General features: G+C 71.2%; 47 protein-coding genes and 1 pseudogene (1 of these 48 cut by a window edge). 13 read left to right on the top strand and 35 right to left on the bottom strand.

Going from position 1 to position 57,280, the window contains the following annotated elements; all coding sequences use genetic code 11:
- The 16 genes from IG54_RS0112025 to IG54_RS0111950 all read right to left on the bottom strand — a co-directional run.
- Positions 1-248, bottom strand: the start of a protein-coding gene (locus IG54_RS0112025) for an aspartate aminotransferase family protein (protein ID WP_051819448.1). The gene continues 1,210 nt to the left of window position 1, outside the view; only the first 248 of its 1,458 coding nucleotides appear in the window; its start codon is at positions 246-248; the stop codon falls past the left edge of the window.
- Positions 245-2,155, bottom strand: a complete 1,911-nt coding sequence (dxs, locus tag IG54_RS0112020; RefSeq protein WP_030781281.1) for a 1-deoxy-D-xylulose-5-phosphate synthase — start codon at positions 2,153-2,155, stop codon at positions 245-247. Before dxs ends, IG54_RS0112025 begins: the two co-directional genes overlap by 4 nt.
- A 26-nt stretch (positions 2,156-2,181) precedes the next feature.
- Positions 2,182-3,204, bottom strand: coding sequence for an adenosyl-hopene transferase HpnH (gene hpnH, locus IG54_RS0112015; RefSeq protein WP_030781279.1), 1,023 nt, complete (start codon positions 3,202-3,204; stop codon positions 2,182-2,184).
- Positions 3,205-3,209: 5 nt separating this feature from the next.
- Positions 3,210-3,863: a hypothetical protein gene (locus IG54_RS0112010; RefSeq protein WP_030781277.1), complete on the bottom strand. Its 654-nt coding sequence runs from the start codon at positions 3,861-3,863 to the stop codon at positions 3,210-3,212.
- Positions 3,863-5,866 carry a squalene--hopene cyclase gene (gene shc / locus IG54_RS0112005; RefSeq protein ID WP_030781274.1) on the bottom strand — a complete coding sequence of 668 codons (2,004 nt, stop codon included), beginning with the start codon at positions 5,864-5,866 and terminating at the stop codon, positions 3,863-3,865. Before shc ends, IG54_RS0112010 begins: the two co-directional genes overlap by 1 nt.
- 101 nt (positions 5,867-5,967) lie before the next feature.
- Positions 5,968-7,098, bottom strand: coding sequence for a polyprenyl synthetase family protein (locus tag IG54_RS0112000; protein ID WP_078594008.1), 1,131 nt, complete (start codon positions 7,096-7,098; stop codon positions 5,968-5,970).
- Positions 7,095-8,504: a hydroxysqualene dehydroxylase HpnE gene (gene hpnE / locus IG54_RS0111995; RefSeq protein ID WP_030781270.1), complete on the bottom strand. Its 1,410-nt coding sequence runs from the start codon at positions 8,502-8,504 to the stop codon at positions 7,095-7,097. The genes IG54_RS0112000 and hpnE overlap by 4 nt, the downstream gene beginning before the upstream one ends.
- A 124-nt stretch (positions 8,505-8,628) precedes the next feature.
- Entirely contained in the window at positions 8,629-9,579 is a 951-nt protein-coding gene (gene hpnD, locus IG54_RS0111990; RefSeq protein ID WP_030781267.1) for a presqualene diphosphate synthase HpnD, read from the bottom strand.
- A complete protein-coding gene (hpnC, locus tag IG54_RS0111985) occupies positions 9,576-10,475 on the bottom strand; it encodes a squalene synthase HpnC (RefSeq protein ID WP_030781262.1) in 900 nt (299 codons plus the stop codon). The genes hpnD and hpnC overlap by 4 nt, the downstream gene beginning before the upstream one ends.
- A gap of 347 nt (positions 10,476-10,822) precedes the next feature.
- Complete coding sequence (locus tag IG54_RS0111980) at positions 10,823-11,632, bottom strand: ABC transporter ATP-binding protein (protein WP_051819447.1); 810 nt, start codon at positions 11,630-11,632, stop codon at positions 10,823-10,825.
- A complete protein-coding gene (locus IG54_RS0111975; RefSeq protein WP_030781257.1) occupies positions 11,625-12,563 on the bottom strand; it encodes an ABC transporter permease in 939 nt (312 codons plus the stop codon). Before IG54_RS0111975 ends, IG54_RS0111980 begins: the two co-directional genes overlap by 8 nt.
- A 95-nt stretch (positions 12,564-12,658) precedes the next feature.
- The gene (locus IG54_RS0111970) at positions 12,659-13,531 is read right to left on the bottom strand and encodes a glycosyltransferase family 2 protein (RefSeq protein WP_030781254.1); all 873 of its coding nucleotides are present in this window, start codon (positions 13,529-13,531) and stop codon (positions 12,659-12,661) included.
- 26 nt (positions 13,532-13,557) lie between these two features.
- Complete coding sequence (locus IG54_RS0111965; protein ID WP_078594012.1) at positions 13,558-14,337, bottom strand: CDP-alcohol phosphatidyltransferase family protein; 780 nt, start codon at positions 14,335-14,337, stop codon at positions 13,558-13,560.
- Positions 14,315-15,379 carry an iron-containing alcohol dehydrogenase family protein gene (locus tag IG54_RS0111960; protein WP_030781251.1) on the bottom strand — a complete coding sequence of 355 codons (1,065 nt, stop codon included), beginning with the start codon at positions 15,377-15,379 and terminating at the stop codon, positions 14,315-14,317. Before IG54_RS0111960 ends, IG54_RS0111965 begins: the two co-directional genes overlap by 23 nt.
- Positions 15,367-16,104 (bottom strand): sugar phosphate nucleotidyltransferase, encoded by a 738-nt coding sequence (locus IG54_RS0111955; RefSeq protein ID WP_030781248.1) that lies wholly within the window; start codon positions 16,102-16,104, stop codon positions 15,367-15,369. Before IG54_RS0111955 ends, IG54_RS0111960 begins: the two co-directional genes overlap by 13 nt.
- Positions 16,101-17,906, bottom strand: coding sequence for a DUF5941 domain-containing protein (locus IG54_RS0111950; RefSeq protein ID WP_030781245.1), 1,806 nt, complete (start codon positions 17,904-17,906; stop codon positions 16,101-16,103). The genes IG54_RS0111955 and IG54_RS0111950 overlap by 4 nt, the downstream gene beginning before the upstream one ends.
- A 267-nt stretch (positions 17,907-18,173) precedes the next feature.
- Between IG54_RS0111950 and galE the strand changes: the two genes are divergently transcribed.
- From galE to IG54_RS41270, 5 genes are all read left to right on the top strand, one after another.
- Entirely contained in the window at positions 18,174-19,157 is a 984-nt protein-coding gene (gene galE, locus IG54_RS0111945; protein WP_030781243.1) for a UDP-glucose 4-epimerase GalE, read from the top strand.
- Between the two features lie 179 nt (positions 19,158-19,336).
- Positions 19,337-20,275, top strand: a complete 939-nt coding sequence (locus IG54_RS0111940; protein ID WP_030781241.1) for a cation diffusion facilitator family transporter — start codon at positions 19,337-19,339, stop codon at positions 20,273-20,275.
- Between the two features lie 164 nt (positions 20,276-20,439).
- Positions 20,440-21,702, top strand: a complete 1,263-nt coding sequence (locus tag IG54_RS0111935) for a bifunctional class I SAM-dependent methyltransferase/N-acetyltransferase (RefSeq protein WP_030781238.1) — start codon at positions 20,440-20,442, stop codon at positions 21,700-21,702.
- 144 nt (positions 21,703-21,846) lie between these two features.
- On the top strand, positions 21,847-22,440 hold the full coding sequence (gene idi, locus IG54_RS0111930) for an isopentenyl-diphosphate Delta-isomerase (RefSeq protein WP_030781231.1): 594 nt from the start codon (positions 21,847-21,849) through the stop codon (positions 22,438-22,440).
- Positions 22,441-22,617: 177 nt separating this feature from the next.
- Positions 22,618-23,226: a hypothetical protein gene (locus IG54_RS41270; RefSeq protein ID WP_051819446.1), complete on the top strand. Its 609-nt coding sequence runs from the start codon at positions 22,618-22,620 to the stop codon at positions 23,224-23,226.
- 78 nt (positions 23,227-23,304) lie between these two features.
- On the opposite strand, the gene IG54_RS0111920 is transcribed toward IG54_RS41270, so the two are convergent.
- Positions 23,305-23,781: an ATP-binding protein gene (locus IG54_RS0111920; RefSeq protein ID WP_051819456.1), complete on the bottom strand. Its 477-nt coding sequence runs from the start codon at positions 23,779-23,781 to the stop codon at positions 23,305-23,307.
- A gap of 129 nt (positions 23,782-23,910) precedes the next feature.
- The gene (locus tag IG54_RS0111915) at positions 23,911-24,558 is read right to left on the bottom strand and encodes an HdeD family acid-resistance protein (RefSeq protein WP_030781222.1); all 648 of its coding nucleotides are present in this window, start codon (positions 24,556-24,558) and stop codon (positions 23,911-23,913) included.
- Positions 24,559-24,668: 110 nt separating this feature from the next.
- On the opposite strand from IG54_RS0111915, the gene IG54_RS0111910 reads away from it, so the two are divergent.
- Positions 24,669-25,421 carry an enoyl-CoA hydratase/isomerase family protein gene (locus IG54_RS0111910; RefSeq protein ID WP_030781220.1) on the top strand — a complete coding sequence of 251 codons (753 nt, stop codon included), beginning with the start codon at positions 24,669-24,671 and terminating at the stop codon, positions 25,419-25,421.
- 45 nt (positions 25,422-25,466) lie between these two features.
- Here the strand turns inward: IG54_RS0111910 and IG54_RS0111905 are convergent, their stop codons facing one another.
- Both IG54_RS0111905 and IG54_RS0111900 read right to left on the bottom strand, forming a co-directional pair.
- On the bottom strand, positions 25,467-26,099 hold the full coding sequence (locus IG54_RS0111905) for a DJ-1/PfpI family protein (protein WP_030781218.1): 633 nt from the start codon (positions 26,097-26,099) through the stop codon (positions 25,467-25,469).
- Positions 26,100-26,130: 31 nt separating this feature from the next.
- Positions 26,131-27,138, bottom strand: a complete 1,008-nt coding sequence (locus IG54_RS0111900) for a GlxA family transcriptional regulator (protein ID WP_037896923.1) — start codon at positions 27,136-27,138, stop codon at positions 26,131-26,133.
- A 157-nt stretch (positions 27,139-27,295) separates the two neighbouring features.
- Here IG54_RS0111900 and IG54_RS0111895 point away from each other — a divergent pair, with 157 nt between their 5' ends.
- The 3 genes and pseudogenes from IG54_RS0111895 (at position 27,296) to IG54_RS0111885 (ending at position 31,002) form a co-directional block, all read left to right on the top strand.
- Entirely contained in the window at positions 27,296-28,186 is an 891-nt protein-coding gene (locus IG54_RS0111895; protein ID WP_030781208.1) for an SCO6745 family protein, read from the top strand.
- A gap of 104 nt (positions 28,187-28,290) precedes the next feature.
- Positions 28,291-28,419: pseudogene (locus IG54_RS42505) on the top strand (LPFR motif small protein); the annotation flags it as partial.
- A 123-nt stretch (positions 28,420-28,542) separates the two neighbouring features.
- Entirely contained in the window at positions 28,543-31,002 is a 2,460-nt protein-coding gene (locus tag IG54_RS0111885; protein WP_030781203.1) for a Tex family protein, read from the top strand.
- Between the two features lie 31 nt (positions 31,003-31,033).
- On the opposite strand, the gene IG54_RS0111880 is transcribed toward IG54_RS0111885, so the two are convergent.
- The 5 genes from IG54_RS0111880 to IG54_RS0111860 all read right to left on the bottom strand — a co-directional run bounded on the left by IG54_RS0111880 (position 31,034) and on the right by IG54_RS0111860 (position 39,052).
- The gene (locus IG54_RS0111880) at positions 31,034-32,686 is read right to left on the bottom strand and encodes an ABC-F family ATP-binding cassette domain-containing protein (RefSeq protein ID WP_030781198.1); all 1,653 of its coding nucleotides are present in this window, start codon (positions 32,684-32,686) and stop codon (positions 31,034-31,036) included.
- A gap of 62 nt (positions 32,687-32,748) precedes the next feature.
- Positions 32,749-33,792: a hypothetical protein gene (locus IG54_RS0111875; RefSeq protein WP_030781196.1), complete on the bottom strand. Its 1,044-nt coding sequence runs from the start codon at positions 33,790-33,792 to the stop codon at positions 32,749-32,751.
- Between the two features lie 204 nt (positions 33,793-33,996).
- Positions 33,997-35,676: a BCCT family transporter gene (locus IG54_RS0111870; protein ID WP_106976989.1), complete on the bottom strand. Its 1,680-nt coding sequence runs from the start codon at positions 35,674-35,676 to the stop codon at positions 33,997-33,999.
- Positions 35,677-35,810: 134 nt separating this feature from the next.
- Positions 35,811-37,091, bottom strand: a complete 1,281-nt coding sequence (locus IG54_RS0111865; protein WP_030781191.1) for a M14 family metallopeptidase — start codon at positions 37,089-37,091, stop codon at positions 35,811-35,813.
- Positions 37,088-39,052, bottom strand: a complete 1,965-nt coding sequence (locus IG54_RS0111860) for a Xaa-Pro dipeptidyl-peptidase (RefSeq protein ID WP_030781190.1) — start codon at positions 39,050-39,052, stop codon at positions 37,088-37,090. Before IG54_RS0111860 ends, IG54_RS0111865 begins: the two co-directional genes overlap by 4 nt.
- A gap of 203 nt (positions 39,053-39,255) precedes the next feature.
- On the opposite strand from IG54_RS0111860, the gene IG54_RS0111855 reads away from it, so the two are divergent.
- A complete protein-coding gene (locus tag IG54_RS0111855) occupies positions 39,256-40,770 on the top strand; it encodes a M1 family metallopeptidase (protein ID WP_030781189.1) in 1,515 nt (504 codons plus the stop codon).
- 127 nt (positions 40,771-40,897) lie between these two features.
- Here IG54_RS0111855 and IG54_RS0111850 read toward each other — a convergent pair whose 3' ends face one another.
- The 4 genes from IG54_RS0111850 to IG54_RS0111835 all read right to left on the bottom strand — a co-directional run bounded on the left by IG54_RS0111850 (position 40,898) and on the right by IG54_RS0111835 (position 45,953).
- The gene (locus IG54_RS0111850) at positions 40,898-41,449 is read right to left on the bottom strand and encodes a GNAT family N-acetyltransferase (RefSeq protein WP_030781188.1); all 552 of its coding nucleotides are present in this window, start codon (positions 41,447-41,449) and stop codon (positions 40,898-40,900) included.
- Between the two features lie 83 nt (positions 41,450-41,532).
- Positions 41,533-42,333 carry an alpha/beta fold hydrolase gene (locus tag IG54_RS0111845; protein WP_030781183.1) on the bottom strand — a complete coding sequence of 267 codons (801 nt, stop codon included), beginning with the start codon at positions 42,331-42,333 and terminating at the stop codon, positions 41,533-41,535.
- Between the two features lie 181 nt (positions 42,334-42,514).
- Entirely contained in the window at positions 42,515-43,972 is a 1,458-nt protein-coding gene (locus tag IG54_RS0111840; RefSeq protein ID WP_030781181.1) for an amino acid permease, read from the bottom strand.
- 160 nt (positions 43,973-44,132) lie between these two features.
- Positions 44,133-45,953 carry an AMP-dependent synthetase/ligase gene (locus tag IG54_RS0111835; RefSeq protein ID WP_030781180.1) on the bottom strand — a complete coding sequence of 607 codons (1,821 nt, stop codon included), beginning with the start codon at positions 45,951-45,953 and terminating at the stop codon, positions 44,133-44,135.
- Positions 45,954-46,101: 148 nt separating this feature from the next.
- On the opposite strand from IG54_RS0111835, the gene IG54_RS0111830 reads away from it, so the two are divergent.
- Positions 46,102-46,851: a MerR family transcriptional regulator gene (locus IG54_RS0111830; RefSeq protein ID WP_051819444.1), complete on the top strand. Its 750-nt coding sequence runs from the start codon at positions 46,102-46,104 to the stop codon at positions 46,849-46,851.
- A 37-nt stretch (positions 46,852-46,888) separates the two neighbouring features.
- Here the strand turns inward: IG54_RS0111830 and IG54_RS0111825 are convergent, their stop codons facing one another.
- From IG54_RS0111825 to IG54_RS0111810, 4 genes are all read right to left on the bottom strand, one after another.
- The gene (locus IG54_RS0111825) at positions 46,889-49,072 is read right to left on the bottom strand and encodes a 3-hydroxyacyl-CoA dehydrogenase NAD-binding domain-containing protein (RefSeq protein ID WP_030781178.1); all 2,184 of its coding nucleotides are present in this window, start codon (positions 49,070-49,072) and stop codon (positions 46,889-46,891) included.
- Positions 49,073-49,375: 303 nt separating this feature from the next.
- Entirely contained in the window at positions 49,376-50,590 is a 1,215-nt protein-coding gene (locus tag IG54_RS0111820; RefSeq protein WP_030781177.1) for an acetyl-CoA C-acetyltransferase, read from the bottom strand.
- A 48-nt stretch (positions 50,591-50,638) separates the two neighbouring features.
- Positions 50,639-51,781, bottom strand: a complete 1,143-nt coding sequence (locus IG54_RS0111815; RefSeq protein WP_030781174.1) for an acyl-CoA dehydrogenase family protein — start codon at positions 51,779-51,781, stop codon at positions 50,639-50,641.
- Positions 51,782-51,843: 62 nt separating this feature from the next.
- Positions 51,844-52,986 carry a CaiB/BaiF CoA transferase family protein gene (locus IG54_RS0111810; RefSeq protein WP_199809529.1) on the bottom strand — a complete coding sequence of 381 codons (1,143 nt, stop codon included), beginning with the start codon at positions 52,984-52,986 and terminating at the stop codon, positions 51,844-51,846.
- Between the two features lie 167 nt (positions 52,987-53,153).
- On the opposite strand from IG54_RS0111810, the gene IG54_RS0111805 reads away from it, so the two are divergent.
- Positions 53,154-53,603 carry a DUF523 domain-containing protein gene (locus tag IG54_RS0111805; RefSeq protein WP_030781170.1) on the top strand — a complete coding sequence of 150 codons (450 nt, stop codon included), beginning with the start codon at positions 53,154-53,156 and terminating at the stop codon, positions 53,601-53,603.
- Between the two features lie 82 nt (positions 53,604-53,685).
- Entirely contained in the window at positions 53,686-54,909 is a 1,224-nt protein-coding gene (locus IG54_RS0111800) for a saccharopine dehydrogenase family protein (RefSeq protein ID WP_051819443.1), read from the top strand.
- A gap of 57 nt (positions 54,910-54,966) precedes the next feature.
- On the opposite strand, the gene IG54_RS0111795 is transcribed toward IG54_RS0111800, so the two are convergent.
- Together IG54_RS0111795 and IG54_RS0111790 are read right to left on the bottom strand one after the other, a co-directional pair.
- On the bottom strand, positions 54,967-56,421 hold the full coding sequence (locus IG54_RS0111795; protein WP_030781164.1) for a glyceraldehyde-3-phosphate dehydrogenase: 1,455 nt from the start codon (positions 56,419-56,421) through the stop codon (positions 54,967-54,969).
- A 58-nt stretch (positions 56,422-56,479) separates the two neighbouring features.
- Entirely contained in the window at positions 56,480-57,169 is a 690-nt protein-coding gene (locus tag IG54_RS0111790; protein ID WP_030781161.1) for an endonuclease V, read from the bottom strand.
- Positions 57,170-57,280 lie beyond the last annotated feature (111 nt).

The raw sequence follows: 57,280 nt of genomic DNA, 5'->3' as shown, positions 1-57,280 counted from the left end.
TAGTCGTTGCCGTCGGCGTCCCAGAAGTACGCGCCCTCGGCACGCTCGTAGACCTTGTCGAAGCCGAGGGTGTGCAGCATGCGCGGCAGCTGGTGATTGAGGTGCCGGGCGTGCAGGTCGTACCGCTCGGCGCCCCGCTCGGCGAGCAGCCTGCCGAGATCGAACCCCTCGGCCGGGGCGGGCTCCTCGGCCGGGGCGGGCTCCTTGGCCGTGGCGGGGTCTTCGGCCGGGGCGGACTCCGTGGTCATACGTTGCACTCCTTGCCTGGATCCTGCTCACCCACGCGCTCCTTCACCGCCGGCGTGGCGCTGATCCGTCCCGCGATCTCGACCGGCGTGAGCCCGAGATCGGCGAGGACCTCACTGCGCTTGGCGTGCGGGAGGAACTGCTCGGGAATCCCGAACCGCCGTACCGGTACGTCCACTTCGGCATCCCCGAGGGCGAGCGCGACGGCGGATCCGACCCCGGCGGAGCGGCTGTTGTCCTCGACGACGGCGACGACGCGGTGCCGGGCCGCGAGAGCGGGCAGCTCCTCGTCGACGGGCTTGACCCAGCGAGGGTCGACGACGGTGCACCGCAGACCGCGCGCCCGGAGCAGCTCGGCGGCCTGTAGACAGACCGGCGCCATCACCCCGACCGCGACGAGCAGCACGTCGGGCTCGGGGTCCCCGAGCAGTACGTCCATGCCGCCGACGCGGCCCACCGCGGGGATCGCGGGCCCCACCGACTCCTTGGGGAAGCGGATGAGCGTCGGCGCGTCGTCCACGGCGACCGCCTCCCGCAACTGCGCCCGCAGCTGGTCGGCGTCGCGCGGCGCGGCGATCCGCAGGCCGGGCACCACCTGGAGGATCGACAGGTCCCACATGCCGTTGTGCGAGGCCCCGTCCACACCGGTGATCCCGGCGCGGTCCAGGACGAACGTCACCCCGCAGCGGTGCAGCGCCACATCCATCAGGAGCTGGTCGAAGGCGCGGTTGAGGAACGTGGCGTACACGGCCACGACCGGGTGGAGGCCGCCGGTGGCGAGCCCGGCGGCCGAGACCGCGGCGTGCTGCTCGGCGATGCCGACGTCCCACACGCGGTCCGGGTAGGCGTCGGCGAACTTCTTCAGCCCGACCGGCCCCAGCATGGCGGCGGTGATGGCGACGACGTCCTCGCGCTCGGCGCCGACGCGGACCATCTCGTCGCCGAACACCGAGGTCCAGGAGGGGCCGTTGGCGGGTGCGAGGGGTTCGCAGGTGAGCGGGTCCATGACGCCGACCGTGTGGAAGCGGTCGGCCTCGTCCGCGAGCGCGGGCTCGTAGCCGCGGCCCTTCTCGGTCAGGCAGTGGATCAGGACGGGCCCGTGGAAGCGTTTCGCGCGCCGCAGGGCCGACTCGACGGCGCCGATGTCGTGCCCGTCGATCGGCCCCACGTACTTGAGCCCCAGGTCCTCGAACATGCCCTGCGGCGCGAAGGCGTCCTTGAACCCCTTCTTGGCGCCGTGCAAGGACTCGTAGAGGGTCCGTCCGACGACAGGGGTGCGCTGGAGTATGTCCTTGCCCCAGGCGAGCACCCGTTCGTAGCTGTCGGTGGTCCGCAGCGTGGCGAGGTGGTCGGCGAGGCCGCCGATGGTCGGGGCGTAGGACCGCTCGTTGTCGTTGACGACGATGATCAGCGGCCGGTCCTTCGCGGCGGCGATGTTGTTCAGCGCCTCCCACGCCATGCCGCCGGTGAGCGCGCCGTCCCCGATGACGGCGACCACATGCCCTCGCCCGCCGAGCACCTCGCGCGCCTTGGCGAGGCCGTCCGCCCAGCCGAGCGCGGTCGAGGCGTGGCTGTTCTCGACGATGTCGTGCTCGGACTCCGCGCGCGAGGGGTAGCCCGAGAGGCCGCCCTTGCCGCGCAGCTTGGAGAAATCCTGACGTCCAGTCAGCAACTTGTGTACGTAACTCTGGTGCCCGGTGTCCCACACGATGCGGTCCACGGGCGACGCGAAGACCCGGTGGAGGGCGATGGAGAGTTCCACCACCCCCAGGTTGGGCCCGAGGTGACCACCCGTTCTGGCGACCGCCTGTACCAAGAACTCCCGGATCTCCTCGGACAGTTCCCCCAGCTCGGCGCCGGTCAGCGCCGTCAGGTCGCGCGGCCCCCGGATGGTGTCGAGAATGGTCATGCTCGGGCCCCCTCTCTGATTGGCCGTCAGCCGCGGCTTCCCGTGGCCGTCTCGCGGGCGGCGCGGATGGACTCCTTGAGGGAGCCCATGGTGGCGAGGACGGCGGTCGGCTCGTAGCCGCAGTGCGCCATGCAGTTGGCGCAGCGCGGGTCCTTGCCGCGGCCGTACTTGTCCCAGTCGGTCTCCTCGATCAGCTCCCGGTATGTGGGGACGTAGCCGTCGCTCATGAGGTAGCAGGGGCGCTGCCAGCCGAAGAGCGAGTAGTTCGGGATCGCCCACGCGGTGCACGGGAAGTCCGCCTTGCCCTCCAGGAAGTCCAGGAAGAGCGGCGAGTGGTTCAGCCGCCAGCGCCGCCGGTTGCCGCCCGCGAAGGCCTTCTTGAACAGCTCACGGGTCTGCTCGACGCCCAGGAAGTGCTCCTGGTCGGGTGCCTTCTCATAGGCGTAGGCGGGCGAGAGCATCATCTCGTCGACGTGCAGCTCGTCATTGAGGAAGTTCAGCACCTCGATGATGGTCTGCGGGGTGTCGGTGTTGAAGAACGTCGAATTGGTGGTGACACGGAACCCGCACCGCTTGGCCTCCTTGATGGCCGCCACCGCTTCGTCGAACACTCCCTCCTTGGCGACGGACTCGTCGTGCCGCTCCCGCATCCCGTCGATGTGCACGGCGAACGCGAAGTACGGCGAGGGGGTGAACTTCTCCAGCTTCTTGCGCAGCAGCATGGCGTTGGTGCAGAGGAAGACGTACTTCTTCTTGGCCACCAACTGCCGGACGATCTCGTCGATCTGAGGGTGCATCAGCGGTTCGCCACCGGCGATGGACACCATCGGCGCCCCGGACTCCAGGACGGCGCCCACGGCCTGGGCCACCGGCATGCGCTGCTTGAGCACACCGGCGGGGTGCTGGATCTTCCCGCACCCCTCGCATTTGAGATTGCAGGCGAAGAGGGGTTCCAACTCGACGATCAGGGGGAACTTGTCGCGCTTGCGGAGCTTCTGTCCAAAGAGATACGTAGCGACCTTGACGGTCTGGCGCAGCGGCATGGCCATCTGGCTCACCTCCAGGGGAGCAAAGAAGAACGGTGCCATTCGAAGAATGCGGGGAGCACGGCACGAAGGACGCGGAAGGCTGATATTCCACCGCGTACCGTGCCGATGCGGACCAGTTCATGCTGCGGGGCGTCCACGACCACCCGGACGGCCGCAACGGGCCGCCGTCCCGCTCGTACCGCGCCTCGCAGGGTGGCGGCGGATTCCATGTCGACGGCGATCGCGCCGGTGGCGAGCAGGGCGCCGCGCTCGGTGCCCCGGACGACGTGGTCGGAGCCGGTGAGCGGGCCGGTGTGCACGGTGCGTCCGGGCAGGGCCCGCGCCAGCTCCTCGACCAGCAGCCCCGCCCCGTCGCACGGGGTGCTGCCGTGCGCGTCCCTGGTCTCCTCGGCGACGACCAGGTCACCGGGGTGCATACCGGGGGCGAGGCCCGCGCAGAAGCCGGTGGCGAGGACGGCCGCGGCCCGCAGCGGCTCGGTACCGAGCGCCCTGCCGATGGCGCGCTCGGCGTTCTCGGGGCCCATGCCGGTGCGCAGCACGGTCATGTCCCCCGGGGCTCCCCCGCGATCGCCGGTGCGCAGGGCGAGGCGCTCGATGCCAAGCGCGCAGGCGATCAGTAGCGGTGCGGCGCCGGGCCGCCGGGCCGGGGCCTCGTCCATCAGTCCCCCTTGGGCACGCGGCCGGGGCCGTCGGCGAACGGCTCGCCGTTGACGTATCTGCCGAGCGCGGTGAGCGGGAACACCTGACGGTAGAGGTGGTAGTTGATGGAGAAGTCCCAGGGGAAGCCGGTGCCGGTGAAGTACGGCTCGTCCCAGGAGCCGTCCGCGCGCTGCGTCCGGGCCAGCCAGGTCACGGCCCGCTCCACGGACGTGGCATCGCGCTCCCCCGCCGAGAGCAGGGCGAGCAGCGCCCAGGCGGTCTGCGAGGCGGTCGAGGTGCCGCGTCCGGCCCAGCCCCGGTCACGGTAGGAGCGCAGGTCCTCGCCCCAGCCGCCGTCGTCGTTCTGCACCGACTCCAGCCAGCTCACGGCGCGGCGGATCGCGGGGTGCGCGGCGGGCAGCCCGGCCGTGATCAGCGCGGGCACCACCGACCCGGTGCCGTATACGTAGTTGACTCCCCAGCGCCCGAACCACGCGCCGGTCGGCTCCTGTTCGGCGAGCAGCCACGCGATGCCCCGCCGGGTGCGCGGATCGTGGGACCTGCCCTCGACGGCGAGCATCTCCACGACGTGCGCGGTGACGTCGGCGGACGGCGGGTCGATGACCTCGCCGAAGTCGCAGAACGGCAGCCGGTTGGGGAAGGGGCTGGTGTTGTCGACGTCGAAGGCGGCCCAGGCGCCGTTCTTCGATTGCATCCCTAGGGTCCAGCGCACCCCGCGCTCGATGGCGTTGTTCACCCGCTCCTTGTCCGGGTGCGCGACCCGGCGCAGCGCGAGGGCGACCTCGGCGGTGTCGTCGATGTCGGGGTAGTTGTCGTTGTGGAACTCGAACGCCCAGCCGCCCGGGGTCAGTTCGGGCCTGCGCACCGACCAGTCGCCGGGCCGTACGACCTGCTCGCCCAGCATCCAGTCCGCGGCCTTGACCAACTGCGGGTGGTCGGCGGGCAGTCCGGCGTCGGCGAGCGCGATGGTCGCGAGGCAGGTGTCCCACACGGGCGACTGGCAGGCCTCGATCATCCGGGCGCCGTCCTCGCGCCACACCGCGAACCGGTCGAGCGAGGCGAGCCCGGCCTTGAGGACGGGGTGCTCCAGGTCGTAGCCGAGCAGGTGCAGCGCGATGATCGAGTAGACCGCGGGCGGCTGGATCCCGCCCCAGCAGCCGTCGTTCTCCTGCCGCTCGATGATCCAGCGGGCGGCGCTGTTCATCGCGGCCTCGCGCAGCCGCCGCGGCGCGACCTTGTGGTAGACGTGCAGCACCTTGTCGAGCCGCTGGAAGACACCGTCCCAACTGGCCACGGGTGCCAGTGGTGCGGCCGGACTGGGGTCGCTCGCGTCGAGGTGCAGCTCGTCCAGCGCGAAGGGCGCGGGGCGCACGGGCCGCTTGGCCGAGACGATCGTCAGCGGCACTATGGTCTGCCGGGCCCAGCAGCCGAAGTCGTAGATGTTGAGCGGGACCCACGAGGGGAAGTAGATGAGTTCCGGCGGGAGTTCGGGCAGGTCGTCCCACTTCCACCAGCCGAACAGGGCGAGCCAGATGCGGGTGAAGACCCGGCTCGCGGCGATGCCGCCCTGGCCCCGGATCCAGGCGGAGGCCCGCGCCATGTGCGCGTCCTCGGGCCGGTCGCCGGCCAGGCGCAGCGCGACGTACGCCTCGATGGTGGTGGAGAGTTCGCCGGGTCCGCCGTAGAAGGTGGCCCAGGCGCCGTCCTCGCGCTGTTCGCCGCGGATGAAGAGCGCCGCGGCGCGTGTGGTGTGCTCGTCCCTGATGCCGAGGAACTGCCGCAGGAGGAGGTCCTCGGCGTCCATCGTCACATTGGTCTCGAGGTCGCCCTTCCACCAACCCTGGGTGTCCTGCCGGGAGAGCAGGTATTCGGTCGAGCGCTGTAGGGCGCGCGCGGCGGCGTCCCGTGCGTCCGTCGGCGCGGCGGTCGTGTCGATGGGCTGGCTGGCCGAGGCCGCGCGGGGCGTCACCGCTCCGGTGCTTCCGTCGGTCGTCGCTGTCATGGCTTCCCCTTCGTGCAGTCGGTTCCTCTGCTCTGGGTCCGCCGTCGGCCGACGCGCTGGGCGCCGGCCGGCGACTGCGAGTCATATCTGGCCGATAGTGATCATCTCTTTCGTACGACGACGAAGTCGGCGAGCGCGACGAGCTGCGCCCGCACCCGGTCCGGCATCCGGACGGTGTCCAGTGCCTCGATGGCGATGGTGTGCTGACGCCTGGCCTCCTCGGCGGTCCACTCGCGCCCCCCGGCCTCCTCGATCAGGGCGGCGCGCGCGGCGAACTCCTCCTCGGAGAAGCTGTCGAAGTCACTGCTCTTGGCGTCGGCGGCGAGCAGGTCACCGAGGCGCTCGGAGGCGGATCCGCCCGCGGCGAGCGCGGCGACGACCGGCAGGGACTTCTTGCGCTGGCGCAGATCGCTCCACGTCTGCTTCCCGGTGGCCTCCGGGTCGCCCCAGATGCCGAGCAGGTCGTCCACGGCCTGGAAGGCGAGGCCGAGGTGGTAGCCGTACTTCTCCAGGATGTCGGCGGTGCGGTCGTCGGCGCCGCCGAGTACGGCGCCGATGGAGACGGCGCAGGCGAGCAGGGCGCCGGTCTTGTTGCCCTCCATCTCCAGGCACTCCTCGACGGTGACCCGCTCGCGGTGCTCGTAGGAGATGTCCTGGGCCTGGCCGTCGATGAGGGCGCGCGTGGCGGTGGTGAGGCGGCGCGTGGCGCGGCCCGCCTCGACGGTGCCGATCTCCAGGAGGATCTCGTTGGCGAGCGCGAAGAGGGCGTCGCCGACGAGGATGGCCTGCGCGGGGCCGTGCACCTTCCACACGGTGTCGCGGTGGCGGCGCTGTTCGTCGCCGTCCATCAGATCGTCGTGCAGCAGCGAGAAGTTGTGTACGAGTTCGACGGCGACCGCGCCGGGGACGCCGACCTCGGGTGCGGCGCCGGCGGCTTCGGCGGAGAGCAGGGCGAGCGCGGGGCGCACGGCCTTGCCGCCGTCGCCGTCGGAGGGGTTGCCGGCGGCGTCGATCCACCCGAAGTGGTAGGCGGCGACGGTGTCCATGGGCGGCGCGAGGCGGTCCACCGCGGCCCGCAGCACCGGGGTGGCCAGCGTCCTTCCGCGCTCGAGCAGTGAGGTCACGTCCACCGTGTCGGCAGCCGTTTCGGCCGAGGGCACAGTCGGCACAGTTTCTCCTCTTGTTCCGGTGCTGGTTCGCTGGGGACCTGACCCCAGGTTGTCGAGCTTCACGCCGTCGCCTCCTCGAATGCGAAGAGGTGGTCACGCGGTCGGTCGAGTACGGAGAGCGCGGCCTCGGCCGCGCTGATGCCACTGCGTACGGCGCTCTCCATGGTCGCGGGCCAGCCGGTGGCGGTCCACGCGCCCGCGAGGTAGAGGCCGCGGGCCTTGGTGCGGGCCCCGGGCCTGAGCCTGCCGACGCCGGGCGTGGGGGCGAAGGTCGCCGTGCGCTCGCGGGTGACGAAGAAGTCCCGTACCTCCGCGCCGTGCGCGGCGGGCAGCAGCCGCTCCAGCTCGGGCAGATAGCGCTCGCGCAGCGCGGCGACCGGGGCGTCGATCTCGTCCTGCGCGGCGGACTGCGAGAGCGCGAGGTACTGCCCCTCGGCGAGGCCGGACGCCTCGGTCCGGTCGAAGACCCACTGCACGGGCGTGCCGAGGGCGGCGAAGAACGGCCGCTTCAGCACCTTCCTGTCGTACACGACGTGGACGTTGAGGATCGGCGCGTTGTCGATGTCCAGGAGCCGGTCGGGCTGGTCGAGCGCGCCGTCGGGGAGCAGGTCGTGCGCCTCGTGCTGCGGCACGGCGAGCACCACGGTGTCGGCCTCGATGGCCTCGCCGGGCACCTCGACCCGCCAACCTCCGTCGTCCGTACGGGAGACGGAGGTGACGCGCGCCCTCAGTTCGGTACGGACCCCCGCGGCGTCGAGCGCCTTGCGGGCCAGCGTGTCGTGCAGGTCTCCGAGGGGCACCCGGGACCAGCCGATGTCCGCGGCGCCCGGCTCCGAGAGCAGTCCGGTCTTGAACACCATCGCGGCGAGCCCGAGCGAGGCGTCGCCCGCGACGGCGTTGAGCGTGGCGACGCCCACGAGGTCCCACAGGGCCTCGATGGCGCGCGGCGTCTGACCGTGCCTGGCCAGCCAGCTGCCGAAGTCCTGGCCGTCGAGCACGGGGTCGGCGAGGTCGAGCCCCTTGAGGGCGAGCGCGGCGCGCCCCACGTTGGCGCGCTCGGCGAGCGAGAGGTGCGGATACGTGGCGAGGCTCGCCGCCAGATGGAGCGGCACGGGCAGCGCGGCCCGGCGCAGCCGTCCGAGGCGGTTGCGGTCGGCGTCGAGGACGGGCACGTCGAGGCGTTCCTGCAAGGGTGCGAGGTGCGCGCCCTCGACGCGGTCGAGGAACCAGCGGTAGGCGGTGCAGCAGCGGAGGTAGACGTGCTGGCCGTTGTCGACGGTCAGTTCGCCGCGCCGGAAGGAGAACGCGAGCCCGCCGAGCCGCGGCCGTCCCTCCAGGAGCGTCACGCGCAGTCCCGCGTCGGCCAGCGAGAGGGCGGCGGTGATGCCGGCGAGTCCACCGCCGATCACTACGGCGGCCGCCCCACCGGGGCGGCCCTCGGCATCCGCGGTCAGCCCTTCGGGCCGCATGTCCTCGCTCCTCATGCACCCTCCCTTTCGGCTGTCGCAGTCTGGGACGCGACCTTCGAGCGGAGGGTTGCCCACCACTTGGCGGGTGCCGCGCCGGCCGCCGCTCGGTCTCCCCGAACGCGCGTCACACGCGCCTCCTGACGGTCTGGCGCGAGACGGTCCGCGCGTCGAACCCGGACAGTCCGCGCACGGCGACGTACGCCTTCTCGTGGCCCGGCAGCGAGACGCGCCCGCGCAGCACGGCCTCGGGCTCCCGCTCGATGCGGTCGAGGAGGCGGCGGTAGATGCCGGCCATGGCCGCGACGCAGGCGCCGCTGCGCCGGTCCAGCATGGGCAGCAGGCGGTAGCCCTCGGCGAACAGGGCGCGGGCGCGGCGCACCTCGAAGTGGACGAGGCCCGCGAAGTCGGATCCGGCGGGCGGTGTGGGGCCCGAGAACCCGGCGGAGCAGCCGAACTTGGCGAGGTCCTCGGCGGGCAGATAGGTCCGCCCGCCCTCGGCGTCCTCGCGAACGTCCCGCAGGATGTTGGTCAGTTGGAGTGCGAGGCCGAGCGTGTCGGCATACTCCGGCGCGCGCTCGGCGTGGAGCGCCCCCCGTTCCGTACCGAACACGCCGAGCGAGAGCCGCCCGATGGCCCCGGCGACGCAGCGGCAGTAGCCCTTGAGGTCCTCCCAGGTCTCGTACGTCTCACCGCGTACGTCCATCAGAACGCCGTCGATGAGTTCGTCGAGGCCCTCCATGGGGATGGGGAAGTGGGCGGCGGCGTGCGCGAGGGCGACCGCCACGGGGTCGGTGTCGTCCTGTGCGACCTCCCCCGCGCGGATCCGGGCGAGGAGCCGACGGGTCTCGTCGAGCCGGTCCGCCTTGACGTCCGGCGCGAGCGCGCCGTCGCCGATGTCGTCCACGCGCCGCGACAGGGCGTAGAGCGCGGACATGGCACGGCGCTTCGGCGTCGGCAGCAGCCTGATGCCGTACGCGAAGTTGCGCGCCTGCTGTCCGGTGACGGTCTCGCAGTAGCTGTACGCGGCGAGCACCGGCGCGGACACCTGCGGATCTGACTCCAAGGTCCGGCTCACCCCTCTCCTCGCAGAACCGCCCCCGCCTCGCGCAACAGGCGGGGCTTGGTGGGCTTGGGTGGACCAGGCAGTACGTCGTATCCGGCGGCGGCGATGGCGTGGGCCGCCGCCTTTCCCCCCGCCACGAACCCGGCGAGCAGCAGCTTCAGCCTGCCGTGGACGCTACCCACCAGGGGGGTGCCTTCATTCAGGAGGCAGCGGGCGCGTTCTGTTTCGTATGCGACCAGTGCGCGCACCGATGCGCCTGCTGTGGGCGCGGCCAGGTCGGCCTCGCTGACGTGGAAGCGGGACATGTCCTCGGTCGGCAGGTAGATACGGCCGCGCCGCAGGTCCTCGGCGATGTCCTGGAGGTGCTCGACGATCTGGAGGCCGGTGCAGACGGCGTCGGACAGGCGCAGGCGTTCGGGGGTGGCGGTGCCGGTGATGGCGAGGACGAGGCGGCCGATGGGGTTGGCCGAGAGCGCGCAGTACGCCACGAGGTCGTCGAAGGTGTCGTAGCGCGTGACGTGCTGGTCCTGGCGGTTGGCCGCGATCAGGTCGAGGAAGGGGGTGATCGTCACGGCCCCGCGGTCGGCCGTGGGCCGCAGCGCCCGCACCAGCGGGTGACCGGGGGCGCCGCCGTCGAAGAGCTTGCCGAGGTCGGCCTCGACGGCGTCGAGGAGCCGCGCCGCGTCGGCGGGCTCGGCGGGGTCGAGGCCGAGATAGCGGGCGTGTCCGGCTTCGGGTGCGAGGTCGTCGTCGCCGATGTCGTCGATGAGCCGTACGACGCCGTAGACGGCCATGAGGTCGTCGCGCCAGGCCCGGGGCAGGAAGAAGGGGGCCACGGGGAAGTTCTCGGCCGCGGCCTTGTCGAGGACGGCGGATGCATCGCGGAGCCGGAGATCATCCGTAGCCATTGCCGTCACATCTCCCGTTCTACACTGCTGACCCAATACATCCTATTTCGGACACGCCGCCCAGCCCTGTCCGAGGTGGACCGTGGCCCGGCCGGGGTACCGCGCCATATCGCCCTACTTGCCGCGAATCAGCACCGGTACAGCTTACGTTGTACAACCCCTTACGCCTCGTCGGGGTGTTCGGCACATCACAACAACACACCGATTGGCGTCAACCCTCCCTGTGCGCGGGGGAGTTGGGAGACCGGTGGGGCGTGGCGGGCCCGGACGGACGGCAGGGCCCCACCGGGAAGATCCCCGGCGGGGCCCTGTCGTCGAACGAGCGGGTCCGCGATGGCGCAAACGGACTACTTGCCCGTGAACTTCTCGTACTCCTTGATGACCTCGTCGGTCGGCCCGTCCATGCGCAGCTCGCCGCGCTCCAGCCACAGCACGCGGTCGCAGGTGTCGCGGATGGACTTGTTGTTGTGGCTGACGAGGAAGACCGTGCCGGCCTCCTTGCGCAGCTCGCGGATGCGGGCCTCGGAGCGCTTTTGGAACTTGCGGTCGCCCGTGGCCAGGGCCTCGTCGATCATCAGGACGTCGTGGTCCTTGGCGGCCGCGATGGAGAACCGCAGGCGGGCCGCCATGCCGGAGGAGTAGGTGCGCATCGGCAGGGTGATGAAGTCACCCTTCTCGTTGATCCCGGAGAAGTCGACGATCTCCTGGTAGCGCTCCCTGACCTGCTCGCGGGACATGCCCATCGCGAGCCCGCCGAGGATGACGTTGCGCTCACCCGTCAGGTCGTTCATCAGGGCCGCGTTGACGCCGAGCAGCGAGGGCTGGCCGTCGGTGTAGACCTTGCCCTTCTCGGCGGGGAGCAGGCCCGCGATGGCGCGCAGCAGGGTGGACTTGCCCGAGCCGTTGGAGCCGATGAGGCCGATGGCCTCGCCGCGGTAGGCGGTGAAGCTGACACCGCGCACGGCGTGCACCTTGCGCACGCCGCGCTCCTCGCCGCGCCGCAGGATGCGGCTCAGCGCGGAGGTGGCGCTGCCCTTGCCCGTCTTCGCGCCGTTGACGCGGTAGACGATGTGCAGCTCGTCGGCGATGACGGTGGGGATGTGCGCCTTGGAGGCGTCGCCGCCCTTGTCGAGGTCGAGGGTCTTGTCATCAGCCACGGCCGTACCGCTCCTCAGCCTTCCAGAAGTACACGAAGCCGCCGACGGCGAGCAGAACGGCCCAGCCGCCCGCGACCGCCCAGACGTGCGGCGGCAGGTTCTCGGAGCCGTAGCCGTCGATGAGCGCGAAGCGCATCAGGTCCATGTAGATGGCGGCCGGGTTCCACTGGAGGATGTCCGCGATCCAGTCGGGGTGGTCGTCCAGCATGACCGGGATGGAGAACATCACGCCGGACGCGTACATCCACGTACGCATCACGAACGGCATCAGCTGCGCGAGGTCGGGGGTCTTGCTGCCCAGCCTTGCCATGATCATCGCGAGGCCGGTGTTGAAGAGGAACTGGAGCACCAGCACCGGGACGATCAAGAGCCACGACAGCCTGGGGTAGCTGCCGAAGCCGATCGTGATGACGAACAGCACGATCATCGAGAACAGCAGTTGCTGGAGCTGCTGGAGCGAGAAGGAGACCGGCAGGGAGGCGCGCGGGAAGTGCAGCGCGCGCACCAGGCCGAGGTTGCCCGAGATCGACCGGACGCCCGCCATCACCGAACTCTGCGTGAAGGTGAAGACGAAGACGCCCGTGACCAGGAACGGAATGTAGACCTCACGCTCGAAGCCCCGGTCGGCCTCCAGGATCAGGCCGAAGATGAGGAAGTAGACGAGCGCGTTCAGGAGCGGCGTCGCGACCTGCCACAGCTGGCCGAGCTTCGCCTGGCTGTACTGCGCGGTCAGCTTCGCCTGGGAGAAGGCGAGGATGAAGTGGCGCCGTCCCCAGAGCTGGCGGACGTACTCGAAAAGTCCGGGCCGTGCGCCGCTGACGGTCAGACCGTACTTGGCGGCGAGTTCGGCGCGGGAGAGCCCGTCATCGGGCGGCGGTGTCGACGGGGATGCTGTCACCGCGACTCCGCCGTCATGCGTTGTCTCACTCACGAGTGGAAACTTTCGTCTTCAGATGCGCAGCCGGTCGGGCGTAGGCGTGGGCCAGGGACCGGGGTACGGCCCAGATGCTCTCAGATCCGAGCTTGTCAGATGACAGGAGGGCGGCCCAGTCGCGTCAGCCGCCACACCGTACGCCACTTCATGGGCGTGCGCGGTCCGCACGGCGTGGTCCAGCCCTCCTTGAAGCCGCCGAACCAGGCCTTCAGGGCCGGGGCCGAGGGGCGCCGGGCGAGGGTGAGGAGCATCCAGACGCCGAGGTAGACCGGGACGAGGAGCGCCGGCAGGTTGCGGCGGGCGAGCCAGACGCGGTTGCGGGCCACCATGCGGTGGTAGACCGCGTGCCGGGAGGGGGCGGTCGTCGGGTGCAGCAGCACCATGTCGGACCGGTAGTCGATCATCCAGCCGGCGTTCAGCGCGCGCCAGGCGAGGTCGGTCTCCTCATGGGCGTAGAAGAACTCGCCGGGCAGGGGGCCGACCTCGGCGATGACCTTCGTACGGACGGCGTTGGCGCCGCCGAGGAAGGTGGTCACGCGCGAGGAGCGCATCGGGTCGGAGGCCCGCAGCCGCGGCACGTGGCGCCGCTGGGTCTCGCCCGTGTCCGGGTCGGCGATGCGGAAGCTGATGATGCCCAGCTCCGGGTCGGCGGCGAAGGCGTCGCGGCACAGCTGGGCCGTGTCGGTGTTGGCCAGCAGCCCGTCGTCGTCGAGGAAGAGCAGGATGTCGACGTCGGTGCCGCCGGGGCCGAAGGCCTCGATGCCGACGTTGCGGCCACCGGGGATGCCGAGGTTCTCGGGCAGTTCGATCGTGCGTACGCCGTCGGGGACGTCCGGCACGGGGGCGCCGTTGCCGACCACGACCACCTCGACCGGGTCGCCGTCCTGCTTGGCGACCGAGTCGAGGAGGGCGCGCAGCTCCTGCGGCCGGTTGCCCATCGTGATGATGACGGCGCCGACCGACAGCTTCTGCGCCGAGGTGTGCGAGGTGCTCACTTCAACCTGCTCGATACGAGGATGGACACGAGGTGGAGCAGGGTCTGGAGCATCGCGACGCCCGCCAGGACCGCGACACCGACGCGCGAGAAGAAGAGGTCGCCCCGGGCCTGGTCCACGATCGCGAGGACCAGGATCAGCAGGGACGCCTCGACGCCGAGGATGAGGCGGTGGAACTTCAGCGCGGCGGCCGCCCTGCGGGCCAGCGCCATCCCGGAGGAGCGCGGCTCGGACGCCGACTCCTTGACCGGCTCCTTGCCCGTCTGGTGGCGGGCGACTCCGACCAGGTCGGTCTCGGCCTTGATCAGGATCGCGCCGAGGGCGGCCAGGGTGCCGAGGAACGCCCACAGCCAGTCGATGCGCCCCGAGCCCCACAGGTCGGCGGCGCGCAGGCCGAAGCCGACCAGGACCGCGGCGTCGCACAGGTAGGCGGCGACCCGGTCGAGGTAGACGCCGGCCATCGAGTACTGCTTCTTCCAGCGGGCGATCTCACCGTCGACGCAGTCGAGCAGCAGATAGAGCTGGACCGCGAGCACGCCGAGCACGGCGCCCGTGATCCCCGGCACCAGCAGGGCCGGGGCGGCGAGGGCGCCGGCGACGGTCATCACGTAGGTCAGCTGGTTGGGCGTGACCCGCGTGTTCACCAGGTGCCGGTCGATGCGCAGGGAGACCTCGCGCATGTAGAGCCGGCCGGCCCAGTGTTCGCCGCTGCGCCGGTCCTTCACTCCCGGGGGGTGAACGACCGGGCGCAGCTCAGCTACCGATGGCTTTTGCATAGTCGGCGTATGCGTCCCTGATCTGGTCGGTGGACAGGTCGAGGTGTTCCAGGATCGTGTAGCGGCCCGGGCGGGTCTGCGGAGCGAACTCCACGACCTTCACGAACTCCTCCACGGTGAAGCCGATCTCCTCCGGCAGCACGGGCAGGCCGTGGCGGCGCAGCACCGAGGCCATGTACGCCGACTCCTCGCGGGCACCGCGCAGGTGCATCGCGAAGGCCGCGCCGAGGCCGCACTGCTCGCCGTGGCTCGCGGCGCGCTTGGGGTGGAGGAGGTCGAAGGCGTGGTTGATCTCGTGGCAGGCGCCGGACGCCGGGCGGGAGTCGCCCGACACGGACATCGCGATACCGGTGAGGACCAGACCTTCGGCGAGGACCTGGAGGAAACCGTCGTCGCCCACCCCGCCGGGGTGGCGCAGGACGGCCTCGCCCGCCTGGCGGGCCATGGCGGCCGCGAGGCCGTCTATGTCCTCGCCGCGCTCGCGGGCGGCCAGCTCCCAGTCCCGGATCGCCGAGATGTTGGAGAGGGCGTCGCCGATGCCGGAGCGGACGAACCGGGCGGGCGCCTCACGGATCACATCGAGGTCGATGACGACCGCGATGGGGTTGGGCACGCCGTACGAGCCGCGGCCCGCGTCGTTGTCGAGAGTCGCGACGGGCGAGCACAGGCCGTCGTGCGACAGGTTCGTCGCGACGGCGACCAGCGGCAGGCCGACGCGCGCCGCGGCGAACTTGGCGCAGTCGATGATCTTGCCGCCGCCGAGGCCCACGACCGCGTCGTAGCGGCCCTTCTTCATGGCGTCGGCGAGCTTGATGGCGTCGTCGAGGGTGCCGCCGCCCACCTCGAACCACTCGGCACCGGGCAGCGACGGCATGAGCCGGTCCCGCAGCACCGCGCCGGAGCCACCGCTGATGGCGATGGCGAGCTTGCCGGTCGACGAGCAGATCCGCTGGTCGGCGAGGACACCGGCCAGGTCGTTCAACGCCCCCGGCCGGATGTCGACGACGACCGGCGAGGGGATGAGCCTCGTCAGTACTGGCACGCGATCTCCCGGCCCTTGGCGAGGTCGTCGTGGTTGTCGATCTCGACCCACTTGACGTCGCCGATCGGGGCCACGTCGACCTTGAAGCCGCGGTTGACCAGCTCCTGGTAGCCGTCCTCGTAGTAGAGGTCGGGGTCCCGCTCGAAGGTGGTCTTCAGGGCGTCGGCCAGCTCGTCGGCGGCGGAGCCCTCGATGAGGGTGACGCCGATGTACTCACCGGTGGCCTCGGCCGGGTCCATGAGCTTGGTGATGCGCTCGACGCCCTTGTCGGCGTCGACGATGACCTTCATCTCCTCGTCGGCGAGCTGCTTCACCGTGTCGAGGGCGAGGATGATCTTCTGGCCGTTGCCGCGGGCGGCGAGCAGCGTCTTCTCGACGGAGACCGGGTGCACGGTGTCGCCGTTGGCGAGGATCACGTCGTGCTTGATGGCATCACGGCCGCACCACAGGGAGTAGGCGTTGTTCCACTCCTCGGCCTTGTCGTTGTCGATCAGCGTCAGCTTGAGGCCGTACTTCGCCTCCAGGGCCGCCTTGCGCTCGTAGACGGCCTCCTTCTTGTAGCCGACGATGATCGCGACCTCGGTGAGACCGATCTCGGCGAAGTTGCCGAGCGTCAGGTCGAGGATGGTGGTGTCGCCGTCGACGGGCACCAGGGCCTTGGGCAGGGTGTCCGTGTAAGGGCGAAGACGCCGTCCGGCGCCGGCCGCCAGCACGAGGCCGATCATGCGGGTTCTCCTTCATCGTGTACGGCGGGTGCGCCCTTTTTCTCGGCGGCGACCCAGAAGCGGATGCTCTCGACGAGCACCACGAGTGCCACGGCCACGGCGAGTGCCGTGAGCGCGACGGTGAAATCTGCGGGTGACAGCAGGGCTGCGGCCAGGGTGACCAGGAGAGTCCTGCCCTCCTGGCCGCCGATCGCGCGCACCAGCCAGGACGGCGGCGCGCCGGTGCCCCCCTTGATGCGGTACACCGTGTCGTAGTGATGGTAGGCGACCGCGGCCACCAGCCCGAAAGCCGCGGGAAGCGCCCCGTTCACATCGGCTTTGGCCGCCAGTACCAGGACCGTGCCGTATTCGGCGGCGCGGAAGAACGGCGGGACCAGCCAGTCCAGGGGGGCCTTGAGGGGCATGATCAGGGCGAGGCCCGACAGGGCGATGTACAGCGCGGCGGCGGCCACGACCACGGGGCTGCCGTAGGGGTTGGCCAGCGCCGTGCCGACGAGCCCGGCGCCGCCGACGAAGGCGAGCACCGGGGCGGGGCGCAGCCAGGTCACCCGCGGCCGGAGAGCGGCGAAGGCCGAGGCGAGGGGGCCGTTGTCGGCGAGGTCGGCGAGGGCCACGGCGGCGCGGTCGGTGCGGGTGGCCTTGCGGGTCAGCGAGCGCAGGACGCGGCCGGCGGTGGTGTAGCAGGCGGCGAGCGCGCAGCCGATGAGCAGGACGACGAGGGTGATGCGCGGGGTGGTGACCGCGGTGAGCACGGCGATCATCGCCCAGCGCTCGCCGATGGGCAGCACGATCATCCGGCGGACCCAGACCGTCCATCCGACGCTGTCGAGCTTGTCGGAGAGGGCGGCGGTGGGGCTGGTGTTGGCGGTCGCGTCGTGATTCGCCTCGTTGAAGGAGAAGTCCACGACGTGCCGGCAGGTCTGGAGCACCATCGCGCCGAGCGCCAGTGCCCATACGTCGTCACCGCCGCGGGCCGCTCCGAGCGCGAGGCCCGCGTAGTACGCGTACTCCTTGGCGCGGTCGAACGTGGCGTCGAGCCAGGCGCCGAGCGTCGAGTACCGCAGGGAGTAGCGGGCGAGCTGCCCGTCCGTGCAGTCCAGGACGAAGGAGAGGATCAGCAGCAGCCCGGCGGCCACGAAGCCGCCGCGCGTGCCGGTCGCCGCGCAGCCCGCCGCGATCAGCGCGGTGAGCAGCGAGGCGGTGGTGACCTGGTTCGGGGTCAGGCCCCGGCGGGCGCACCAGCGGGCGATGTAGCGCGAGTACGGGCTGATGGCGTACGTCGTGAAGAAGCCGTCCCGGGACTTGACCGCGGTGCGCAGGCGGACGGCCTCGTCGTCGACGGCGGCGACGGCCTGCCGCGCTTCGTTGCGCGTCTGGGGGTCGGTGGGGACGGTGGCGACGAGGGTGCCCAGCTCGGGGCGGTGCACGTCCGTCGCGTCGGATTCCATGGCCGCGGCGATGTCGTCCGGGAGCGCGTCGGAGGCCGTGGCGGCACCGGGCACGGCGGCGGTCGTCCGCAGCGCGCGCGTCAGGGCCGTGCGGGCCTCCGGCTTGGCGGTGACGGCGCCGGGCACCGCCGAGGCGGCGAAGCGGGGGTCGGTGAGACCGAGGCGCAGGGCGTGGACGTGACCGACGAAGCGCGCGTCGACGACGGCGACCCGCTGGTCACCCGGCACGGCGGCGAGCAGCGTCTCGGCGTCCGCCGCGTCGGAGGCGACCCGCACGTCGAAGCCGAGGGACCGCAGATCGCCTTCGAGTGGCGACCCGGGGACCGGCTGACCGGTGAGGATGGCGGTCGACAGACGAACTCACTCCTTGATTCCCGGCGCGGCTCGCGCCGGGCACGTGCGTAAGGGGGGCGCCCCTGGCCATGGCGGCCGGGCGGCACGTCGGCAGAGGCTATCGGATGATGAGAAGCGGGCGTTCACCACCCGTTCACGCCTTGATAAGAGCGGCCTGCGAGGGCCTCGGCCTTCGCGATCATCATGGTGGATGGGGGCCCGCCCCTCCAAACCGCGCCCGTATCGTGCCCGGCTTGCCCCCATAGCGTTCGCTTAGGGTGGGCGCCCATGACATGGCTGATCACCGGCGGGGCCGGATACATCGGGGCACACGTGGCGCGGGTCATGGCCGGCGCCGGGGAGGACGTCGTCGTACTGGACGACATCTCCTCGGGAGTGCCGCGGCGGCTGCCCGCGGACATACCTCTCATCAAGGGCTCGGCGCTCGACGGCGACCTGGTGCGCCGGGTCCTCGCCGAGCACGAGGTGACGGGCGTGGTGCACCTCGCGGCGCGCAAGCAGGTCGGCGAGTCCGTGGAGCAGCCGTTGCGCTACTACCGGGAGAACGTGGGCGGCCTGACGACACTGCTCGAAGCGGTGGCCGAGGCGCAGGTGCGGCGGTTCGTGTTCTCGTCGTCGGCGGCGGTGTACGGCAATCCGCCGGACGTGGACCTCGTGGCGGAGGACACTCCTTGCGCGCCGGTCAGCCCCTATGGCGAGACGAAGCTCGCCGGGGAGTGGCTGGTGCGGGCGGCCGGGCGGGCGCACGGCATCGCGACGGTGTGCCTGCGCTACTTCAACGTGGCGGGCGCGGCGGCCCCCGAGCTGGCGGACACCGGCGTCTTCAACGTGATCCCCATGGTCTTCGACCGCCTCACCCGCGACGAGGCGCCCCGCATCTTCGGCGACACCTACCCCACGGCGGACGGCACCTGCGTACGGGACTACATCCACGTCTCCGACCTGGCGGAGGCACACCTGGCGGCGGCCCGGCGGCTCGCGGGCGGCGCCGAGGGTGATCTGACCGTGAACATCGGCCGGGGCGAGGGCGTTTCCGTGCGCGAACTGGTCGATCTGATCGGCGAGGTGAGCGGTGACCACCGCCCGGCGCTGGTCGAGTCCGCGCGCGCCGGTGACGCGCCGCGCGCGGTGGCCGACGCGCGGCTGGCCGCCGAGGAGCTGGGCTGGACGGCTCGGCGCGGGGTGCGCGAGATGGTCGAGTCGGCGTGGGCGGGATGGTGTCTGCACCACCCCGAGGCGGGGCGCCGGTGATCGTCGCGAGGCCCTGACCTGCACCCCTTCCCCAGTCGGCAATCGTTGCCATTTTCGCAGGTCAGAGCAGATGACAACGGTGTTCAGTGCCGCGTTGCCAGGTACCCCCCACCCGTAGTTCACTGTGCTCGCGCGACGACCGAACAGCAGAACGACGACCGACGCGGGAGGCGGGCTCCATGGGGGCTGGGCACGATCACGGACACACGCACGGGGCACCGGCCACAGGCACGGCGGCCCACGCCTACAAGGGGCGGCTGCGGGTGGCGCTCGGCATCACCATCACCGTGATGATCGCCCAGATCGTGGGCGGCATCATGGCGGACTCGCTCGCGCTCATCGCGGACGCGACGCACATGGCGACGGACGCGCTGGGGCTCGGCATGGCGCTGCTCGCCATCCACTTCGCGAACAGGCCGCCCACCGAGAGCCGCACGTTCGGTTACGCCCGCGCCGAGATACTCGCGGCGCTCGCCAACTGCCTGCTGCTGCTCGGGGTGGGCGGCTATGTGCTGTACGAGGCGGTCGAGCGGTTCATCACGCCCGCCGACACCCAGGGCGGCCTGGCCGTCTTCTTCGGTGTCTTCGGACTGGTAGCGAACATGATCTCGCTGTCGCTGCTGATGCGCGGCCAGAAGGACAGCCTCAATGTGCGCGGCGCGTTCCTGGAGGTCGTGGCGGACACCCTCGGCTCCGTGGCGGTCATCGTCTCGGCGGCCGTCATCATGCTCACCGGCTGGCAGGCGGCGGACCCGATCGCCTCGCTCGTGATCGGCCTCATGATCGTTCCGCGTACGGTCAAGCTCCTGAAGGAGACCCTGAACGTCCTGCTGGAGTCGGCACCCAAGGGCGTCGACATGGCCGAGGTGCGGGCCCACATACTCGGCCTGCCGGGTGTCGAGGAGGTCCACGACCTGCACGCCTGGACGATCACCTCGGGCATGCCCGTCCTCTCCGCCCATGTCGTCGTCAGCTCCGAAACGCTCGACTCGATCGGCCACGAGAAGATGCTGCACGAACTCCAGGGCTGCCTGGGCGATCACTTCGACGTGGAGCACTGCACGTTCCAGCTGGAGCCGAGCGGGCACGCGGCGCACGAGGCCAAGCTCTGCCACTGACGGTGCTAGCCTGGGCCCGAGTTCTTGGGATCCGAGGAGGTGGGTTGATGACTGTCGCGGCTGACGCTGCCGTGCGCGGCGACACGTGCATCCCCACTTCCCGGGCTCGCGCCTGACGGCTGATTCGGCACGTCCGCGGGCCCCTCACGCAAGGGTTTCCCACGTTGACCGACAACACCTCGATCACCGACGCCTTCTTCGCCCTGCACCACGGACTTCCGCGGCAGAGCCCCGGCTCCGACGACACCACCCGCCTGCTGCTGCGCCTCGCGGGTGAGCTGCCCGAGCGGCCGCGCGTCCTCGACCTGGGCTGCGGACCCGGCCGGGCCGCGCTCCTGCTCGCCGCGGAGGCGGGCGCCGAAGTGAACGCCGTGGATCTGCACGAACCGTTCCTCGACGAACTCCGCGCGGCCGCCGCCGAGCGCGGGCTCACCGGTTCGATCACCACCGTCCATGCCGACATGGCCCAACTCCCCTATCCGGGTGGTTCGTTCGACCTCGTCTGGGCCGAGGGTTCGGCCTACGCCATCGGCTTCGACAACGCCCTGCGCGACTGGCGCCGGCTGCTCGCGCCCGGCGGGGCGCTCGTCGTCACCGAGTGCGAGTGGACGACCGCCGAGCCGTCCACAGCGGCGCGCGCCTTCTGGGACCGGCACTACCCGCTGCGTACGGGCGAGGAGAACGCCCGGGCCGCCACCGCCGCCGGCTACTGCGTGCTCGGCGCGCACCCGCAGCCGGAGACCGACTGGGACGAGTACTACGGCCCGCTGGCCGCCCGCGCGGACGCGGCGGACCCGGACGCGCCCGGGATGGCCGAGGCCCTCGCCGCCACGCGCGAGGAGATCGCGATGCGGCGCGCGCACGGGTCGGAGTTCGGATACACGGGTTACGTCCTGCGCCCCGTCGGCTCCGACTCCTGGCCGACCCGCCCGGAGAGCGCCGCGGACATCGCCTCGGTGCACGCGCTGAACACCGCCGCGTTCGCCACGGATGCGGAGGCCGACCTGGTCGAGGCCCTGCGCGCCGACCCGGAGGCCTGGCTGCCCGGGATGTCGTACGTCGCCGAGGCGCCGGACGGGTCGGTCGCGGCGCACGCGCTGATCACCCGCTGCCGGGTGGGCGGGGCGCCCGCGCTCGCCCTCGCGCCCGTCGCCGTGCTGCCGCGCTACCAGCGGGCGGGGGCCGGTTCGGCGGTCATCCGCGCGGTGCTGGACGCGGCACGGGCACGTGGGGAGCGGCTCGTCCTCGTGCTCGGGCATCCGGCGTACTACCCGAGGTTCGGTTTTGAGCCCGCGTCCGGGTACGGGATTCGGCCAGGGTTCGAGGTTCCGGACGAGGCCATGATGGCGCTCGTCCTGAACGAGGCCGACGGTGTCGCGCCGCTGCCCCGGGGCACGATCCAGTACCCGGCCGCTTTCGGGGTCTGAGACCCGCCCGGGCGCGTTCCACCCGGGCGGCCACCTCGCATGTCCCGGAGTGCTTCCGCACGCCGGGACATGCGGTCCTCGGAGTGCCTGGAGAGTGCGGGACGTACGGCAGACTTGAGGCTCGAACCGAAGCGAAGGATGGGTATGCCGATCACACCTGCCACCGCGGCGAACAGCTCGTCGAACGGCACCGGAGAAGCGATCTTGCTGGAACTCGTCGACGAGGACGGCAGGACGATCGGCACAGCGGAGAAACTCTCCGCGCATGAGGCGCCCGGGCAGCTGCACCGGGCGTTCTCCGTTTTCCTCTTCGACGAGCAGGGGCGGCTGCTGCTCCAGCAGCGCGCGGCCGGCAAGTACCACTCCCCCGGCGTCTGGTCGAACACCTGCTGCGGCCACCCCTATCCGGGCGAGGCGCCGTTCGCCGCGGCCGCCCGGCGTACGTACGAGGAGCTGGGCGTCTCGCCCTCGCTGCTCGCCGAGGCGGGCACCGTGCGCTACAACCACCCGGACCCGGAGTCGGGCCTGGTGGAGCAGGAGTTCAACCACCTCTTCGTCGGGATGGTCCAGTCGCCGCTGCGCCCGGACCCCTCCGAGGTCGGCGAGACCGCGTTCGTGACGGCCGATGAGCTGAAGGCCCGGCACGAGGAGGGGCCGTTCTCCGCCTGGTTCATGACCGTGCTCGACGCGGCACGCCCCGCGATCAAGGAGCTGACCGGGTCCTCGGCGGGCTGGTAGCCCCCTTTTTTACTTCGGGCGAGTGGCGCCAAAATGGGAATTTGCAGCCAAAGTTTGATGGTTCCGTCTATTTAAAGACATTTGATCATCCTTCGGAGTGCGCCGTGCGCCGCGCTTCCCTACGTTGAGGGTTGTCAGGCGGAGAATCTCTCCGCCTGCAAACCGAAGGAAATCCTCATGCGCACCATGCGCACAACGGGCACAGCCCGGACCTTCCTGATCGCCGCGATCGCCGTAGCCGGCCTCACTCTCACTCCCGCACTCGCCTCCGCACAGCCCGGTACGGGCAGCGACCGCACGGCCGCTGCCGGGGCCCCCGGCAGCAACGGCGCCAACGGCGTCGGGACCCTCGGAGGTATCGGCGGCCTCGGCGGCACCGGTGGCGCCGCGGGTGCCAACGGCAACGGCGGCAATGGCGGCAACGGCGGCAACGCCACCGGCGTCGCGAGCGTCGGCGGCCTCGGCGGCACGGGCGGAGCCGGCGGCGCCAACGGCAACGGCGGCAACGGCGGAGCCGGCGGCGAGGCCAAGCTCGGCGGCACCGGAGGCAAGGGCGGCGTCGGCGGCGTCGGCAACGCCGGTGCCGGTATCGCCGGCGGCAAGGGCGGCAACGGCGGCGCCTCCATCATCGCGGGCGGCCACACGGGCGGGACGGGTGGCGCGGGTGGCGCGGCCAGTCCGGTGTGCCCGGGCAAGCCCGGTGGCAACGGCACCGCCGCCACGGCGTTCGCGGACGGCACCACCGGCGCCACCGGTGCGGCCGGCAGGACCACTCTCCCCTGCTGAACATCTCCGGTGCTGAACATCTCCGGTGCAGGGCTGACGAGCAGTCAGCGAAACACGCGGCCCGGTGCCGGCGAGACCTCAGCCGTCGCCGGGCTTCAGGGGCAGGGCCGCCCAGATGACCTTGCCCCCGCTCGCGGTGTGCTCGACGTCGCAGGCGCCGCCCGCCTCCTGCGTGATCTCGCGGACGATGAGCAGCCCGCGGCCGCCCGTCTGCCCGTGGTCCGCCACGAGCGCCGTCGGTCGGTACGGATGGTCGTCCTCGACGGAGACCCGCACCCATTCGGCGCCGACCGCCACCTCCACGGCGAGCATCGGCGAGAGCAGGGCGGCATGGCGCACCGCGTTGGTCACCAGCTCGGAGACGATGAGCAGCAGGCCCTCGATGAGGTCGTCCGACGCCGGTACGCCCTGCCGGGCCAGCAGGTCGCGCACCGCGTGCCGTGCCTGGGGCACGGAGGCGTCGACGGCGGGGGCGGTGAAGCGCCACACCCCTTCGTACGGCGCCTGTCCGTCACCCCTGGGGAGCGGGCCGGAGCCCCTCCCGTCGTTCGCCATCGTCCGGTCGCCGCCCTCGCGCTCGATTGTCACCACACATCGAGTGTTGGGAACACACGTGTCCGGACCGCGCTACTGACCAGAAGTCAGCGATTATCGACGGGATTTGATCGTAGGCGTATGACAGCGTCAGATGTGCGACTGGTCCTGCCCGCCGTGTGCTGTTTCCGAGGCTTCTTCAGGTTGTACGAGGCTCACGATGCGACGGCCGCCGATACCGGTGGCGATGAGGCCGAGGCCGTCGAAGAGCAGCGCCAGGGAGAAGAAGCAACCGATGACGTACTGACTGCTGCTGGGCCACTCGGCGAGGACCAGGACGCCGATGAGCAGGCCGAAGGCGCCCTGCAAGAGCGTCAGGGCGAACTGCGGGCCGCGTACGACCAGGCTGCCGACCAGGCGGAACACTCCGCCGGTGAGGAAGAGCAGCGCCGCGAACATGGTCAGCGCCTCCGCCGCCACGTCGGGCCTTCGGATGATCACGACGCCCGCCGCGAGGTTCAGCGCGGCGACCACCACGCCCAGCCAGAAGAAGCTGCTGCCCCGCGACTGGACGGCGTGCAGCAGGCCGACGATGCCGCCGACCAGCAGGAGCCAGCCGAAGAGCAGCATCGAGGTCAGCGTGGCGACGCCGGTGTAGACGAGGCCGACGATCCCGGCGACCGCCAGAATCACGCCCAGCACCGCGAGCCAGCCGAAGCCGCGGCTGAGGCGGGCGCCCTGAGGTCCGGGGGTGTCGCTCGCGGGCCCCGGGAACTTGGCTTCCTTGGATCTGGCCATCAGCGCCTCCGTATCACTCGGCGAGCTGTCCGGGCCCTCGGGTCGCGCGAACCGTGCGGGCCGCCCCCTTCTTGATCGTACGTTCGAGGGGTGCGGATAGCATCCGGCGCATGGAACCGCAGCTGAGGCACACCGTCACGGACGGCGTCGCCACCGTCGTCATCGACCATCCGGCCAAGCGCAACGCCATGACCGCGGACATGTGGCGCCGGGTGCCGCCCCTGTTCGCGGGGCTCGCCGCCGACCCGGCCGTACGCGTCGTCGTGCTCACCGGAGAGGGCGAGACCTTCTGCGCGGGCGCGGACATCTCCTCGCTGCGGGAGGCCCCCGAGGCGGCGCAGGAGCTGGCGGTGCGGGCCGAGGACGCGATAGCGGCCTTCCCCAAGCCGACGCTCGCCGCGGTGCGCGGCTACTGCGTGGGGGGCGGCAGCCAGTTGGCCGGCGTGTGCGACCTGCGCTTCACGGAGGAGGGCGCCATGTTCGGCATCACGCCCGCGAAGCTCGGCATCGTCTATCCGGCCTCCTCCACCCGGCGCCTGGTGTCGCTGGTGGGGCCCGCCACCGCCAAGTACCTCCTGTTCTCGGGTGAGTTGATCGACGCGCAGCGGGCACTGCGGACCGGTCTGGTGGACGAGGTGCTGCCCGCGGGCGGCCTCGACAAGCGCGTCGCGGAGTTCGCCGGCATCCTCGCCTCCCGCTCGCAGCTGACGCAGGCGGCGGCCAAGGAGTTCGCCGCGGGGCGCACCGACCGGGACGCGTACTGGGCGGCCGAGCAGGCGCGCGACGGCGACATCGCCGAGGGTGTCGCCGCCTTCCTGGAGCGCAGGCCGCCGCGTTTCACGTGGAGCGCGCGGGCGGACTGAGCGTTCCGCGGCCGTTCCCCGCCGCCGCCCGGCAGCGGTCCGCGTCTACCGGCCGAGGGGGCTGTGCTCGCGGAATCTCGCCACGATGTGCGCGGGCGCCTTCTCCGGCGACCCGGCGTCGTAGGGCGGCTGCGGGTCGTACTCCGCCATGAGCTGCACGGACTGCGCGTACTCATCACCTGCGATCCTGCCGCCCAGCGTGAGCCCCATGTCGATCCCCGCGGAGACGCCGGCCGCGGTGACGTACTTGCCGTCGAAGACGACCCGCTCCCCCGTCGACCGGGCGCCGAGGCGGTCCAGCTCGGTCAGGGCGAGCCAGTGCGAGGTGGCGCGGCGGCCTGTAAGGAGACCCGCGGCGGCGAGCGCCAGCGAACCGGTGCATACGGAGGTCGTCCAGGTCGTGGTGGGGTCGACGGCGCGGAGCCAGCCGAGGAGCGCCTCGTTCTCCATCTGGTCGCGCTGGTCGGGGCCGCCGGGAACGACGACGATGTCGGGGCGCCGCACCTCGTCGAAGGACTTCCCGGCGACGAGCGCGAGAAAGTTCCCGTCGTCGCGCACGGGGCCCGCCTTCTCGGCCACGAAGACGGTCTCGGCGCCGGGCAGGCTGTACAGCATCTGGTACGGCCCTATCGCGTCCAGGACGGTGAAGCGCTCGTACAGGGCGATGGCGATCTGCATGGGGTCATCCCTATCGGTTGTCGGTTGCCGGTTACCGGCGTGTGGGCGTGACGGGCGTGCCGGTCCTCCGGGCGGGTGCCGGGACCGGATGGAAGCGGCGGCGGTACTCCGCCGGTGCCGCGCCGAGCGCTTTGACGAAGGCGCGGCGCATGGCCTCCGGTGTGCCGTAGCCGCAGGCGCGTGAGATCTCCTCCACGCCGTCGGAGGTGTCCTCCAGGAGGCGGCGCGCGTGTTCGATACGGACGCGCTCGACGTACTTGCCCGGTGTCAGGCCGGTCTCGGCCTGGAAGGCGCGGGCGAAGTGGCGGGGCGAGAGGCGCGCGCGGACGGCGAGCGCGTCGACCGACAGGTCGTCGGCCGGGTGCTCGGTGATCCACTGCTGGACCTCGCGCAGCGGCTCGCGGCGTGCCGTCTGCGCGGCGAGCTGGACGCTGAACTGCGCCTGGTTTCCCGGGCGGCGCAGAAAGACGACCAGGTGGCGGGCGACGGTCAGCGCCACCTCACGGCCCAGGTCCTCCTCGACGAGCGCCAGGGCGAGGTCGATTCCGGCGGTCACCCCGGCGGACGTCGCGACGTGGCCGTCGCGTACGTAGATCGGGTCCGGGTCGACCTCGACGCCCGGGTGGTCCTTGGCGAGCTTGGCGCAGTGCGCCCAGTGCGTCGTGGCCCGGCGGCCCTCCAGGAGGCCCGCCTCGGCGAGGCGGAGGGCGCCGGTGCAGACGGACACCAGGCGCCGCGCCCGCGGGCCGTGGGCGCGCAGCCAGTCGATCAGCTCGGGGTCCGGCGGGCGGGTGCCGGTGCCGCCGGGGACGAGCAGTGTGTGCGGGGCGGGTACGTCGGTCAGGGCGTGGTCCGGGACCAGGGTGAGGCCGCTGGACGTCCGTACGGGCGTGCCGTCCAGGGAGGCGGTGCGAACGGCGTACCCCCCGGCGCGGTCGCCGAGGCAGTGCGTCGCGCCCGTGAAGACCTCCACGGGGCCTGTGACGTCGAGGCTCTGGACGCCTTCGAAGAGGACGACCAGAACGGTGCGCTGCTCCATGCCCTCGATTCTTGGCCTCCCCGACGATGGCCGCAATGACGAGTACCCCTCCTTTTCTGCCTCGGGCGAGGCGCACCCGCCCTCGGCGCCGGCCCCCTCCTGTCTTCGGCCACGGCGTCCCGCAGACTCCATACCAACCAGTAGGTATCGTGCCTCCATGACCTCTTCGACGACCTCGTCCCCGGCCGCCGCGCTGCACCCGCGTGCCGCACGCCGCTGCCACAACGTGCTCAACCCGCTGCACTCGACGCACTACTTCTCACCGGACGTGACGCGGGAGCTGGGCCTGCTCGGGATCACCCACCGCAGTGCCGTCAACTTCGCGGTGCGCGCGGCCGCGATGGGACCCGTCGGCGCCGGTGTCGTGACGGCGACCTTCTACAACTACAAGCACGAACTCGTCGCCGCGCACGTGCCCGAGGTGTGGAGGACCGCCGCTCCGAGTGAGGTCCTCGGCGCACGCCTGCGCGCCGTCGACGCGACGCTGCGCCGGCTCCTCGGCGAGGAGGCCGTGGCGTCCTCGGAGATGAGGGAAGCCGCGGGGCTCGCCCTGCGCGCCACCGAGGCCTGCGCCCGTACCGCGCGCCCCCTGTACGCGGCCCACGCCGACCTGCCGGTCCCCGAGGAGCCGCACCTCGCGTACTGGCACGGGGCGACGCTGCTGCGCGAGCACCGCGGCGACGGGCACCTCACCGTGCTGCTCGACGCCGGACTCGACGGCCTCGAAGCGCTGGTCACCCACACCGCCACCGGCAAGGGCATCGCCCCCAAGTGGGTCTTCTCCACCCGCGGCTGGAACCAGCAGGAGTGGGACGCCGCCGAGGAGCGGCTGCGCGGGCGCGGACTGCTCGACGGCGACGGCGAGTTGACCGAGAACGGCGTGGCGCTGCGCCGGGACGTCGAGGCGGAGACGGACCGGCTGGACCGGGCGCCCTACGAGCACCTGGGCGCGGCGGGCGTCGAGCGCCTGACCGAACTCGGCACCGCGTTCCTCGGGGCGGCGTCGCAAGCCGGGGCGTTCCCGGCGGATCTGCTCGGCAGGCGCTGACACAGGCTCCGCGGGCGGTTCCGGCATGGCATCACCGCGCCGAGGTACCCGTCCGTCTCCTGGCCGCCATTCCGGCCGCGCCGGGAGACGAAAGGGGAATCCCCATGTTCCGTGCCATCGCGGACATTCTGCGTCAGATAGGCGGCGCCATCGCCACCGTCGTCACCCTGCCGTTCCGGGCGCTGGCCCGGCTGTTCGGCGGAGCCTCCAGTTCCGCCGGGCGGGGCGGCCGGCGCACCGGACGGCGTTCGGGCCGCGCGGGCCGGGCCCGCCGGGTCTGATCCTGCGCTGTCGGTACCACCTGCCACAATTGCCCGGCAACCCCAGCGAGAAGGCGGTACCGGAACGTGGCAGCTTTGAAGACGTCCACTCCCTCGTCCATCGAAGGCAGGATCGCCGAGGAACTCGGCGTGCGGGAGCGGCAGGTGAAGGCCGCCGTCGACCTGCTCGACGGCGGTTCGACGGTGCCCTTCATCGCGCGCTACCGCAAGGAAGCGACCGAGATGCTCGACGACGCGCAGCTGCGCACGCTCGAGGAGCGGCTGCGCTATCTGCGCGAACTGGAGGAGCGGCGCGCCGCGATCCTCGACTCGGTCCGTGAGCAGGGCAAGCTCACCGACGATCTCGAGACGCGGATCCGCGAGGCCGACACCAAGGCGCGCCTGGAGGACATCTACCTCCCGTTCAAGCCGAAGCGGCGCACCAAGGCGCAGATCGCCCGTGAGGCGGGCCTCGAACCGCTGGCGGACGGGCTGCTGTCGGACCCGGGCGTGGACCCGCACGCCGCCGCGGCCGCGTTCGTGGACGCCGACAAGGGCGTCGCGGACCCGCAGGCCGCGCTGGACGGGGCGCGCGCGATCCTCGCCGAGCGGTTCTCGGAGGACGCCGATCTCATCGGTGAGCTGCGCGAGCGCATGTGGGTGCGCGGCCGTCTCGTCGCGAAGGTCCGCGAGGGCAAGGAGGAGGCGGGCGCCAAGTTCGCCGACTACTTCGACTTCGCCGAGCCCTTCAAGGAGCTGCCCTCGCACCGCGTCCTCGCCATGCTGCGCGGCGAGAAGGAGGAGGTCCTCGACCTCACCCTGGAGCCCGAGGAGCCCGCCGCCACGCCGGGGACCCCCTCTTCGTACGAGGGGATCGTCGCCCAGCGCTTCGGCATCGCCGACCGGGGCCGTCCGGGCGACAAGTGGCTCCAGGACACCGTGCGCTGGTCCTGGCGGACCCGCATCCTCGTCCACCTCGGCATCGACCTGCGGCTGCGGCTGCGTACGGCCGCCGAGGACGAGGCGGTCCGGGTCTTCGCGTCGAACCTCCGCGACCTGCTGCTCGCGGCCCCCGCGGGCACGCGCGCGACGCTCGGCCTCGACCCCGGTTTCCGTACGGGGGTGAAGGTCGCCGTCGTCGACGCCACGGGCAAGGTCGTCGCGACCGACACGATCCACCCGCACGTCCCGGCCAACAAGTGGGACCAGTCCCTGGCCACGCTCGCGAGGCTCGCCAAGGAGCACCAGGTCGACCTGATCGCGATCGGCAACGGCACGGCGTCCCGCGAGACCGACAAGCTCGCGGCCGAACTCATCGCCAAGCACCCGGAGTTGAACCTCACCAAGGTGATGGTCTCCGAGGCGGGCGCTTCCGTGTACTCCGCGTCGGCGTTCGCCTCGCAGGAGCTGCCTGACCTCGACGTCTCGATCCGTGGCGCGGTCTCCATCGCGCGACGGCTCCAGGACCCGCTCGCCGAGCTGGTGAAGATCGACCCCAAGTCGATCGGCGTCGGCCAGTACCAGCACGACCTGTCCGAAGTGAAGCTGTCGCGCTCGCTGGACGCGGTCGTCGAGGACTGTGTGAACGGCGTGGGCGTGGACGTGAACACCGCGTCCGCCCCGCTGCTCGCCCGGGTCTCGGGCATTGGCGCGGGCCTCGCGGAGAACATCGTGGCGCACCGCGACGCGAACGGCCCGTTCAAGAGCCGCAAGGGTCTCAAGGACGTGTCCCGGCTCGGCCCGAAGGCGTACGAGCAGTGCGCGGGCTTCCTGCGCATCCGCGGCGGCGACGACCCGCTGGACGCCTCCAGCGTGCACCCGGAGGCCTATCCGGTGGTGCGCAAGATGGTGAAGTCGGCGGGCGGCGAGGTGTCCTCGCTGATCGGCAACACGGCCGCGCTGCGCTCGCTGCGGGCGGACGACTTCGTGGACGACGTCTTCGGGCTACCCACGGTGACGGACATCCTGAAGGAGCTGGAGAAGCCCGGGCGCGACCCGCGGCCCGCCTTCAAGACGGCGACGTTCAAGGACGGTGTCGAGAAGATCTCCGACCTCGCCTCGGGGATGGTCCTCGAAGGCGTCGTCACGAACGTGGCGGCGTTCGGGGCGTTCGTGGACGTGGGCGTCCACCAGGACGGGTTGGTGCATGTCTCGGCGATGTCCAAGACGTTCGTCAAGGACCCGCGTGACGTGGTCAAGCCGGGCGACATCGTCAAGGTGAAGGTCATGGACGTCGACATTCCGCGCAAGCGGATCTCGCTGACGCTGCGTCTGGACGACGAGGCGAGCCCCTCGGGTGAGGAGCAGCCGAAGCGCGGCGGACGGCCGCCGCGCCAGCGCGAGCAGGGTCAGAGCGGCCAGAGTCGGGACAGCCAGAGTCAGGGCGGCCAGAGTCGGGGCGGCCAGAGTCGGGGCGGCCAGGATCAGCGCGGCGGGCAGGGCCGCCGTGGTGACCAGCGGGCCCAGAAGCCGCAGCGGCAGGGCCCGCCGCCCGCCAACGACGCGATGGCCGAGGCGCTGCGGCGGGCCGGCCTGGTGGACCCGAAGCGACGCTGACACCACGCTGACACCCCTCGGGGGGCGGAGGTCAGAGTGACAGCTCGGTCACTTTGCCCTCCGTCACCTCCAGGCGGCGCGTCACACTCACCGCGTCCAGCATCCGGCGGTCGTGCGTGACGAGCAGCAGGGTGCCCTCGTAGGACTCCAGGGCCGCCTCCAACTGCTCGATCGCGGGTAGGTCGAGGTGGTTCGTCGGCTCGTCGAGGACGAGGAGGTTGACGCCCCTGCCCTGGAGCAGCGCGAGGGCCGCGCGGGTGCGTTCACCGGGCGAGAGCGTCACCGCGGAGCGCAGGACGTGCTCCGCCTTCAGGCCGAACTTGGCGAGCAGCGTGCGGACCTCCGCCGGCTCGGTGTCCGGCACGGCCGCGCAGAACGCGTCGAGCAGGGACTCCTCGCCGTGGAAGAGGGCGCGGGCCTGGTCGACCTCGCCGACGAGTACGCCCGAGCCGAGGGCCGCGTGGCCCGCGTCCAGGGGGACGCGTCCCAGGAGGGCGCCGAGCAGCGTCGACTTGCCCGAGCCGTTCGCCCCGGTGATCGCCACGCGGTCCGCCCAGTCGATCTGCACGGTGACGGGGCCCAGGGTGAACTCCCCCCGGCGCACCTGCGCGTCGCGCAGGCTTGCCACGACCGCGCCCGAGCGGGGCGCCGCCGCGATCTCCATGCGCAGCTCCCACTCCTTGCGGGGCTCCTCGACCGCGTCCAGGCGCTCGATCATGCGCTGCGTCTGGCGGGCCTTCGCGGCCTGCTTCTCGGTGGCGTCGCTGCGGAAGTTCCGGCCGATCTTGTCGTTGTCGCCGCCCGACTTCGCCTTGCGGCGGGCGTTCTTGACGCCCTTTTCCGCCCAGGAGCGCTGCATCTGGGCACGGCTCTGGAGCGCCGCCTTCTTGTCGGCGTACTCGTCGTAATCGTCGCGGGCGTGGCGGCGGGCCACCTCCCGCTCCTCCAGATACGCGTCGTAGCCGCCGCCGTAGAGGTTGATCTGCTGCTGGGCCAGATCGAGTTCGAGGACCTTGGTGACGGTGCGGCTGAGGAACTCGCGGTCGTGGCTGACGACGACCGTGCCGGCGCGCAGGCCCTTGACGAAGGCCTCCAGGCGTTCCAGGCCCGCCAGGTCGAGGTCGTTGGTCGGCTCGTCCAGGAGGAACACGTCGTAGCGCGAGAGCAGCAGCGAGGCGAGGCCCGCACGGGCCGCCTGGCCCCCGGAGAGCGATGTCATCGTCTGGTCCAGGCCGACGGTCAGGCCGAGGGAGTCCGTGACCTCCTCGGCGCGCTCGTCGAGGTCGGCGCCGCCGAGGGCCAGCCAGCGCTCCAGGCTGTCGGCGTAGGCGTCGTCCGCGCCGGGGGCTCCGTCCACCAGGGCCTGGGTGGCCTCGTCCATGATCCGCTGGGCCTCCGCGACGCCGGTGCGGCGGGCCAGGAACGCGCGGATCGTCTCGCCCGGACGGCGCTCCGGCTCCTGGGGCAGGTGGCCCACGGAGGCGGTCGGGGGCGACAGCCTCAGCTCTCCCCCCTCGGGGGTGTCCAGGCCGGCGAGCAGCCGCAGGAGGGTGGACTTGCCGGCGCCGTTCGCGCCCACCAGGCCGATGACGTCGCCGGGGGCGACGACCAGTTCCAGGGCGGAGAAGAGGGTGCGGTCGCCGTGGGCGGCGGTGAGGTCTTTGGCGACGAGAGTTGCGGTCATCAGGGGGGTCATTCTACGGGCGGGGTACGGGGGCGCGGCCGGGCTCCCCTTCCCCCAGCCCCTTACGGCGCCCCCGTGGGCCGGGTCGGGGTCACGAGGACGCTCGTGGAGGTTCGGGCCACGACATAGGAGTCGCCTTTCGTGGCCTTCGCCGCGAGGGGGACCCGGTGCTCGCCCGCCTCCAGGACCTCGTCGAAGACCTCGTGCACGTGAGCGCGGGACAAGCGGTCCACCCGGTAGGCGATCAGCTGGACCCGGCACGTCGACGTGATCTGGAGCCGTGCCGCCTCCCGGCACGCGGCGAGGCCGGTCAGGCGGCGCTGTTCCTGGGGGCTGCGGTCCAGCGCGTACTCGATCTGGGCGACCAGGAGCGGGACTATCGGGGCGAGTCCGTCGACGTAGGCGACCTCGACCCCGGCCCGGTCGAACGCCGAGCGCACGGAGCGCCGGGTCTCGTCGGTGACGGTGCGGCCGAACGCGACGGCTCCGTACGTGCGTAGCTCGTCAGGGGGGACGTCCGCCGCGTCGGCGGCGATCTCCGCGCCGATGCCGATCGTGCGCAGCGCCGCCGCCAGCTTGGCGAGGAGCGCGACGCGGGGGCCGATCAGCAGGACCCGTCGGCGGGTCTGCGGCGCCTCGGAGGCGAGCAACTGGCCGAGCGCCGCGCGGTATTCGGCGCCGCGGAAGCGGAACGGCCCTATGCCGTGGTAGCCGTTGAGTTCGAGATCGGCGGGTTCCGCCGTCTGCCAGGCGAAGTCGCGCCAGATGAAGTCGTCGCTGTCGTCGGGGGCCTTCTCGATCACCGCCGTGACCGCGCCGCACTCCAGGCCCTCGCACTCGGGGCAGCCGTAGATGACGTACCGCCCGTCGCGCAGGGGCGCGGGGGCTTCCAGGAGGAGCCTGCGGACGTGTGCCGTGAAGATGGCGGGCGGGATGTCGGCGGCCAGCGGCGACACCGCGTCGAGGTCGCAGAGCTGGAAGAGGAGGGGGCGCCCGTTCACGATGAAGTCGACGAAGTCGCGGTGCACTTGGAAGTCACCGTTGGCGAGAACTCCACCGGCTCGCATGGCCGGTGCCAGACCGAAGGTCGCGTACTCGGCAGACATGCTGTGAGTATCCCCAGCGGAGGGGTGATGTGAGCACGGCATGACACATTTCGCCGCGCCGAATCGCCGTCGGCGAGCCCGCGGCGGCCTCGGACGCGTGTCGCTGCGTACGCGTGGTCGAGGGCGTACGCGTGCAGAGCCGACTGGACGCGCACGGTCGCTCGGAGGGCGGCGGGCGGTGGGCGCGCCGCCCTCCGAAGGCCGTCAGTGGGTCTTGACCGGGTCGTTGTCCGTTTCCAGGCCGTCGCCCTCGTCGTCCTGGGCGGGGCCGATCCGGATCTCGAAGTCACCGTCGTACTGCTCGTGGCCCGCGATCACGGCCTTCTCGACGGCTTCCGTGCCGTGCTCGCCGCGCACGATCAGCGGGTCGTGGCGCAGGTCCCGCATCAGGGAGACGCACATACCGATCATGACGAGCGTGAAGGGTGCCGCGACCAGGATGGTGAGGTTGCGCAGACCCGTGAGCGCGTCGTCCGACCCGTCGCCGATCAGCAGCATGATCGCCGCCACGGCGCCGGTCACGATGCCCCAGAAGATCACGACGAACCGGCCCGGTTCGAGTGCGCCCCGCTGGGAGAGCGTGCCCATGACGATCGACGCGGCGTCGGCGCCCGACACGAAGAAGATGCCTACGAGGATCATCACGAGGAGGCTGGTGACCGTCGCGATCGGATACTCGTGGAGCAGCCCGAAGAGCTGCGCCTCCGGTGTCGTCTCGCCCTTCAGGCCGCCCCGGTCCGCGACGGTGATGGCGCTGCCGCCGAACACCGCGAACCAGATGAGGCTGACCGTGCTCGGCACCAGGATGACGCCGCCGACGAACTGACGGATCGTACGGCCGCGGCTGATCCGCGCGATGAACATGCCCACGAAGGGCGTCCAGGAGATCCACCAGGCCCAGTAGAAGACCGTCCAGCTGCTCAGCCAGTCCGCGACGCCCTTGCCGCTGGAGGCCTCGGTGCGGCCGATCAGCTGGGGCAGGTCGTCGAGGTAGGCGCCGAGCGAGGACGGCAGCATGTCGAGCATGATGACGGTGGGGCCCGCGATGAAGACGAACACGACCAGCAGCAGCGCGAGCACCATGTTGATGTTGGACAGCCACTGGACGCCCTTCTCCACACCGGAGACGGCGGACGCCACGAAGGCCAGGGTCAGCACGGCGATGATCACGACGAGCAGGCCGGTGCCGGCGTCGTCCATCCAGTCGAGCACCTCGATGCCGCTGCCGATCTGGAGGGCGCCGAGGCCCAGCGAGGCGGCCGAGCCGAAGAGCGTGGCGAAGATGGCCAGGATGTCGATGACCCGGCCCCAGGCGCCGCGGGCGTGCTTCTCGCCGATGAGCGGTTCGAAGACGGCGCTGATGGTCTGGCGCCGGTTGCGCCGGAAGGTGCTGTACGCGATGGCGAGGCCCACGACCGCGTAGATCGCCCACGGGTGGAGCGTCCAGTGGAAGAGGGTGGTGGCCATCGACGTCTCCATCGCCGCGGCCGAGTCGGCCGGGTCGGTGCCCGGCGGTGGCGCGGTGAAGTGCGCCAGGGGCTCACTCACTCCGTAGAACATCAGGCCGATACCCATACCGGCGCTGAACATCATGGCGACCCAGGAGACGGTGCGGAACTCCGGCTCCTCCCCCTCCTTGCCGAGGGTGATCTTTCCGTACCGGCTGACGGCGAGCCAGAGCGCGAAGACCACGAAGCCGCTGGCGGTCAGCATGAAGAACCAACCGCCGTTGTGCATCAGGCCGTTGAGCATGTCCGTGGAGATGTCTTTGAGCGAGTCCGTCGCCACCGCGCCCCAGACCACGAACGCCAGGGTGAGCACGGCGGTCACGCCGAACACCACCCGGTCCGTGCTCGGGGACCGGCCGCCGGGGGCGGGCGCCATGATCTCCTGCTGCCCTCCCCCGTCGTCCGCTTGTCGCTGATCCTGCGTCACAGGTGACACCTTTCAAGGGGTCCGTTGAGTCGAGACTTTGTTCTCCGTTACCCCCTACCACATGTGACGCACCTCTCAGGCCCTCAACAGCCCATGTCGGGCCGAGCTGTGACCATGTGATATGGCGCACGTTCGTCGAGCAGGAGCGGTACGAGGGCCCGCGCGGACTGCCGCAGCGGGACGTACGCGCCCGACTTCTGGCGCTTCACCGTGACCCCGTGCAGCGCCAGTTCGTCCTTGATGTCGCCGTACTGGGCGGCGTCCAGGCGGTAGCCGCAGGGCGGGTTCTGGATGATCTCGTTCGGCTCGGCGGGGTCGTTGTCGGCGCCGCCGAGGTAGACGGGGCCGCGGTCGCGGTACCCCTCGGCGCGGGCCGCGTCGGTGGCGCGCTCCAGGCGCGGGCGCCGCTCGTCCGAGTAGTCGAAGAGGCCCTTGAGCGCGGAGGCTTGGGACTTCACGCGGCGGCGGTTGTTCAGCGCCTCGTCCTTCTTCTCGGCCTCGGTGAGGGGGTCGACGCGGCTCTCGATGAGCAGGCCGGCCGCGTGCTTGATGCCGGAGATGTTGCGCAGGATGCGCTCCTGGCCGTCGCCCGCGGTCTGCTTGATGGGGTCGCCGGTGACGGGGTCGGTCCAGATGCCGTAGGTGCCCGTCGTGTACCCGTCTTCCTCGGCGGCCGGGCGTACGTACGCCGTCGACAGGGTCTGGGCCTCCTTGTGCACCGCCTCGTCGGTGTTGAGGTTGCGCGGCCAGAGGTCGAAGAGGTCCTTGTCGTAGTACTTGGGTGTCGCGCCGTACTCGTGCAGGTCGTAGATGACGTCGGGCTTCCGGTCGCGGATCACGGCGGCGAGGGCGCGGCCCTCCGCGGTCTTCAGGGCGATGTGGTCGCGGTTGATGTCGACGCCGTCGGAGTTGCCGCGGGTGTCGGCGGCGCGGCCGTCCGGGTTGGCCGTGGGGACGACCAGAAGGGTGGTGCGCGCCAGGAAGCGCCGGGTCTTCTCGTCCTGCGCGTAGGCGAGGTCGCGGATCGTCGACAGGCAGGCCTCGCGGCCCGACGGTTCGTCGCCGTGCTGGCTACAGATCAGCAGCACGGTGCTCTTCGTGGGGCGTTCCGCGATGCGGACCAGTCGCAGCGGGCGGTCCTGCTTGGTCGTGCCGATACGGGACACGGAGACCCGGTCGCTCGCCTTGTCCACGGTGGTGAGGAGCCTCTGTTCCTCGGGCTGGGTGGTCCAGCGGGCACCCGCGGTCTCCTCGAAGCCGGTGCGCGGCGGCTTCGGGGTCGCCTGGGCGGGCACCGTCAGGAGCGGTGCGGAGAGTGCGACGGTGACGCAGGCGAGCACCAGGGTACGCATTCGGGCTGTCATGAAGTACTGCCTCCCGGAAGGGGGTTGAGCGGACGCGGCGGGGCCACGCCGTCGAGACGGGGTGCGCGGGGGGTGACGGTGGTGGAGGTGGTGAACGCCTTCGCGCCGCCGACCAGGGGCACCTTCGCGTAGGTGCGGGCCAGGTCGAGGGTGAGCGTCGGCGTGTCGGCGGGCGGTTCGACAAGGCCCCTGTCGGTGCCCGCGACGATCAGGGCGAGGCGGTGGCCCTTGGGGACGACGTGGTCGCTCGCGGCGAGGTCGAGGGTGATGGTGTGCGGCCTGCCCGGGGTGAGCGGACGGCCGCGCTCGTCGTCGGCCCAGTTGCCGAGGTCGGCCCAGCCGCGGCTGAAGATCGTGTAGTCGACGTCGGTGGTCTTGGCCGTCGTCTCCTTGAAGCAGGCGCTGTCGCCCGTGGTGCTCGCGCCCCAGCAGGTGCGGTCGGGAAGCGTGATGATGCCTTCGCTCTCATGGGCGTAGTCCCGGATGGTGTCGGGGCCGAGGTCGACGAGGACGGCGGAGAGGTGGGCGGTGCGGGTGGTCGGCGTCGCCGTCACCGTGACCTTCGAGGAGCCGGACAGGCGCAGATCGCGGCCGAGTGGCTTGCTGACGAATCCGGCCTTGGCGGGCGTGGGGGTGTGGATCCGCTCGGCCCAGTCGGTCTCGCTCAGTCCCGGGTCGTCGGTGAAGGTCTCGGTGCCCTTGCCGGGGCGCGTGCCGAGGGTGCCGACGCCGGATGAGGAACCCTTGGCGGGGCGCAGTTCGACGGTGTCCGTGGTGCGCGGGGGCCAGGTGCGGTCCGTGGTCCAGCGGTCGGGGGCGCGCTCGATGTCGGCCATCGGTTCGCGGTCGACGCCGTTGTCGTAGCCGAGGAGTTCATGGTCGAACCAGCGGTGCAGGGTGCGCACCCAGTGGGCCCTGCGGAAGTCGAAGGGGTCGACGTGGCCGGCCTGGCCGAGCCAGATCTTGCGGTCGACGCCGTTCGCGGCGAGGGCGTCCCACCACTGGCCGAAGTGCTTGGCGCGGACGTTCAGGTCCTGCATGCCGTGGACGAGGAAGACGCTGGCCCGCACCTTTCCGGCGTCGGGGACGTAGTCGCGCTCGCTCCACAGGGGGGTCCGGTCGCCGCTGCGGGGCGCGCCGTCGACCAGGCGCTTCTTGACGGCGCCGCAGCGGGCGCGGGCCTCGGGGCTCTCCACGCCCCTGGCGAGGCCGTCGGGGCCGCTGCCGAAGAGCGGGGCGCCCTTGGCGAAGTAGTAGTCGTACCAGGAGGAGATGGCGCTGATCGGCACGATCGTCTTGAGGCCGCGCACTCCTGTGGCGGCCACGCCGTTCGCGATGGTGCCGTCGTAGCTCTTGCCGATCATGCCGGTCCTGCCGTTGCTCCAGGAGGCGCGGGCGCGTTCGTCGCCGGTGCGGCTGGTGTAGCCGCGGGCCCGGCCGTTCAGCCAGTCGACGACGGCCTTGGCCGACTGGACGTCGGAGCGGCCCCCGATGTCGACGCAGCCGTCGGAGCGGTTCGTGCCGGTGAGGTCCACGGCGACGTAGCCGTAGCCGCGGGGGACGAAGTAGTTGTCGTAGTGGAGCGGGAGGCGTACGGGGTCGCCGTTCTCGTCGTACGTCTTCTTCTGGCGCTCGTTGCCGCGTCCGCAGCAGGAGTAGTACGGGCTCGCGTCCATGATCACCGGTATGCGGCGGCCGGTGCGGTCGAGTTCGCGGGGGCGGACGATGTCGACGGCGACGCGGTCGGTCCTGCCGTTCGTGTCGCCGTCGATCCTGGTGTCGACCCATACGGATTCGCGTATCGCGTTCTCGTACGAGTACGTGGGCCTGCTCTCGCGGGGTGCCTCGGGGGCGGCTCCCCGCGCCGCGCCCGGGGCCATGAGGGTGGCCAGCAGGGCGGCCAGGGTCGCCGTCAGCAGCGATCTCCAAAGGAGGCGGGTGCGTCGCGCGCGTATCGGCATGGCGCGGAAGGTACACCGGTGAACTCCCGTGCGACAGGGGGCCGGACGTTCCCCCGACAAGTGCGTGGGACAACAGGGCACATGTCAGGAGAATGGCGATCGTGTGACGTTCGGGACCATGGACATGACGGGTGCGGGACGTGCTGAATAGGGTCGTCGACCAAGACGAAAAGATCTTGTGCCCCTACGACTTGGAGCTTGACGTGCACCGCAGACTCATCGCCCCGGGCGCGCTCGCGGCCTCTCTCCTGCTGGCGATCCCGGCATCGGCGGCGGACTTCTCCCCCGGAGCCCCGGGCATCGGCGACCCCTACTACCCGGCCAGCGGCAACGGCGGCTACGACGTCTCCCACTACGACCTGAGGCTCAAGTACCAGCCCGTGACCGACCTGCTCGAGGGCACGGCCACCATCAACGCGCGTACCACGCAGAACCTTTCGCGCTTCAACCTGGACTTCGGGCTCAAGGTCTCCGAGGTGCGGGTCAACGGCAAGAAGGCGAAGTTCGCGAAGACCGGCGACCAGGAGCTGGAGATAACCCCGACCGCGGGTCTCGCCAAGGGCACGCCGATCACCGTCGTCGTGCGGTACGCGGGCAAGCCCTCCGAGCTGAAGATCGACGGCTACACGGCCTGGCACCGGACGCCGGACGGCGGAGTGGCGGCGCAGGAGCCGGAGGGCGCCGTGTGGTGGTTCCCCTCCAACGACCACCCGCTGGACAAGGCGACGTACGACGTGTCGGTGTCCGTGCCCGACGGCACCCAGGCGATCTCCAACGGCGTGTTGCAGTCGCAGAGTTCACGGCTCGGCTGGACCCGCTTCAACTGGCGGTCCAACAAGCCGCAGGCGAGCTACCTCACCACGCTCGCGGTCGGCAAGTTCGACATCACGACCGACAAGACCGAGGGCGGGCTGCCGGTCCTCAACGCCTACAGCAAGGACCTCGGCGACAACGCGGGTGCGGCGCGGGCCAGCCTGGAGCGGACCACCGAGGTCGCGGAGTGGCTGGAGACGGTCTTCGGGAAGTACCCCTTCAACGCGCTCGGCGGATACGTCCCGAACGTGAAGACCAGCTACGCCCTGGAGACCCAGACGCGGCCCTTCTACAGCCCCTCCGCGTTCGCGAACGGCTCCAACGCGTCCATCGTCGTCCATGAGCTGGCCCACCAGTGGTACGGCGACAGCGTCTCCGTGCACCACTGGAAGGACATCTGGGTCAACGAGGGCTTCGCCCGCTACAGCCAGTGGCTGTGGTCGGAGAAGGAGGGCGAGGGGACGGCGCAGGAACTCGCGGACTACGTGTACGCGCAGCGGTCCGCCGACGACCCCTTCTGGACCGTCAAGCCGGGCGACCCGGGCGCGGACAAGCAGTTCCACATCGCCGTCTACGACCGGGGCGCGCTCGCCCTCCAGGCGCTGCGGAACGAGATCGGCGACGACGCGTTCTTCGCCGTCCTCAAGGGGTGGCCGCAGCAGTACAAGTACGGCAACGCCAAGGTCGGCGACTTCGTGAAGTACGCCGAGAGGATCTCGGGCAAGCCGCTCGCGGACCTCTTCGACACCTGGCTGTACCAGCCGTCGCGGCCGGACGCGCCCACCGCGCGGGACGCCGGCTTCGCCCGCTCGGCCGCGGCGCCCGCCAAGCCGAAGTCGTGGAAGCAGATCGCGGCCACGAACAATGTGCACGACCACGGCCACAAGCACGGTCACAAGCACTGACCTCGTGGTGAGCCGCGCCGCCCGGTCTCCGCGACGGGCGGCGCGGTGCCGTGCGCGAGCCAGGCGCGCGAGGGGGCACTGATCACCGTGATGCCCCGGCCCCTGGCCCTGCCCAGGTTCTGGTTCCTCAGCTGTGACGGCACCAGGTCCGCAGCAGCACGCGTCGTCCCTTCGCCTTTCGCTCGATGGGCTCGTCCGCTGTGAGCTGGAACCCGGATGACGCCGCGACAGCGGCGCTCGGAACGTTGGCCACGTCGATCCGCAGGAGTACTCGCCTGGCGCCCAGGTGGCTCATGGCGTATTCGGTGGCGATCCCGACCGCTTCAGCGGCCAGGCCTTGACGCCGGAATCCAGCTCCGATGCCGTAGGCCAGCTCGACATCTCTGTCATCCAGCTCGTCCTGGAAGAGCAGCACTTCGCCCTTCGGCTCCACACCGTCGGTCGTAACAGCCAGCTGTATCCGACGACCCTCAGCTCGGCCTTCGCGAGCCTTCCTGAGGTACTCGCGGGCAGCATCCCGGTCAAACGGCGAGGGCACGGGGGTCCAGCGGTCGATCTCTGGATCGTCGTAGATCCCGATCAACGCAGGTATGTCTTCTTCGTCCCACTCTCGGAGCAGGACTCTCTGCCCTTCCAGTCGAACAGGGTCAGAGGGCAAGGTTCTCAGCCGATTCTCCATGAGCTGATCTTGCCTGCCCGAGCCATCGGTACGCCGGGTTTCGAGCCGCTTCGCCGCCCGCACGCGGTGCCGGTTCGAAACGCCTAGTCCGCGAGGCTCCGCGCCAGACCGTGGGCCTCCAGGATGGCGTCCGCCACGGCGGAGGGTTCACGCAGCGTCGGGAAGTGGTCGCTGTTCGCGAGGCGGATGAGGCGGCAGCCCGGGATGCGCTCCGCCATCGTCTCGTTCGTACGGACCACCTCGGGCTGGTCGCGCTCACCGAGGACGAGGACGCACGGCATGTCGAGTTCGCCGAGGCGGTCGTAGGCGGGCGGGTCGGGGACGTGGTACGGGTGGACGGCGAACCAGGCCGGGATCACCGACCTGACGTGCGCCTCCACCTCGGCGTCGTCGTCCCCGGTGCCCGCGGCGGCCGACGTACGCATCACCAGCGCCACGATGCCGTCCACATCCCCCGCCTGCGCGAGCTTGCCGACCTCGGCGGTGAACTCCCGCGAGACGAGGTCCTCGGCTCCCGTGACGCCGGGGACCACCAGGGCGAGGGCCGCCACCCGCGCGGGGTCGCGGAGCGCGAGGCTGATGGCCGTCGCGCCGCCCATGCTCGATCCCGCGAGGACCGCGCGGGCGACGCCGAAATGGTCCAGGACCGCGATCAGGTCCTCGACCAGCGAGTACGGAGCGGTCGGCGCCGGCGACCTGCCGTACCCGCGCGCGTCGTAATGGATCACCCGGTGCCGCTCGGTGAGGCGCGGCAGGACGGACTCCCAGACGCGGGAGTCACCGACCCCGGGATGCAGGAGCACCAGCGGCAGGCCGCCGCCGTCCGGCTCTCCCGAGTCGTGCGCCCAGACTTCGCCGTCCTTGACCGACACCATGGCATCCATGCCCCGAGTCTCCGGTGCTCCGGGCCCGGCCGCCAGGGGTGCCGCCCGACGAGGGCCCGAATACGTCCACCCGACGACCGGAACCCGTCGGGGAAACGCAGCGGTGGCGCCACTCCGGAGATCGTGTGTCTCCGGAGTGACGCCACCGTGGGCGCGGCCACGCGAGCGTGGCGGTGGGCCGCTACTTCAAGAGGGTCTGGGCCTCGCGGTCGGCCTTGCGGCGGATCGCGAACCAGCCGACGACCAGCGCCGCGGCGACGATCGGGATGAGGAACAGCGTCTTGCGGCCGACCTCCGGGTCCTTCCACATCAGGCAGAGCACCGCCAGCAGGAAGATGATCGTGACGATCTCCGTGACCGGGTTGCCGGGCAGCCGGAACTTGGGGCGTTCGAAGGCGCCTTCCTTGGAGCGGCGGACGAACGCCAGGTGGCAGATCATGATGATCACCCACGTGCTGATGATGCCCAGGGACGCCACGTTGAGGACGATCTCGAAGGCCTGGTGCGGCACGATGCTGTTCAGGCCGACGCCGAGGACGCCGACGCCCGCGGTGAGCATGATGCCGCCGTAGGGCACCTGGCTCTTGTTCATCTTCGCGGTGAACTTGGGCGCCGAGCCCGCCATCGCCATGGAGCGCAGGATGCGGCCCGTGGAGTAGAGCCCCGAGTTGAGCGACGACATGGCCGCGGTCAGGACGACGAGGTTCATCACGTCACCGGCCGCCGGGACGCCGATCTTGGAGAGGACCGTCACGAAGGGGCTCTGGTCCGCCGAGTACACGGCTCCGGGGAGCAGCAGCGCGAGGAGGACGACCGAGCCGACGTAGAAGAGGCCGACGCGCCACATGATCGAGTTGACCGCGCGCGGGACGATCTTGTGCGGCTCGGCGGTCTCGCCCGCCGCGACGCCGACCAGCTCCAGCGAGGCGTACGCGAAGACGACGCCCTGCATCACGATCACGACCGGCATCATGCCGTTCGGCAGGAAGCCGCCGTTGTCGGTGATCACATTCAGACCGGGGGCCTCGCCGCCGACCTCGTGCTGGCTGATCAGCAGGAAGATGCCGATGAGCATGAACGCGACGAGCGCGGCGACCTTGATGATCGCGAACCAGAACTCCATCTCGCCGAAGATCTTCACCGAGATGAGGTTGATCGCCAGCACCACGGCCAGGGCTATCAGCGCGAGCACCCACTGCGGGATGTCGGTGAAGAAGCTCCAGTAGTGCGTGTAGAGCGCGATCGCGGTGATGTCCGCGATGCCGGTGGTCGACCAGTTCAGGAAGTACATCCAACCGGCGACGTAGGCGCCCTTCTCGCCGAGGAACTCACGCGCGTAACTGACGAACGAACCGGACGACGGACGGTAGAGCACCATCTCGCCGAGGGCGCGCACGACGAAGAACGCGAAGACACCGCACACGAGGTACGCGAGGGCGAGCGCGGGGCCCGCCGAGTGGAGGCGGCCGCCCGCCCCGAGAAAGAGCCCAGTGCCGATCGCGCCACCAATGGCGATCATGTTGACGTGACGGGCCTTGAGGTCCTTGCTGTAACCGGCGTCGCCCGCGTCCGCGGGGGCCTGGGACGCATCTGTGCGGGATGCGTCCAGGGCGGCCGAATCTACGGCTTCCTTGCTCACGTGGGGGATCTACTCTCTGGTGCCCGGAAGAGCTCCGGGGTCCGGATGGTGCTCCGGCCCACGACACCCCTGACGCGCGCGGACCGACGGGACACCTTCCCCCAGAGATCGGCGTCCACGCGGTGGCGCACGTCACATAGCGGGACTTCTCACATGCTGGTCAGGGGGTGTACAGGGCGTCGATGACCTGCTGGTACCTCTCCCGGACGACGCGGCGGCGCAGCTTCAGGGACGGGGTCAGCTCGCCGGTCCCCGGGCCCCACTCCTCGGCGAGGAGGCGGTAGCGCTTGATCTGCTCGGTGCGGTTCAGGCGCGCGTTGGCGGCCCGGACGGCGCGGTCGACCTCCTCCCGTACGGCCGGGTGGGAGACCAGCTCCGCCGCTGCGAGCCCGCCCTCGATCCCGTGCGCGGCGGCCCAGGCGGGCGCCAGCTCCGCGTCCAGGACGAGCAGCGCCACCAGGTACGAGCGGCCATCGCCGTGCACGAGGGCCTGGCCGATCAGCGGGTGCTCCTTGAGGGCGTTCTCCACGAGTGCGGGCGAGACGTTCTTGCCGGTCGAGGTGACGATCATTTCCTTCTTGCGGTCGGTGAGCCAGAGGAAGCCGTCCTCGTCGATCCGCCCGATGTCCCCGGTGGCGAACCAGCCCTGCGCGTCGCACGCGCTGTCGACCCCGCCATCGGCCCGCAGATAGCCGTCGAAGACCGTCGCGCCGCGGACCATGATCTCGCCGTCGTCGGCGGTGCGGATCTCCAGACCGGCGAGGGGGCGGCCCACCGAGCCGAGGCGGAACGCGTCGGGGGTGTTGGTCGTGATCACGCCGGACGTCTCGGTGAGGCCCCACGCGTCCATGATCACCAGTCCGAAGCCGGCCCAGAAGCGGGTGACGTCCGGCGGCATCGGTGCCGAGGCGCTGGCGGTCCACACCAGGCGGTCGAACCCGGCGAGCGCGAGCAGGGGGTCGAGCACCTGCTCCTTGGCCCGCTCGTATGCGGCGCGCAGCTCCGCCGATGGTTCCTCGCCGCGCTCGCGGCAGGCGACGTGCGCGCGTGCCGTCTCGTTCGCCGCCTCGATGGCGTGCCCCCGCTCCTCGGGCAGCCCGGCGAGCGCGGCCTTCACGGACGCGGTGAGCTTCTCCCACACGCGCGGCACGCCGAAGAACTGGAAGGGGCGCAACTCGCGTGCGGTGGCGGCCACTTGGGTCGGATCGGCGCACAGGTGGACGTGCGCGGCGCGCAGGACGGGGAGGTAGATGCCGAGCAGCCGTTCCGCGATGTGCGCGAAGGGCAGGTAGCAGATGTGTCCGACGTGCTCGGGGAAGTCGACGACACCGTCCAGGGCGATGCCGCCAAGGAGGACGTTGCGGTGCGTGAGGCGTACGCCCTTGGGGTCGCCGGTGGTGCCCGAGGTGTAGACGACGGTGAGGGCGTCGGTGGGGCGGCTCTCGCGCCATGCCTTCTCGAAGGCGTCCGGGCTGAAGAGGCGGCTGCCCGTGGCGTGCAGCGAACCGTAGGTGCGGTGCTCCCCCGCCTCGGCGGCCTCCACCACGACGAGGCGCTCCAGCGGGGTGCTCGCGTCGGCCAACAGAGGCTCCCAGCGCGGGAGTTCGGCTGCTCCCTCGACGATGGCGAAACGGGCGCGGCTGTGCCGGACGATGTGGGCGACCTGCTCGGGGGCCGCGGTGCCGTACACGGTGACGGGGACGGCGCCGAGGTGCGTCAGGGCGAGGTCGCTCAGCCAGTGCTCGGGGCGGTTGCCCATCATCATCAGGACGTGCTCGCCCCGTCCGACGCCGAGCGCGGCGTAACCGGCGGCAAGCACGGCGACCCTGCGCCGCGCCTGACGCCAGGTGAGCGTGGCCCAGTCCTCCCCCGTACGCCAGGAGAGCGCGGGCAGCTCTCCGTGGTCCTCGGCGTTGCGGAGCAGCAGGGCGGGGAGCGTGATGTCGGCCGGTTCCCCGGGGAGTCGCGGGATCGTGGTCATGACCGCCTCCTGGCGCCATCGGCTGGCCCGGAGGGTTTCACAACACTGGTGTGCCAGCAATACTGTTGCACCGAATTGACGCACTGGCGGTATCGACGCACAGGCGGCGCGGTGTCCGAAGTGCCGGCCGGGGAGGGAGGGCGCTGCCATGACGACCGACACCGAGAGCGTGCCGGCGTACGCCGAAGAACCGACGCTGACGGTCGACGAGCTGGCCGCGCGCGCGGGCGTGACGGTCCGCACGATCCGCTTCTACAGCACCAAGGGTCTGCTGCCGCCACCGGTGATCGGCCCCCGCCGCGTCGGCCACTACGGCCAGGACCACCTGTCCCGTCTCGCGCTCATCGAGGAGTTGCAGCACCAGGGCATGACGCTCGCCGCGATCGAGCGGTATCTGGAGCAGCTGCCCGCGGACCTGAGCGCGCACGACCTGGCCATCCACCGCGCCCTGGTGGCCTCCTGGGCGCCCGACTCCGCCGAGGAGGTCCCGCTCGCCGAGCTGGAGCGCAGGGCGGGGCGCGCGCTGAGCGAGGAGGACCTGGACCGGCTCGCGGCGATGAGCGTCATCGCCCGGACGCGGGCCCCGGGGACGTACCGCGTGGACCTGGGGCTGCTGCGGCTCGGAGTGCAGCTGCTCGACGTACCCATCGCGCACGAGACGATCCTGGCGGCGCGCACGGTCCTGATGGAGCACACGCGCTCGGCCGCGCACGAGCTGTCCCGCCTCTTCCGTGACGAGGTGTGGGGCCCCTACCGCGAGCGCGAGTCGGACCCGGGGCACGTGGCGGCGATGCGGTCGCTGTCGGCCCATATGCAGCCGATGGTGGTGCAGGCGCTGGTGACGGCGTTCCAGCGCTCGCTCAAGGAGGAGCTGCGGGAGTGGCTCAGGGAGAGCTGAGCCACTCCACGTACGGCTCGTGCCGGATCGTGCGAGGTCAGCTGTCGCTGAACCGCTCGCCGTTCTCCGCCTTCTCCACGAGCAGGGCCGGCGGCAGGAACCGCTCCCCGTAGCGCTCGGCCAGCTCACGCGCGCGTGCCACGAATCCGGGCAGGCCGCCCTCGTAGCCGTTGATGTACTGGAGCACGCCGCCGGTCCAGCCGGGGAAGCCGATACCGAGGATGGAGCCGATGTTGGCGTCGGCCACCGACGTCAGGACGCCCTCCTCCAGGAGGCGCACGGTGTCGAGCGCCTCGGAGAAGAGCATGCGCTCCTGCATGTCCTTGAACGGAATCTCGTGCCCCGGCTTGGTGAAGTGCTCGCGCAGGCCCGGCCAGAGCCCCGCGCGCTTGCCGTCCACGTAGTCGTAGAAGCCCGCTCCCCCGCTCCTGCCGGGCCGCTCGAACTCGTCGACCATGCGGTCGATGACCGTGTCCGAGGGGTGGCCGGGCCAGGTGCCGCCCGCCTCCTCGACGGCCTTCTTCGTCTCGTTGCGGATCTTGCGGGGCAGGGTGAGGGTCAGCTCGTCCATGAGGGACAGGACCTTCGCCGGGTAGCCCGCCTGGGCGGCCGCCTGCTCGACGGAGGCGGGCTCGATGCCCTCGCCGACCATCGCGACGCCTTCGTTGATGAAGTGCCCGATGACGCGCGAGGTGAAGAAGCCGCGCGCGTCGTTGACGACGATCGGCGTCTTGTTGATCTGGCGTACGAGGTCGAAGGCGCGGGCCAGCGCCGCGTCGCCGGTCCGCTCGCCCTTGATGATCTCGACGAGCGGCATCTTGTCGACGGGCGAGAAGAAGTGCAGCCCGATGAAGTCGGCCTGGCGGTCGACGCCCTCGGCGAGCAGGGTGATCGGCAGCGTCGAGGTGTTCGAGCAGAGCAGCGCGTCCGGCTCCACGATGTCCTGGATCTCCTGGAACACCTTGTGCTTGAGCGAGGTGTCCTCGAAGACCGCCTCGATCACGGCGTCGCAGCCCGCGAGTGCCTGCGGGTCGGCGGTGGGCGTGATGCGGGCGAGGAGGGCGTCCGCCTTCTCCTGGGTCGTGCGTTTCCGCTGGACGGCCTTGGCGCAGAGCTTCTCGGAGTAGGCCTTGCCCTTGCGCGCCGCCTCCGCGGAGACGTCCTTCAGAACGACGTCGATGCCCGCGCGGGCGCAGGAGTAGGCGATGCCGGCGCCCATCATTCCGGCGCCGAGCACGGCGACCTTGCGGACGGTCCGGCGCTCGACGTCCTTGGGGCGGTTCGCGCCGGAGTTGACGGCCTGGAGGTCGAAGAAGAAGGCCTGGATCATGTTCTTGGCGACCTGGCCGGTGACCAGCTCGGTGAAGTACCTGGCCTCGATGGTCTGCGCGGTCTCGAAGTCGACCTGGGAGCCCTCGACGGCGGCCGCGAGGATGTTGCGCGGGGCCGGGTAGGGGGCGCCCGCCGTCTGCTTCTTGAGGTTGGCGGGGAAGGCGGGGAGGTTCGCCGCCAGCTTCGGGTTGGCGGGAGTGCCGCCGGGGATGCGGTAGCCCGGCTTGTCCCAGGGCTGCTGCGACTCGGGGTTGGCGTCGATGAAGGCGCGGGCCTTCTCGATCATCTCCTCGGGGGTGGCGGCCACTTCGTGGACGAGGCCGATCTCCAGCGCGCGCCCCGGGTTGTACTGGGTGCCCTGGAGGAGCACCTTCAGGAGCGCGTCCGTGATGCCCATGAGGCGTACGGTCCTGGTGACGCCGCCGCCCGCGGGCAGCAGTCCGAGGGTGACCTCGGGCAGGCCGATCTTGGAGCCGGGGGCGTCCAGGGCGACGCGATGGTGTGCGGCGAGGGCGATCTCGTAACCGCCGCCGAGGGCCGCGCCGTTGATGGCGGCGACGACGGGCTTGCCGAGGGTCTCGATGCGGCGCAGCGAGCGCTTGATGGCGTTGCCCGTCTCGAACACCTGCTGGGCGTCCGCGGGTCCGACCTTGATCATGTCCTTGAGGTCGCCGCCCGCGAAGAAGGTCTTCTTGGCGGAGGTGTAGATGAAACCGCGGATCGCGTCCTTGTCGGCCGCGACGGCGGCCTCCGCGCGGTCGGCGATCGCCGCGATGGAGTCCTTGAACGCCTGGTTCATGGTGTTCGCGGACTGGTCGGGGTCGTCGAGGACGAGGGTGACGACACCGGTGTCGTCCTGTTCCCAGCGGATGGTCTTGGGGTCGGTCATGTCTGTGTCTCCGTGAGGTCTGTGGCAGGCGGAATCTGTGGGGGGGTGGCGCGGGCTCGTGGCCGACTGTCCGCCGGTGGGGGCTGGCCGCGCCCGCGCGGCGAAGCCGCATGTGTCACGGCCCCGCGCCCCTGAGGCAGCGGCTTCGCCGCGCCTCATGAGGGCGCACGGGGTGCGCCTTCAGGGGGCCTATCGGGGAAGACGGCGGCGAAGCCGCACGTCTTCAGGGGCGCGGGGAACTGCGCGAGCAACCACGACGCACCCGCGGCAGGCGACGCACCCCAACCCCTACGGCGCGACCCCTTACAGCCGCTCGACGATCGTGGCGATGCCCATCCCGCCCCCCACGCACAACGTGGCCAACCCATACCGGAGATCCCTGCGCTCCAGCTCGTCCACGAGCGTGCCGAGGATCATCGCCCCGGTGGCACCCAGCGGATGCCCCAGCGCGATCGCCCCGCCGTTGACGTTGACCTTGTCCAGGGACAACCCCATGTCCTTCACGAAGCGCAGCACGACCGCGGCGAACGCCTCGTTGATCTCGACGAGGTCGATGTCGTCGATGGTGAGACCGGCCTTGGCGAGCGCCTTGCGGGTCGCGGGCGCGGGCCCGGTCAGCATGATCAGCGGCTCGGAGCCGGAGACCGCCGCGGAGACGATCCGCGCCCGCGGCGTGAGGCCGTACCGCTCGCCGACCCCCTTCGTTCCGACGGCGACCAGCGAGGCGCCGTCGACGATCCCGGAGGAGTTGCCCGCGTGGTGGACGTGGTCGATCTGCTCGATCCAGTGGTACTTCTGGAGCGCGACCGCGTCGAAGCCGCCCATGTCGCCGATGTCCTTGAAGGACGGCTTCAGCTTGGCGAGGGAGTCGGCGGTGGTGCCGGGGCGCATGTGCTCGTCGTGGTCGAGGACGACGAGGCCGTTGCGGTCCTTGACGGGCACGACGGACCTCTCGAAGCGGCCGTCCTTCCAGGCCGCGGCGGCGCGCTCCTGGGAGAGCGCCGCGTACTCGTCGACGTCACGCCGGGAGAAGCCCTCGATGGTGGCGATGAGGTCGGCGCCGATCCCCTGCGGCGCGAAGCCGGTCTCGAAGTTGGTCATCGGGTCGGCGAACCAGGCGCCGCCGTCGGAGGCCATCGGCACCCGCGACATCGACTCGACGCCGCCCGCCAGCACCAGGTCCTCCCAGCCCGAACGGACCTTCATGGCGGCGAGGTTGACCGCCTCCAGGCCCGAGGCGCAGAAGCGGTTCTCCTGGACGCCCGCGACCGTGTCGGGCAGGCCGGCCGCGATGGCGGCGATCCGCGCGATGTCGGAGCCCTGGTCGCCCACGGGCCCGACCACACCGAGGACGATGTCGTCGATGGCGGCCGGGTCGAGGCCGGGGAAACGGGCCTGGATCTCGTGGATCAGGCCGACGACCAGGTCGATCGGCTTGGTGCCGTGCAGGGCGCCATTGGCCTTGCCGCGGCCGCGCGGGGTGCGGATCGCGTCGTATACGTACGCTTCGGTGGTCACGCTTGTGCCTTTCGGGGGGATGCGGGAGGGGGCGAGGGGCCTGCGGGGTCAGCCGAGGACGGAACGGCCGATGATCTCCTTCATGATCTCGGTCGTGCCGCCGTAGATGGTCTGGATGCGTCCGTCGGTGAAGGCCTTGGCGACGCGGTACTCCGTCATATAGCCGTAGCCGCCGTGCAGTTGCAGGCAGCGGTCGGCGACGCGCTTTTGGAGTTCGGTGGCCCACCACTTCGCCATCGACGCGTGGACGGCGTCGAGTTCGCCGTTCGCGTGATCGACGATGCACCGGTCGAGGAACGCGCGGGTGACGGCGCACTCGGTGGCCATCTCCGCGATCTCGAAGCGGATGTGCTGGAGCTTGGCGAGCGGCCGCCCGAAGGCCTCGCGCTCCTTGACGTACGTGGTGGTGATCTCCAGGAGGTGCTCGGCGGCGGCGATCCCGGCGACGGCGATGCCCATCCGCTCCTGCGCGAGGTTCGTCATCAGGTGCACGAAGGCGCCGTCGAGTTCGCCGAGGAGGTTCTCCTTCGGGACGCGTACGTCGTTGAAGAACAACTCGGCGGTGTCCTGGGCCTTCTGGCCGATCTTGTCGAGGTTGCGGCCCCGCTCGAAGCCCGCCATGCCGCGCTCGACGACCAGCAGGGACAGGCCGTGCGCGCCGCCCTCGGGGGACGTCTTGGCGACGACGATGACGAGGTCGGCGAGGATGCCGTTGGAGATGAACGTCTTGGAGCCGTTGAGGAGCCAGTGGTCGCCCCGGTCCTCGGCACTGGTGCGGATGCCCTGGAGGTCGGAGCCCGCGCCGGGCTCGGTCATCGCGATGGCGGTGATGGTCTCGCCGGTGCAGAAGCCGGGCAGCCAGCGGCGCTTCTGCTCCTCGGTGGCGAGGGAGGTCAGGTAGGGGCCGATGATGTCGTTGTGCAGGCCGACCGCGAGCCCGGCGGCGCCCGCGCGCGTGAACTCCTCGGCGAGGACCGCGGAGTAGCGGAAGTCGGCGTTCCCTCCGCCGCCGTACTCCTCGGGGACGGCGAGCCCGAGCAGCCCCTGCTTCCCGGCCGCGAGCCAGGCCGCACGGGAGACGATGCCGTCCTTCTCCCACTGCTCGTAGTGCGGGAGAACTTCCTTGGCGAGGAAGGTGCGCACGGTCTCGCGGAACGCGTCGTGCTCGGCGGAGAAGATCTGCCGTTTCATCTGTACGTGGCCTCCTGGAGCCCGTTCTCAGGGCCAGCCCTTTTGCGGATTAGGTCAACAGGTCAACGTGGCTCGGCCGGTCGTGCGAGGGCCGGTACGTCCCAGTCGCGGGCCACCTCGGCGGTGTCGGCGCCCGGCTGCGCGGGGCCGGTACGCACGCGCGTCGGGGTCGCGGAGAAGCGGGGCGCGGGGGCGGGCTGGGTGATGCCGCCGTGGTCGGTGAAGGTGCCGCGGGCGGCGAGGTGGGGGTGTGCGGGCGCCTCGCGCAGGGAGAGCACCGGGGCCACGCACGCGTCCGAGCCCTCGAAGACGGCCGTCCACTCCTCGCGCGTACGTTCCTTGAAGCGGGCGGCGACGGCCTCGCGCAGCTCGTCCCAGCGGGCCAGGTCCTTGCGGGCGGGGGCCACCTCGGCGAGCCCGAGCAGCGCGATGAACTCGTCGTAGAACTGCTGCTCAAGGGAGCCCACGGCCATGTAGCCGCCGTCGGAGGTCTCGTAGGTGCCGTAGAAGGGGCAGCCCCCGTCGAGGAGGTTGGCGCCGCGCCGGTCCTGCCAGCTGCCGGCCGCGAGCATGCCGTGGATCATCGCGGAGAGGTGCGCGGCCCCGTCGACGATCGCGGCGTCCACCACCTGCCCCTCGCCGTGCACGCGCGCGTGGGTGAGCGCGGCGAGGACGCCGACGACGAGGTAGAGCGAGCCGCCCGCGTAGTCACCGACGAGGTTGGCGGGGATCGCGGGCGGCTCCCCGGGGTTGCCGATCATGCCGAGGGTGCCGGTGATCGCGATGTACGCGATGTCGTGCCCGGCGCGCTGGGCGAGCGGTCCCTGTTGCCCCCAGCCGGTCATCCGGCCGTAGACGAGCCGCGGATTGCGCGCGTGGCAGTCCTCGGGGCCGATGCCGAGGCGCTCGGCGACACCGGGCCGGTATCCCTCGATGAGGATGTCGGCGCGCTCGACCAGGCCGAGGACCCGCGCCGGGCCGCCGTCGGCCTTCAGGTCGACGATCACCGAGCGCTTGTTGCGGTTGGTGACGTCGCACGCCGGGTCGATGGCGAGGCCGCCGCCGTCCGGGCGGTCCACGCGTACGACGTCGGCTCCGAGGTCGGCCAGGAGCATGGCCGCGAACGGGCCGGGCCCGATGCCCGCCAGCTCCATCACGCGCACCCCGGCGAGCGGACCGTTAACGCCCTTGCCCGGCACTGCCATTGAGCCCCCAGCGCTCTGACACAGCTATGACACAACTGATGTAACACCAGTGATGCTAAGAACGTGTTCCACCGTGCACAAGCCCCTGGCGCCCCCTGGCGAGCAAGCGCTTAGCCAATCTTGGTCCCGCGGGTGATCCCGGTCGTGCGGGCGCCTAGCCTGAAGGCATGGATTCCGTACTGGTCAGCGCGTGTCTGCGGGGCGTCCCGTGCCGCTACGACGGGCGCGACAAGTCCGCGCCCGGACTCGACGACGCCGTGGCGGGCCGCGCGGTCGTGTCCTTCTGCCCGGAGGCCGCCGGTGGCCTGCCGACGCCGCGGCGCCCCGCGGAACTGGTCGGCGGCGACGGCCATGACGTCCTGGACGGCCGCGCGCGGGTGGTCGAGGACACGGGACGCGATGTGACGGCCGAGTTCGTGGCCGGCGCGCACCGCGCGCTCGCGGCCGCCCGGCACGCCGGGTGCACCGAGGCGCTGCTGATGCCGCGCAGTCCCTCGTGCGGGCGCGGGGCGGTGTACGACGGTTCGTTCGGCGGGGAGTTGGTGGCGGGCGACGGGGTCACGGCGGCGCTGTTCGAGCGGAACGGCATCGTGGTGCGGTCGGCGCCGGGGGCGTAGGCGCGGTCCGTCGCGGCGCGCGCTAGCGACACGCGTTAGCCTCGGCCACCACGACCGCACGGACCGTACGGCGAGAGGTGCCATGACCAGTCACCAGGACGAGACCAGCGGCAACACCACGACCGGCGGGAAGAAGGACCGCCCGTACGACATCGTGCTCTTCGGAGCGACCGGCTTCGTGGGAGTACTCACCGCGGAGTATCTGGCCGCGCACGCCCCGAAGGAGGTGCGCTGGGCGCTCGCGGGGCGCGACACCGCCAAGCTGAAGAGAGTGCGCGAGCGCCTGGCCGCGATCGACCCGGCCTGCGCCGAACTCCCCCTGGTGCGCGCCGATGTGGCCGACCCGGAGTCCTTGCGCGAGATGGCCGCCCACGCGCGCGTGGTCGCCACGACCGTCGGTCCCTACCTGACGTACGGGCAGGAACTGGTCGCAGCGTGCGCGGAGTCGGGGACGGACTACGTGGATCTGACGGGCGAGCCGGAGTTCGTCGACCTGATGTATGTGCGGCACGACGCACGCGCGCGGGAGACCGGCGCGCGGCTCGTGCACTCCTGCGGCTTCGACTCCGTCCCGCACGACCTGGGCGCGTACTTCACGGTGAAGCAGCTGCCGGAGGGTGTGCCGCTGCGAGTCGACGGGTTCGTACGGACCAACGGGCAGTTCTCGGGCGGCACCTTCGCCTCCGCGCTCAACCAGTTCGGCCGGGGCCCGCAGATGATGGCCGCCGCCAAGGAGCGCCGGCGCCACGAACCCCGCCCGGCGGACCGCAAGGCGTACGCCCCGCCGAGCCCGCCGCGGTACGCGGGCGAGGTCGGCGCCTGGGCGCTGCCGCTGCCGACGATCGACCCGCAGGTGGTGCAGCGCTCGGCGGGGGCCCTCGACCGGTACGGACCCGACTTCCGCTACCGGCACTACGCGGCCGTGCGGACGCTGCCGATGGCTCTCGGTGGCACGCTCGCCGTCGGCGGTCTGCTGGCGGCCGCGCAACTGCCGCCTGCGCGCCGGTGGCTGTCGGGGCGGCTGAAGCCCGGTGACGGGCCGAGTCCGCAGCGGCGGGCCAAGGCGTGGTTCTCGGTGCGGTTCGTCGGCGAGGGCGGCGGCAAGCGGGTCTTCACCGAGGTCTCGGGCGGCGATCCGGGGTACGACGAGACCGCGAAGATGCTGGCCGAGTCGGCGCTGTGCCTCGCGCTGGACGCCCTGCCGCCGACCGCGGGGCAGGTCACCACGGCCGAGGCGATGGGCGACGCGCTGCTCGCGCGGCTGGACGCGGCGGGGCTCTCCTTCAGGGTGGCGTCGGTGCGCTAGGAGAGCCTGTCGGGTGCCCGGCCCCACTGCTGGTGCGGGGCGGGGCACCCGTGCGGATCAGGCGACCGGTACGGGGTACGTCGGGTACTCCACCCCGGAGACGTGCTGGACGACGCGGATGACCTGGCACGAGTAGCCGAACTCGTTGTCGTACCAGAGGTAGAGGATCGCGTTGTCGCCGTCGACCTTGGTCGCGCCCGCGTCGACGATCGAGGCGTGGCGCGAGCCGATGAAGTCGTTGGAGACCGCGTCGGGGGCGCTGGTGAAGTCGATCTGGCGCTTGAGCGGCGAGGTCAGGGAGACGTTGCGGAGGTAGTCGAGGACTTCCTCGCGGGTGGCCTCGCGGCCGAGCGTCAGGCTGAGGATCGCGATCGAGACGTCCGGCACCGGGACGCGGATCGAGCTGCCGGTGATCGGCGCCTTCAGGTCCGGAAGCGCCTTGGCGACGGCGGAGGCGGCGCCGGTCTCGGTGATCACCATGTTAAGCGGCGCCGAGCGGCCGCGGCGGTCGGCCTTGTGGTAGTTGTCCAGGAGGTTCTGGTCGTTGGTGAACGAGTGGATGGTCTCCACGTGGCCGCGCAGCACGCCGTACTCGTCCGCCATCGCCTTCAGCGGCGGGACGATCGCGTTGGTGGTGCAGGAGGCGCAGGAGAGGACCCGCTCGTCCGGCTTGATCGTGTCGTGGTTGACGCCGTGCACGATGTTGGGCACGTCGCCCTTGCCCGGGGCGGTCAGGACGACCTTGTCGATGCCGGGGCGCAGGTGCTTCGACAGGCCCTGGCGGTCGCGCCACTTGCCGGTGTTGTCGATGAGGATGGCGTCCTTGATGCCGTACGCCGTGTAGTCGACCTCCGAGGGGTCGTTGGCGTAGATCACCTTGATCTCGTTGCCGTTGGCGATGATCGTGCTGTTCGCCTCGTCGACGGTGATCGTGCCCTGGAACTGGCCGTGGATGGAGTCGCGGCGCAGCAGCGAGGCCCGCTTGACGATGTCCTCGGCGGCCCGCTCGCCGCCCCCGCGCACGACGATGGCGCGCAGCCGCAGGCCGTTGCCGGAGCCGGCCTTCTCGATGAGCAGGCGGGCGACGAGGCGGCCGATGCGGCCGAAGCCGTAGAGGACGACGTCGCGGCCCTCGCGGCACTCGATCTTGTTCTCGCCCGTGGCGCCCGCGACGGCCTCCGCGGTGAACTCCGCCACCGAAAGGCCGCGGTCGTCGCTCTTGTACGTCGCGGCGAGCATGCCGATGTCGATCTGGGAGGGGCCGAGGTCGAGCGCGGTGAGAGCCTGGAGGAAGGGCAGCGTCTCGGTGACCGACAGCTCCTCGCCGGCGATCTGCCGGGCGAAACGGTGGGTCTTGAGGATGCTGACCACCGACTTGTTCACCAGGGAGCGGCTGTGCAGCAGGACCGTCACGTCCCGCTCGCGGTGCAGCTTCCCGATGATCGGGATCATCGACTCCGCGATCTCCTCGCGGTGCTTCCAGTTGGTGAACGAGTCGTCGTTGACAGTCACAGGTTTCTCTTTCGAGCTAGGCGGCGCTCATATGCTAACCCGCCCTTCTTTTGATCGTTCACCCGGCCGTTTCCCGCAGGGCCGCCCGGCACAGCGCGTCCGCGCGGCGGGTGGATTCCGGCAGGCGGTAGCGGGGCGTGAGGCGCAGCGCGTGGGCGCAGGCGTTGGCCAGCGTCACCCGGTGGCCCGCCGAGACGAAGATTGGCTTCACGCCCTCGCGGGTGCGCAGTGCCCTGCCCACCTCCTCCGCGCCGTCCAGCAGGGGTGAGGCGCTGCCCCGGGGCGCGGCCGGAGCCTCGTACGAGAAGGTGAAGGGGTTCTTCGCGACGCCCATCGTCGCCAGTCCCGTCAGGACGCCGAGGTGGCTCGCGAGGCCGAAGCGGCGGGGGTGGGCGATGCCGTAGCCGTCGCAGACGACCAGGCCCGGGTCGGCCGTGAGCCCGGAGAGCGCGGTGAGCACGGCCGGGATCTCCCGGAAGGCGAGCAGGCCCGGCACGTAGGGGAAGGACACGGTGCCGACGGCCGTCGCCTCCTCGACCACGTCGAGCGTCGCCGCGTCGAGCACGACGACGGCCGCGGCGACGACACCCCGCTCGTCGTCGTAGGCGACGTCCACCCCGGTCACGTGTCCGGTGCCGGGCGGCGGCCCCGGTTCGTCGAGGACGACGCGGTCGCGCAACACGTCCTGGACGGCGCGGGCCGCCTTCTCGTCGGCGGGCCAGTCGGAGGGCAGTGGGTAGCTGATCATGGTGCGGGCAGCCTAGGGCCTGTCCGGCGGATCATGCCGCGGGCCGCGGGGTCTGGCACGCCGATCTGCCGCGTTGTCGTCGGTTGACAACTCCCCCAAGCTCTCGGCTTC

This window comes from Streptomyces sp. NRRL S-920 (assembly GCF_000717945.1).
Taxonomy (GTDB): Bacteria; Actinomycetota; Actinomycetes; order Streptomycetales; family Streptomycetaceae; genus Streptomyces; species Streptomyces alboniger.
Note: the sequence above shows the minus strand (reverse complement) of the source record. Positions and strands in the feature narration are given on the sequence as shown.

What these genes read in the sequence shown, in the direction of transcription:
- IG54_RS0111880 (WP_030781198.1), bottom strand. Translation starts at nt 32,686, where the DNA reads ATGACCGCAACTCTCGTCGCCAAAGACCTCACCGCCGCCCACGGCGAC.
- hpnC (WP_030781262.1), bottom strand. Translation starts at nt 10,475, where the DNA reads ATGGCTACGGATGATCTCCGGCTCCGCGATGCATCCGCCGTCCTCGAC.
- IG54_RS0111865 (WP_030781191.1), bottom strand. Translation starts at nt 37,091, where the DNA reads ATGACAGCCCGAATGCGTACCCTGGTGCTCGCCTGCGTCACCGTCGCA.
- shc (WP_030781274.1), bottom strand. Translation starts at nt 5,866, where the DNA reads ATGACAGCGACGACCGACGGAAGCACCGGAGCGGTGACGCCCCGCGCG.
- IG54_RS0111810 (WP_199809529.1), bottom strand. Translation starts at nt 52,986, where the DNA reads ATGGCAGTGCCGGGCAAGGGCGTTAACGGTCCGCTCGCCGGGGTGCGC.
- IG54_RS0111845 (WP_030781183.1), bottom strand. Translation starts at nt 42,333, where the DNA reads ATGGATGCCATGGTGTCGGTCAAGGACGGCGAAGTCTGGGCGCACGAC.
- IG54_RS0111835 (WP_030781180.1), bottom strand. Translation starts at nt 45,953, where the DNA reads ATGACCACGATCCCGCGACTCCCCGGGGAACCGGCCGACATCACGCTC.
- IG54_RS0111815 (WP_030781174.1), bottom strand. Translation starts at nt 51,781, where the DNA reads ATGAAACGGCAGATCTTCTCCGCCGAGCACGACGCGTTCCGCGAGACC.
- IG54_RS41270 (WP_051819446.1), top strand. Translation starts at nt 22,618, where the DNA reads ATGCGCACCATGCGCACAACGGGCACAGCCCGGACCTTCCTGATCGCC.
- IG54_RS0111830 (WP_051819444.1), top strand. Translation starts at nt 46,102, where the DNA reads ATGACGACCGACACCGAGAGCGTGCCGGCGTACGCCGAAGAACCGACG.
- hpnE (WP_030781270.1), bottom strand. Translation starts at nt 8,504, where the DNA reads ATGCGGCCCGAAGGGCTGACCGCGGATGCCGAGGGCCGCCCCGGTGGG.
- IG54_RS0111825 (WP_030781178.1), bottom strand. Translation starts at nt 49,072, where the DNA reads ATGACCGACCCCAAGACCATCCGCTGGGAACAGGACGACACCGGTGTC.
- IG54_RS0111940 (WP_030781241.1), top strand. Translation starts at nt 19,337, where the DNA reads ATGGGGGCTGGGCACGATCACGGACACACGCACGGGGCACCGGCCACA.
- IG54_RS0111800 (WP_051819443.1), top strand. Translation starts at nt 53,686, where the DNA reads ATGACCAGTCACCAGGACGAGACCAGCGGCAACACCACGACCGGCGGG.
- dxs (WP_030781281.1), bottom strand. Translation starts at nt 2,155, where the DNA reads ATGACCATTCTCGACACCATCCGGGGGCCGCGCGACCTGACGGCGCTG.
- IG54_RS0111910 (WP_030781220.1), top strand. Translation starts at nt 24,669, where the DNA reads ATGGAACCGCAGCTGAGGCACACCGTCACGGACGGCGTCGCCACCGTC.
- IG54_RS0111860 (WP_030781190.1), bottom strand. Translation starts at nt 39,052, where the DNA reads ATGCCGATACGCGCGCGACGCACCCGCCTCCTTTGGAGATCGCTGCTG.
- IG54_RS0111920 (WP_051819456.1), bottom strand. Translation starts at nt 23,781, where the DNA reads ATGGCGAACGACGGGAGGGGCTCCGGCCCGCTCCCCAGGGGTGACGGA.
- IG54_RS0111870 (WP_106976989.1), bottom strand. Translation starts at nt 35,676, where the DNA reads ATGGCGCCCGCCCCCGGCGGCCGGTCCCCGAGCACGGACCGGGTGGTG.
- galE (WP_030781243.1), top strand. Translation starts at nt 18,174, where the DNA reads ATGACATGGCTGATCACCGGCGGGGCCGGATACATCGGGGCACACGTG.
- idi (WP_030781231.1), top strand. Translation starts at nt 21,847, where the DNA reads ATGCCGATCACACCTGCCACCGCGGCGAACAGCTCGTCGAACGGCACC.
- IG54_RS0111790 (WP_030781161.1), bottom strand. Translation starts at nt 57,169, where the DNA reads ATGATCAGCTACCCACTGCCCTCCGACTGGCCCGCCGACGAGAAGGCG.
- IG54_RS0111905 (WP_030781218.1), bottom strand. Translation starts at nt 26,099, where the DNA reads ATGCAGATCGCCATCGCCCTGTACGAGCGCTTCACCGTCCTGGACGCG.
- IG54_RS0111875 (WP_030781196.1), bottom strand. Translation starts at nt 33,792, where the DNA reads ATGTCTGCCGAGTACGCGACCTTCGGTCTGGCACCGGCCATGCGAGCC.
- hpnH (WP_030781279.1), bottom strand. Translation starts at nt 3,204, where the DNA reads ATGGCCATGCCGCTGCGCCAGACCGTCAAGGTCGCTACGTATCTCTTT.
- IG54_RS0111805 (WP_030781170.1), top strand. Translation starts at nt 53,154, where the DNA reads ATGGATTCCGTACTGGTCAGCGCGTGTCTGCGGGGCGTCCCGTGCCGC.
- IG54_RS0111900 (WP_037896923.1), bottom strand. Translation starts at nt 27,138, where the DNA reads ATGGAGCAGCGCACCGTTCTGGTCGTCCTCTTCGAAGGCGTCCAGAGC.
- IG54_RS0111915 (WP_030781222.1), bottom strand. Translation starts at nt 24,558, where the DNA reads ATGGCCAGATCCAAGGAAGCCAAGTTCCCGGGGCCCGCGAGCGACACC.
- IG54_RS0111895 (WP_030781208.1), top strand. Translation starts at nt 27,296, where the DNA reads ATGACCTCTTCGACGACCTCGTCCCCGGCCGCCGCGCTGCACCCGCGT.
- IG54_RS0111955 (WP_030781248.1), bottom strand. Translation starts at nt 16,104, where the DNA reads ATGATCGGCCTCGTGCTGGCGGCCGGCGCCGGACGGCGTCTTCGCCCT.
- IG54_RS0111850 (WP_030781188.1), bottom strand. Translation starts at nt 41,449, where the DNA reads ATGGAGAATCGGCTGAGAACCTTGCCCTCTGACCCTGTTCGACTGGAA.
- IG54_RS0111965 (WP_078594012.1), bottom strand. Translation starts at nt 14,337, where the DNA reads ATGCAAAAGCCATCGGTAGCTGAGCTGCGCCCGGTCGTTCACCCCCCG.
- IG54_RS0112010 (WP_030781277.1), bottom strand. Translation starts at nt 3,863, where the DNA reads ATGGACGAGGCCCCGGCCCGGCGGCCCGGCGCCGCACCGCTACTGATC.